This window comes from Stenotrophomonas sp. 2619 (genome assembly GCF_040548725.1).
GTDB classification, from domain to species: domain Bacteria; phylum Pseudomonadota; class Gammaproteobacteria; order Xanthomonadales; family Xanthomonadaceae; genus Stenotrophomonas; species Stenotrophomonas maltophilia_AP.
Map to the genome: position 1 here is coordinate 114,008 of NZ_JBEPSF010000004.1, position 57,671 is coordinate 171,678.

Consider the following 57,671-nt stretch of genomic DNA (forward strand, 5'->3'; position numbering starts at 1 on the left):
GCGCGGGTTGTTGGCCGCGCCGCGCCCGCCTGCCGAGCGGTTGCACTGCCTGCAGGCGCTGCAGGCCTTGCAGGTGCTGCGGTACCGGGCGCTGAAGCTTCCCGCTGCCGGCAGCGCATCGCGGGTGCAGTTGTCGTGCCGTGGGGTATTGGTGCGCACCTTGGGCGCGCCGAAGAACACCGCGCAGCGGCAGCTGCATCACGCGGTGGCCGAACAGCTGCTCAGCGCGATCGGCGCAGCGCACGCAGCACAGCCACGCGCGCCGCACCTGGGGCTGGCCGACCTGCAACGGCGGCTGGCCCCGGCCTTGGCGGCGGTGCTTTCGCCCGCGCACTGCGCAGCGGTGTTGGCGCAGCTGCCGACGCTGCTGGCCGACACCGCCGCCAACCCGGACCCCTCGTAGCGCGGGGCGCTACGCGGCATGCCCACCGTCGTAGAGCAGGGCTCTGCCCCGCTGCCGTTGATTCCAAGCAGCCGGGCAGAGCCCGGCGCTACGTGGCAGGCCCACCGTCGTAGAGCGGGGCTCTGCCCCGCTGCCATGGATTCCGAGCAGCCGGGCAGAGCCCGGCGCTACGCGGTATGCCCACCTTCGTAGAGCGGGGCTCTGCCCCGCTGCCATGGATTCCAAGCGGCCGGGCAGAGCCCGGCGCTACGCGGCATGCCCACCGTCGTAGAGCGGGGCTCTGCCCCGCTGCCATAGATTCCAAGCGGCCGGGCAGAGCCCGGCGCTACGCGGCAGGCCCACCGTCGTAGAGCGGGGCTCTGCCCCGCTGCCCTGGATTCCAAGCAGCCGGGCAGAGCCCGGCGCTACGCGTTGGGGCCGCTGCGCAACGGCCGGCGTTACGGCATTACTGGCGGTACGTAGGTCAGGGTCATGCCCAGCAGCCACAACAGGCCCAGCACCAGGGGGATGTGCACCAGCAGCTGGATGAAGGTGAAGCCGACGATGTCGCGCGCCTTCAGGCCCAACACGCCCAGCAGCGGCAGCATCCAGAACGGGTTGATCAGGTTGGGCAGCGCTTCGGCGGCGTTGTATACCTGCACCGCCCAGCCCAGGTGCGCCTTGAGCTCGTTGGCAGCCTGCATCACATACGGCGCCTCGATGATCCACTTGCCGCCGCCCGAGGGCACGAAGAAGCCCAGCACCGCCGAGTACACGCCCATGACCAGGGCGAAGGTGTCGGCGGTGGCGATGTGCACGAACAGGCTGGACAACCGGTGTGCCAGGGTTTCATCGCCGCTGCCCACCGCGTGGGTGAGGATCATGGCGATACCGCCATACAGCGGGAACTGGATGAGTACGCCAGTGGTGCTGGGCACCGCCTTGGCCACCGCGTTGAGGAAGCTGCGCGGGCGCCAGTGCAGCAGCAGGCCCAGCGAAATGAACAGGAAGTTGTAGGTGTTGAGGTTGGCGATGGCACTTACCAGCGGCTTGCTGGCGAATTCGCCAAACAGCCAGCCGAATGCCAGCAGCGAGAGCAGCACGGTGAGCAGCGGGCTGTATTCGAGCCACTCGCCCGGGCGGGTGCGCGGCTGCAGCGGTTGCGGCTCGGCCTGGGCGGCACCGTCGAAGTCCCGCGCGGTGCGGGCGGTGGCCGGGCCGGGCGCGGTGAGCCAGGCGATCAGCAACGACACCAGGATCAACGCGGCGGTGAGCGCGATGGACTGCCACAGGAAGATGGTTTCGGTGAAGGGCAGCACCCCGGTGATTTCCACCAGCCCCGGCGGCATGCTGGCCGGGTTGGCCTGCAGCTGGGCGGCCGAGGAACTCAGGCCCATCGCCCATACCGCGCCGAGCCCCAGGTAGGCCGAGGCGCCGGCGGCGCGGTAATCCATTTTCAGGTCTTCGCGGCGTGCCAGCGCGCGCACCAGCAAGCCGCCGAACACCAGCGAGAAGCCCCAGCTGAGCAGCGAGGCCAGCATGCTCACCAGGCCCACGTACACCACCGCGCCACGGCCGGTGCGCGGCACCCGCGCCAGTTGGTCGATGAAGCGCGCCACGATGGGCGCGGTGGCCAGGGCGTAGCCGCCGATGACCACGAAGGCCATCTGCATGGTGAAGGGAATCAGGCTCCAGAAGCCTTCGCCGAACGCGCTGGCGGTGGCCTGCGGGGTGGCGCCGAAGCCGATGGCGGCGGCGGCCACGATGACCACGCCAAGCACGGCGAACACGTAGGCGTCGGGGAACCATTTTTCGGCCCACGCGGCCGAGCGCAGTGCTGCGCGCGCCATCCAACCGTCTTGTGCTGCTGTCGACGTGGCCATCGCCCTACCCTCCCAGGTGATTCAGATGGGGAGCAGTGTGTGGGTTGGGTGGCGGGCTGTCAGTCGCCTATTGGTCGTAGGGGCGAGGTGCTGGGTGCAGGCTGCGGGGCGGCTGTTTGGGGGGGGCGGGAGCCGGCCAGCGGCCGGCACTACCGGGTCGCGGGAACCTCGACCGATCCGTAGGCCCCGACCGTTGGCCGGGGTTTAATGGAATGCCAGGGCGGCGGCGATGCCCGCGAACAGGGTGGCGCCCACCCAGTTGTTGTGCAGGAAGGCCTTGAAGCAGGCATCGCGCTCGCGTTTGCGGCAGATCATGAACTGGTAGGCGATCAGCAGCGCGGCCACGCCCACCGACATCCAGTACGCCGCGCCCAGGCCGGCGCGCACGCCCACCAGGCCCATGGTGCCCAGGAACAGGGTGAACAGGATGCCCTGGATGACCAGGTCCAGGTCGCCGAACAGGATGGCGGTGGAATGCGAGCCCATCTTGAGGTCGTCGTCGCGGTCCACCATGGCGTACCAGGTGTCGTAGGCGGTGGACCACAGGATGTTGGCGCCATACAGCAGCCAGCCCACCACTGGCACTTCGCCCTGCACGGCGGCGAATGCCATCGGGATGCCCCAGCCGAAGGCCATGCCCAGGTACACCTGCGGCAGGTGGGTGTAGCGCTTGAGGTAGGGGTAGCTGGCGGCCAGGAAGATGCCGATGAAGCTCAAGCCGATGGTCAGCCGGTTCAGGGTGAGCACCAGCGCGAAGGCGACCAGCATCAACCCGGCGAACAGCAGCAGCGCCTCGCGCCCGGACACCCGGCCGCTGGCCAGCGGGCGGTCCTTGGTGCGCTTGACGTGCGGGTCCAGCCAGCGGTCGGCGTAGTCGTTGATGACGCAGCCGGCCGAACGCGTCAGCCAGACCCCGGCGCTGAACACGAACAGGGTCCACAGCGGCGGCAGGCCACCGGCGGCCAGCCACAACGCCCACCAGGTGGGCCACAGCAGCAGCAGGGTGCCGATCGGGCGATCGGCGCGCATCAGTTTCCAGTACTGGCCCCAACGCGACGGTGCGGGACCGTCGGGGGCTTCAAAACGTTCGTAAGCCATGCACAAAGGATACCGCCAAGCCCCGCCGCGAGCGTTGCCGTGCCGGGCAATTGAACGGGGGGCAGACCTGCGCCGCGTTTACCGCTAGAATGCTCGTCCCGCGCCACCACGGCGTTCGGCGGCCAGCATCGGCGCCCGGGACTGCAGGACACAACGCGCTCGTAGCTCAGCCGGATAGAGTAGTGGCTTCCGAAGCCATTGGTCGGGGGTTCGAATCCCTCCGGGCGCACCATCCTTGCCTTGTGGCCCATCGCCACGTCCCCTGAACGCCCAGAACCCTGCCCTGCGTCGCAGCCATTGCGATACCTGCAGCCCAGGATGCGTCGTGCGGTGGTCCGCTCCGATCCGGTTTGCGTAGACTCGTCCCCATGGGCATTGCCTTGCCAGCGCAGGACACCTTCGGCTTCGGCCTGTATTCGTATGCGGACGCCGCGCGCTTCATTGGTGGCAAGCCGAGCGAGCTGCGCCGCTGGTTGAAGGGCTACAGCACGCACCGTGGTGAACTGCACATCGACCACGCCCCGTTGTGGTCGCCGCAATGGGCCGGCACGGGCATTGAAGGCATTGGCTTCCGCGACCTGATCGAGCTGCGCTTCGTCCGTACGTTCGTTGCCGGTGGCGTGCCACTGAACCTGATCCGCCGCACCATCGATGAGGTCCACGAGCGGCTGGGCAGGAACTACCCCTTTACCAGCACCAGCTTCAAGACCGACGGGCGCCGGATCTTCATGGAGCTGCTGGATGCCAGCGGTGATGCGGCCCTGGTGGATGTGGTCAAGCGCCAGGACGTGATCCGAAAGGTGATTGCGCCATCGTTGCGCGAGGGCATCGAACTGAGCATCGACGACGAAGCCACGCGCTGGTACCCGCTCAAAGGATCCCGCGCGGTGGTGTTCGACCCCCAGCGCAGCTTCGGGCAACCCATCCTTGCCGGTTCCGGCGTACCGACGGTGGCCATCGCCGAAGCGCTTCAGGTGGAGAATGGCGATGCACAACGGGTCGCCCGGCTGTATGGCATCTCTGCAGCCGATGTGCGCAAGGCGGTCAGCTTCGAACAACGGGTGGCGCCTTGAAGGCGCAGATCGACGAGAACCTGCCGCCTGCCCTGGCAAGGGCGATCGATCCCATTGCGCGCGTGGATGACCACGAGGTGGTGCACGTGCGTGATTTCGTGGGCAGCGGCACCAAGGATGTGGCGCTGTTTGAAGAGGCGATCCAGCAGGGTATCCAGGTCCACGTTACCCAGGACCACCACCATCGACGTCCGGTCGAACGCGAGGCGATAGCGCGGCTGGGCCTGACGGTGTTCGTTCTGGCCAAGGGCTGGAGCACGTTGAACCACTACGACTGCGCGGCCCGGCTGCTGGAGTGGTGGCCGAAGATGATGCAGCTGGCCCAGCTCACCCAGCCAGGGGGCATGTTCAGGGTGCCGCACCTGCGGGCGTCGCGGGGAAGGTTGATTCCCATCAAACCGACACGTTGACGGCCGTGGCGAGGGTGGGTGAAGCGAAGCAGGGCAGAGCCCGGCGCTACAGCAATCAGGTCGAGTAGCGGACAGACTGCCGGGGGCCAGGGCGAGGTATTCCCACCGGCCTGGCGGTGCCCAACAAGGACGATCCGATGATGCGAATGCAACTGCCCGTGGCCCTGCTGGGCCTTCTTCTGCCGATGATGGCCAGCTGTGCATCGCCACCGGGGCGCTACCAGCCGGCGACGATCCAGGACCGCGATGGCGTGCCTTGTTTTGGAGTGCCTGACACGCGGGAAACACGCAGCAACGCGCCGATCATCGCGAGAGTGTCGGTAAGAGACAGTGGTGCGGGAGGCGTACCCGTGTGGGAGCACATCTTCCTGCGGTCGGGAACTGCCGAACCTGCGCTGCCGCCCAGCCAGTGCCTTGTTTATGGTCACGGGGACGCGTCCGCCCCTGCGTTACGGGCGGGAACGCGCTATGAAGTGGTTATGTCGGGGTATACGCCGGGCACGCCAGGCAAGCAGGGGGAGGCGCAGAAGCGCGTGTTCGGCAGCTGCTTCGATGCGGTGGATGTCGCCGGGAAGGGCGTGATTACGACCGTGGTAGCAGATTGCGCGATCGCGCGCGCTTCTGGGACGGCCCCCGTACCCCAGGGTGGCAGGTAGCGAATGGGTAAACCACGGTAGGGGCGTGCCGTGCGTGCGTTTTAGCGTTTGGGGGAGGTTGCGTGCAGCCACCCATGGGGTGGCTCTACCCTTAGCGCGCGTAGAGGGAACGAGGGTCGGGTACCGGACAGACTGCCGGGGCCAGGGCGAGGTCTTCCCACCTGCCTGGCAGTGGCGAACCGCGTGTGCGGTCCACGACGTCCGTGTCGTTGTCCTGTCCGGTGGCCCGGTTGAAACGGTCAGGTGGGGAGCAGGTCCTTGAAGCGGGCCAGCGAGGCCATGTGGAAATGCACCAAGGCCAGCCAGCCCTGGCGGTGCCAGGCCAGCACGGTGGCGTCGGGGAGTGCGGCGAAGCGTTCGGCGTCGATCAGGTGGAAGCCGAGCAGGCTGGACTGGCGGCCGTCGGGGTGCACGACGTCGGCCTGGCGTTCCACCAATACGCCGGCGGTGACCAGTGCGGCGCTGAAGGCAGCCGTGACGGTGGCGTCGCGGGTGAAGGCGTCGCAGAACGCCAGGGCCTGGCGGGTGAGCGCGCTGGGCTGGCCGTCGGCCTCGAACAGGGGCTGGCCATCATCGCCATCGGTACGCAGCATCGGCGCGTCGGCGTCGATGGCCAGTACATGGCCGTCGGGGTCGGTGGTGCGGGCGAACACGAACGGATAGCGGCGCACATAGGCGGGCACGTAGGTGCCGGTCTGCCAGTGGTCGGCCACCACGAAGCGGTTGTGTTCGGCCTGCAGGCCAAGCACGGCCACCGGGGCGGCATCGGTGCCGACAAATACCACCGGGTAGTCGCGGGCGGCCGCGGCGAATTCGCCGATGACCAGCGGAACGGCATGGCTGGCGGCGGCGAACGCGGCGTCGCCGGGCAGCAGGCGCCAGTGCGCGTGGGTGTGCGAAGAGAGCACTACCGGGGTGCGGTACAGCGGCGGCGAGGTCGGCGCAGCGGCGTCGGCGTCGGCGTCCATCGCATCGGGCACGACCTGGTCGGGGGCATCGGGCAGCGTGTGCAGGGTGTCGTCAGTGGTCATGGGGGTATCCAGCAGGGAAACGGCCGGCGCGGGTGCACCGGCCAACAGGTCAGAAGCCAGCGTTCACTTCGAGCTGGAAGACGTCGATGGACTGCGGCGCGCCGGTGACTTCCTTGGCCGCCATCCAGCGGCCGGTCAGCCACACGTTCTTGTCGAACATGTAGGAGCTGCCCAAGTAGTAGCCCTTGGCATTGGTGCCGCCCAGGTGGAAGTTGGAATCGTTGTAGGCGTCGGGCAGCGCGTCGGCCTCCAGGCGCTTGTAACCCAGCCACACGTTCCAGTCGCCGGCCTGCTTGAGCGCCAGCTGGCCGAAGGTGGCCTGCGCCATGTAGGCCATGTCGCCGCTCTGGATGTCCTGCGGGCCGGCCACGCCGTTGGCGGCCGCCCCCAGGTTGGTGACGATGCCGCCCTGCGCGCGCGACCACATGCGGTTGCGGTCGAAGGCGAGGTTCTTGATGCCGTGGCCTTCCAGGCGCAGCGCGTAGCCGCCGAAGGTGGGGGTTTCCCAGGCCAGGTTGAGGTCCAGCAGTTCGAATTCGGAGGCCAGGCCCACGTACTGCGGCATCGGGGTGTTGGCCGGGTCGAGTGGATCGAGCGCGATGTTCCGCAGCAGCATCAGCGTGTTGCCCTTCTGCATGAAGGCCGGGCGCGACCAGTCGCTGCTGCAGTGGTCGGCACCGGCGTACAGCGCGCAGGGCTGGGAGTACTCACCGGCGATGTTGCGGAAGTCGAAGTAGCCCACCGCGGCGCGCAGTTTCTGCTGGTCGCCGAACTGCCAGTCGGCGCCGACCTGCACGCCGTTGAGCCACTTGTTCTCGCTCTTCATCTTGGTCTGGCTGGTGTTCGGGAAACCATCAGACGAGTACTCCAGCGGGGTCAGGCCGAGCGTGGCGAACAGCGACAGCCCCTCGCCGCCCAGCGGGTGGGCGTACTTGAATGCCAGGCCGTCGAAGTTGAAGTCGTTGGAGAACAGCGTGTCGGTGGACCAGTACGGGTTGCCGAAGCGGCCGCCGATGATGTCCAGGCCCTGCACCGGCGCGTAGGACAGCCAGGCCTGGTCGAGCCAGGCGTCCTTCTTGGCCAGGCCGCCGCCCAGGGTCTGGGTGGACGACACCGGGCCGTTGTCATTGCCGGTGGCCAGGCGCACGCCGGCACGGGTGTGGTCGCCCAGCTCGGCCACCACGCCCAGGCGCGCGCGGATGCGCCAGGAGTTGTTGCGGTCTTCGCGGGTGTTGCGCAGCGGCGGCAGGCCCAGGTTGGTGTTGCCGTTGACGTCGTAGCCGTTGCCGGCGTTGATGCGCGCCCAGTCCACTTCGATGTCGCTGTTACGGTCCGAATACAGGCGGCTTTCATTGCGCACGCGCACGTCGCCCTGCACGCGCAGGCGCTGGGTCCAGTCGGGCACCTGGTCCGGTGCGGCCCAGCCTTCGGCCTTGGCCTGGGCCATCACGCTGGTCTTGAGTTCCTCGCGGATCTCATCGCGCACGGTCTGCGGGATGTACGGCACCCGCACGTCGCCGGGCTGCGCGGCGATGGCGCCGGTGGCTGCGGCCGGCCGCGCCACGGCGGCTTCGCGCTGGGCTTCCAGCAGCAGTGCCTGGCCCGCCTCGGGCTTGAGCGCGCCGCTGTCGATCAGGCCGCGGATCAGCTTGATCATCGTGCTTTCGCCGCTGCCGTCCTGGGCATGGGCGGCGCCGCTGGCCAGCACCAGCACGACACCGGCGGCGAGGGCGGAACGGCGCAGGCCCAGCAGCGCGGCGGAATAGGTTGAACGGGTCATCAGCTTGCTCGCAGAAAAAGGAAAGTCGGGAAGAAGGAGGCAGCCGCGCCTAGCCGGCCGGGCGCCGGCCCTGCACCAGCACGCGCGCAGGGAAATCCAGCGACGCCGGCGGGCGCTCGTCGATGCGGCCCACCGCGCGGATGGCCTGCAGCACGCGTTCGTCGGCCTCGGGGTTGCCGCTGCCACGCAGCAGTTCCACCCGCGTGACCGCACCGGTGGGGTCCAGCCAGATGTTGACGGTGAGCTGGAACGCCAACCGGCGAACCTGCTCGTCGCGTGCCACGGCCTGCTGCAGCACGTAGCCGAGGTAGCGCCCGTAGGTGGCGTTGCCGGCGCCACCGCCACCGGTGCCGCTGCGGCCACCACCGCTGCCGGACTGGATGCCGAAACTGTCGGTACCGGCCTGCGCGGTGGCGTCCATGGTCACCGGGTCGGCGGTGTCCGGGGTGGGCGCTTCCTCGGTGGGCTTGGGCACCTCGTCCAGCGGCTCCGGTTCGGGCATCACCTCGTCGGGCTTGGGTTCCGGCTCGGGTTCCGGTTCCGGCGGCGGTGGGGGCGGCGGTGGGGGCAGCATCACCATCGGCACCTCCACCTGCGGGCGGCGGGTACTGGCGGTGTCCTTGAACAGCAGCAGCCATGCCAGCAGCGCCAGCAGCGCGATGCCGGCCAGCAGCGCGGCCAGCGGCCACCAGCGCTGCCAGCCGGCCGCGCCGCGTGCACGGGGATTGAGTGCAGTCACGCCATCACCCCTGTGGTTTGCCGGTCACCAGGCCAACCTGGTTGAGGTCGATCCGGCGCAGCAGGTCAAGAACCTCCACCACGCGCGCGTACTGCACCTGGGCGTCGCCGCGCACGATCACCGGGAAGTCGGGGGTGAGTGCCTTTTCGGTGCGCAGGCGGTCTTCCAGCTCGGCCAGGCTGACCGGGTAGGCGTCGAGGAAGATCTGCCCGGCGTTGTCGACGGTGATCGCCTTGGTCTTCGGCTTTTCCAGCGCCATGCTGGCGCTGGCCTTGGGCAGGTTGACCTGGATTCCCGGAATGGAGGCGTTGCTGGTGAGGATGAAGATCACCAGCACCACCAGCAGCACGTCGACGAACGGGGTGACGTTGATGCCCTTCTCGCGCTTCTTGATGCCGAACCGTTTTGCCCTGGCCATGGTCGTGTGCCTCAGGCCTGGACCGGACGCGCGACGGCGGCCGGTGCGCTGCGGTCGAACTCTTCGGCCAGCCGCGCGGTGAATTCGTCCACGAACACCGACATGTCCGCGGCAATGGCTTCGGCACGCGAGGCCAGCCAGTTGTAGCCAAACAACGCGGGGATCGCCACGCCCAGGCCGGCGGCGGTACACAGCAGCGCGGCGGCCATGCCGGGTGCCACCGAGTTGATGTCCACCGCACCGGCCATCGCGGCCACCACGAATACCAGCATGATGCCGATCACCGTGCCGAACAGGCCGATGTACGGCGCGCCTTCGATGGTGGTGGACAGCCAGTTCATGCGCTTGGACATGAGCTCGGTTTCGCGCGTGACTTCGGCGTCCATCGAGGCGCGGATGGAGGTGATGGCCGCTGCGGTCAGGCCATGGTGGTGCGAGCCGCGGACATCCATTTCTTCCATGGCGATGCGGTACAGGCGCCACAGGGTGGAGCTCTCGCGGATCTGCGGGGCCAGCGTGCCGGTGCGTTCCAGTTCCTGCAGCGACGCCACCGGCGCGCCGGTCACCTTGCGGTACTGCGCGGTGAAGGCCTCGTTGGCCTTGGCCACGATGCCGAAGTAGCGGCTCTTGGTGATCATGATGGCCCACGACAGCAGCAGCATCAGGCCGAGCATGGCCACCACCACCCAGGCGTCGACCGGCATCGCCTTGAGGATGAAGCCGAAGTGGCTGACGCCGGCGGACTGTTCGTCTTCGCCGAAGGCGACCAGGCGCGATTCGGCGCCCTGCGCGCTGGCATCGGCCAGCAGCTGGGTGGCCGGGCGGGCCACCTTGGACACGCGCAGTTCGTCGATGTCACCCAGGAACGGCTGGGCCATGGCCACCGCTGCGGTGGCGCCTGCGGCCGGGGCCACGTCGGCGCCCAGCAGTGCTTCACCGGCCAATGCCGGCAGGCCGGCCTCGATGCGGGTGGCCTCGCGGCCGCCCACGTACAGCACCACCGCGCCATCGCTGGCGGTCACCGCCAGGTGCGCCCACTGCCCCGCCGCCAGCGCCGGCACCGGTTGGCTGCGTTGCTGGTTGACGCGCACGTAGGGCACGCCGTTGTCCAGGCCGATGATCAGCACGTTGTCGCCTTCGCGGCGGCTGTAGATGGCCTGGTCCGGGCCCAAGTGGGCCGGCTTGATCCACGCCGAGACAGTCATCGCACCGTTGGCGGCCAGGGCCAGCGATGGCGAGCCGGGCAGGTGCAGCGGCTGGCCGGCCAACTGCGCGCCGCGCCCGATGATGGCGCCGTCGGCGGCCTTGAACGGGCCACTGGGATGGTTGACGTAGGCGGTGGTGTCGCGCGGCTCGTTGCCTTCGGCGAAGTGGTACACGGCGCTGTAGTCCGGGTCGAACACGCGTTGGCCGTTGCCCGCCGCCGGTGCACCGGCGTTGCCGTAGTACATCCACAAGGTCTGCGGCGCGGTGCCGCTGATGGCCGGCACGTCCACCCAGATCAGGGCCATGCCCAGGCTGGCGTCGTACTGTTCCACCTGGTGGTTGAGCACAGTGCGGCCGTCGGCACCGATGAAGCGGATGTCGCTGCCGCCGTCGGCCACGCCGTCGAAGGCGAAGTTGCCGGTGTGCAGGCGCACCAGCACGGGCGTGCGGCCGAGGTTGCCGCCGAGCGCGGCGCCGTTGGGGCCGGCATCCACGGTGATCGGCTTGCGGTATTTCCAGTCGGCCTGCCACCACGGGGTATCGGCACGGGCGGTGCCGAGCGTGCACATGCTCAGGCAGAACAACAACAGGGCAAGAAGGCGTTGCATGGGAAATATCTCCGGGGAAGTCGGGGGTCGGGCTCAGTAACTGGCGCCGACGCTCAGGTGCAGTCGGTTCGCGCCCTTGGTGGTGGTGGGGCCATCGCTGAGCGTGTGGCCGTAATCCAGGCGCAGGTTGAAGTGGTCGCTGATGCGCAGGCTGCTGCCCAGGCCGGCGGCGGACATCCAGCTGCTGTCGGCCTGCTCGGGAAGCGGCCGGCGCAAGCCCAGCCAGGCGCCATCGACGAAGGCGTACAGGCGCCAGTCCTGCAGGCCCCACAGCGCGAACGGGCGGGTGCGCCATTCCAGCGTGGCCAGCGCGCCGTAATCGCCGATGCCTTCGGCCGAGCGGTAGCCGCGCGTGGTGTACATGCCACCGGCGGCGAACTGCTCGCCGGAGACCAGCGGCTGGTCGGTCATCTGTGCGGAGATGCGCGCGAACCACTGCGCGCCGCTGTCCAGGGTGTAGGTGTCGCTGAGGTCCAGCTTGAGCGCGAAGAAGCTGGAATCGGCGTAGGCGCGCTTCCAGTCGAACTCGTCGTCACTGCTGCCGTAGCCGAGCAGGCTGCGCGCGCCGAACACGGCCTGCAGCGCCACGCTGAGCTGGTGCTTGTCACCCTGGCGGAAGCCGCTGTAGCCGAGCGTCAGCGGCGCGTACTTGAGCGGGGCGAAGTCGGACGCCTGGCCGACCATCGCCACCGATTCGTCCAGGTCCTTGAAGTCGATGCCGGCCGACAGCTGGTGCCACCACGCGCCGGTCATGGGCAGGCTGTGGTTGAGCTTGACGCCCAGCGCATGGCCCTTGCCGGTGACGTTGGTCTGGCCGCTGGAGACCACGTTGCTGTCGGAGCGGTAGCCGGAGAATTCCAGCATCCAGTCCGGGCTGCCCAGCGGCAGGCCGTAGGACGCCGACAGCACGTTGGCCTGGTCCAGGTCCTGCGGGGCGGCGAAGAAGGTGAGCGAGGCGGTGTGGTCTTTCTGCCACAGGTTGTCGTGGCCGATGCTGACGATGCTGCGCAGCGGCTCGGTGTCCACGCTGTGGTCGTTGTTGACCGTGGCGCTGAACCGCCAGGGCGTCTTGTCCTCGACCTTCAGCTCCACGTCCATGGTGCCTTCGGCGGTGCCCTGCTTGACCAGCGGCACCACCTGGCGCTTGCCGCCGCGGTTGAGTTCAGTGAGTTCGCGCTGCGCACCGTCGAAATCGGGTACCTGGCCCGGCTGCAGCGCGGGCACGCGTTCGCGCAGGCGCGCGGCGTCGTTGTAGCGTGCGCCCACCACGTTGACCTGGCCCACGCGGGTTTCGGTCACCTGCAGGATCACCACGCCGCCGCTGACCTGCTGCTCGGGCAGGTCGACGTACACCGACTGGTAGCCCTTGCGCTGGTACGCGGCCTGCAGCGCCAGCCGTGCGGCGTCCACGTCCTGCAGGGTGCGGTCGGGGCCCAGGTGCGGGGTGACCGCGCGCTCGATGTCGCGCGCGTCCAGCACACTGTTGCCGCGCACCAGGTACTCGTTGATGGTGACGCGCGCGGCGGTCGGCGCGTCGCTGGCAGCGGGCGTGGCCGCGGTGCCGGCGGCCGGTGCCTGCTGCGCGGCGGCCAGCGGCATCACGCACAGCAGGCACAGCGGCAGCGGCGACCAGGCCGTCGCCTTGGGGGTTGAAGACATCAGGAGCTTCTCACTGCGGAAGAGGGAAGGGACACGCGCTGCGGTGGCCGCGATGGTGCGCAACGCGGGTAACACCGGCGTTGCACGCGCAAGGCAGTTGCGGCGCAATGGCCGCACCGGGCCGTGGCCACGCGCGGTGGCCGTGGAAATGTCGGGCGTCATGCTCACTGCCGTTGCGTGCCCGGGGCGGCCATGCGCGCACGTTGTTCGGCACTCAGTTCGCCCATGCCCACCACCTGCACCACGCTGTCCGGGTCGTAGCGGTCATCGCCCTTGGCTGGGGTGACGCTACTGGTCTCCTCACCGAAGCCCAGCACCTGCACGCTGATGGTGGACGGCTGCGCCTGGCGGGTTTGGCGCTTGACCATGTCCTGCGCGGCCTGCACGGCGTTGTTGGCCGCCGCACTGGCCGAGGTCAGCGCGTTGACGTTCACTGCCGCCACCATCGGAATGCCCACGGCCTTGCCCTGCACCTGGATGTTGTCGGCGTTGAGCACCTGCAGCGCGGCCAGGTTGACGTTGCCCGACACGCGGATACCCGCTTCGCCCGCATCGATGGTGCCCAGCGGCGCGATCAGGTCGATGTCGCCCGGCGGTACTTCGGCGATCGGGTTGAGCGTGGCGATACCGGCGCCGGTGCTGGGCGTGTTCGGCGACAGCGCCACGTTGCCGACGCTGTCGTACACGCGGCGCTGCGGGGTGTAGACCACGGTGGTCTTGCTGCCGCGCCCGGCGTTGATGTCGCCTTCTGCCGACCAGGCCAGCACGTTGCCGCCGAAGGTGGTGAAGATGCGGCTCTGGCCCAGCAGCAGGCTGCCGCGCGCATAGATGTTGATGTCGCCCTCGCCCTGGGTGAGCACGCCCGACCCCGGCCCCGGCACGAAGCCGCCGTCGACGCCCACCAGCGCGCGTCCACCCGGTACCAGCAGGCTGATGTCGCCGCCGAAATCGGTATGGATGCCGGCATCGTTGACCAGGTAGAACGGCAGGCCCTCGCTGGGACGACCGGCGGCGATCCACTCGGCCTCGGTCACGTAGCGTTTGCCCGGCAGCGGGCGGCGGGTGGCCACCACGTCGCCGGTCTTCTCGAAGTACAGGGCGCTGCTGAACATGGTGAGGTCGCCGCGGTAGGCGATCTCGCTGCCCTTGGCATCCTTGGCCGGCAGCAGCGTGGCGATGGCTTCGCGGCCGCGCAGGTAGCTGCCCTCGCGCGGGCCGTCCACGTCGGTGTACTCGCGGCCGCCGGCCTTGAGTTCGGCGTAGTACACGTTGCGCAGGAACGCGCTCTGCTGTTCGGCCGGCAGCTGCGCGAAGAACGCCTGGGCGTCCATGCTGGCCGCGTCGAAATGCAGGCCCCGGCCGTTGGCACCGCCGAAGCGCGCGGTAAGCCAGTTCACCAGATGCAGCTGGCTGTCATGCTTGAACTCGCGGGCCAGGTCGCGGTTGGCCGCGCCGGTGCCACCGCTGGCGGTGGCCGCATCGCGCGCCTGGTCCAGCGTCTGCTGCTGTTGTGCGAGGAACGCAGCGGCACCGGCCTCGTCGCCGCCGTAACCGAATTCGGTCTTCAGCCACTGCGCCAGCGAGGTGGCACCGCCGTACACACGCACCACCTTGCCGGCCTGTTCGCCCAGCGCGCGGTTGGGATCGGCCAGGTTGGCCGCGTCCAGGTAACGCGCGGCGAAGCCGGTCCAATCCGCACCGTGCGGGCCGACGCCGGCAGCCACGGCAATGGCGGCTCCGCTGCTGCGGTCGCCGGCGCCCCCGTTGGCGACCGGGCCCAGGCTGCGCAGTTCGCCCTTGTCGGCCATGTACAGGTCACGGCCGGCGCTGATGTCGAGCAGGCCGGGGCCGGCGATGTAGAAGGTGCTGAAGCGGATGTCACGGCCGGCCTGCACCACCGACACGTCGTCGGCGCTGGTATGCACGATCAGGTTGCCGCGCGCGGTGCCGACGCCGATGAAGGTCGGTTTGGGCGCGGCCGTGGGGTCGCCGCCCTTGAGCTGGCCGAACCAGCCCAGTGCGCCATCGTTGTTGCCGTACACCATGCCCACGTTGTCCAGCGCGCCCAGTGGCGTGCCCGAATTGACGATGTCACGCCCGGCACGGATGGCGACCGCGCCGCCACCGTCGTACCAGGTGGTGGTGTCGGTCCGGACGGCACCATTGCTCAGCACGTTGTTGGTGGTGGTGACGATGCTGCCGGTGCGCAGGCCCACCAGGTCACCGGTGAGCGCGTAGTAGCGCGACGGCACCTGGCCCACGTACACGTGGCCCGATGCGCTGGGGGCGGTGAACGCGAACAGGGGATAGGCCTGCGCCGAACTGCTGGGGTCGTTGCCAGACAGCAGCACGCTGGGCGCCAGGCCGGTTGGGCTGACGTTGTGGATGAACCGGCGGCCGTACCAGACCGTGTCGGCCAGGCCCACGAAGCCGGGATTGAACGGGCTGGGCAACGCGGTCGGGTCGGCGCCGGACACACCCAGGCCGGTGCCGTTGGCATAGATCGAGCCGGCCGCGAGCAGTTCCAGCTGGCCGGTGCCGCGCGCGGTGAACACATCGTCCACCGGCGACGGCGCCAGCACCACGCCGGCCACGAAGTTCTCGTTGTTGGTGCCCTGGATCGGCGCGGTGCGCGGGGTGCCGTAGTAGATGCTGCCGCTGGCGGCGGTGGCGCGCAGCACCGACGGGTACACATGGTTGCCGTCGGTGGCCTGGGCGTCGTTGCGGGTGTTGCGGTCAAGCATGGCCAGCGACGGGGTGAGGTTGCCACCGGCGGCCATCAGGTCCACCGCCGTGGACGGCGTCCACAGCGAGAACCAGCTCCAGCCGCCATCCTGGTAGGCCGTGCCGTCCACGCTGAAGGGCGTGCCGTTGTTGAACTGGGGCACGCGTCCGGGGTCGGTGACGGTGCCCAGCACCAGGTCGCCCCGGGCGTCCAGGCGTGCGCCGGCATCGCCGAGCACCAGCACCGGGCCGCCTGCCGCCGTGGCCGCTGTCGCGCTGTACATGTCGTACGGGCGCGATTCCTTGGCGTCCTGGCGGCTGCCGTAGCGCAGCTCCACGCCGCCTACCGCACCGGCTTCCAGGCGCAGCGCACCGCGCAGGTTGGTGAAGCTGCCGTTGAGTTCCAGGTGATGGATGTCGTTGACGGTGACCAGGTTGGCCTCCGGCGGGCTGTTGCTGCCGGTGTACGAGCGCAGCGCGGGGTCGGCGTTGAGGCCGCCGCCGATGCGGATGTCCAGGTCGCCGCCGCCGGTCTGCACCAGGGTGCCGTCGGCGGTAACGCGACCGGTGCTGGCCACGGCCAGGTTGAGACCGGCGCTGCGGTTGATGTGGACCCCGCCGTGGTCGCCCCGCCCCTGCAGCATGCCGGCGTCTCCGGTCGCGTCCAGCAGCAGGTTGCCGCCGCCGAGCGTGCCGAACCCGGTGAAGCCGATCAGTCGCGGCATTTCCACGAAGTTGTTGTAGTAGTTGGCGCCGTTGGGCGCCGCCACGTAGGTGCCGAAGTTGATCCACCACGCGGTGGGCAGGCCGTCGGCCCCGCCCTGCACGCTGCCGGTGCCCTGCCGCCACAGCCAGTTGCCCACCGCGGCGGTGGAACTCACCCGGTCGGTGGCATAGCCCAGCGCTTCGGCACGCAGGGTGGTGCCCGGTCGGCCCAGGCTGTCGCCCACGATGGTGCCGCCGGCGCGCAGCAGCAGGTTGCCGCCCGCCTCGGGATACCAGGCCTGGTACAGGCTCTGGCTGCCGCCGTCGACCAGGTGTTCGAACACACTGCCCTTGTCGCCGAGCACGGTGTTGCCGATCGGGTTGGAGGGATTGGGCGTCACCACCGCACGCGGCTGGTTGTAGGGATCGCGGCCCTGGGTGGACACCACCGCCGACGGCGTACCGGCGGTGTACACGCCGTACAGCGAGGTGGTGGCGATGTCGCCGCCGGACACCAGGCGCAGGTCGCCGGTGCCGGTACGCACCACGCTGGGCAGCTGCTCACGGCCCGGCAGCGTCTTGAATTCCCTGTCCGGCGGAACCTCCGGCGAACCCACGGCGGCCAGACCGTCGTAACCGAGGTCGTTGAGATTTTCCGGGCCGCTGTAGATCAGGCCCCAGCCCATCAGTTCGGCGATCTGGTCGTCGGTGAAGGCAGACCCGGCGGTCGGGACGAAACTCAGCATGTACTCACCGAAGAACACGTTGACCATTTCGACGAACAGGTCGGGATCGCCCCAGACATACGTGGCCGGCGAGCCGGTGCCGGGAATGTCCACCACCGCCCCACCCTGCCCGTAATGCGGGTCGGACAGACGCAGGCTGCCGGTACCGGCGCGGTCGATGGTGAGGCGGTCGGCACCGGCCATGTCGGCGCCGGCCACCAGGCTGATGTCCCACGATTGCGAACCGGCCGCCAGCATCGGCGCCAGCGCCCAGATGCGGCCCTGGTTGCCGTCGGCGTCGGTGGGCCGCAGGTTGACCGTGGTGGCGCCGCCGGGCAGCTTGACCTCGGTATCGCTGGGAATGAAGGCACCCTTGGCCAGGCCAAGGTCAGTGGCCAGGGTGACCAGGTTGCCGATCGGCGAGGCGGGCAAGGCCACGCCTGCCGGCCAGGTCATCGCCGCGATGTTGGCGGCCATCGGCAGGCGCAGGCCGGCGGACAGCTGCGCGCCCTGCGGCAGGGTGACCGCGTCGGCCAGCACGGTGCCGGCCGCGTACAACAGCGCGCCGGACGCATCGTGCACCGCCGCGCCCAGCACCGTGCCCTTGGCCAGCGCCAGGGGCAGCGCCAGGCGCGCATCGGCCGGCAGCAGGGTGCCGGCGGCCATCTGCATGCCGCCGATGGGCAGGTCGTAGTTGAGCACCTTGCCCGAATTGAACACGCTGCCCGCGGCCAGCGTGACCAGCCCGCCGTGCGGCACCACCACGTCGCTGCCGAACAGCTGGCGGCCGGCGGTCAGGTACCAGCCGTTGTCGTCGAAGGTGCTGCCCAGGCGGCTGCCATCGAAGCCATCGCTGATGCTGCCGAACACCTCCAGGTCGCCCTGCGCGCGCAGCACCAGCGCGCCGGCTTCACCGGAGCCGCGCACGCTGCTGCGCGCCAGCGCCGGGGTAAGGCTGGCATAGCGATGGGCGGACAGGTCCAGGTCGCCGTCCACGTGCAGGTTGCCGTCGGCGTTCACGCCCAGGTCGGCCACCACTTCCACGCCGGGGCGCAGGTGGAACGCGTCGCCGTAGCGACGCAGGCCGGCCAGGCGGTTGTCGACCAGCGCGCTGTTGCCCAGTGCGGCGTCCATGAAGGTGCTGCTCTGCGCGTGCAGGCGGTCGAGGTAGGCCTGGTCGATGACCTGGTAGGTTTCGCCGCTGGCGGTGCGGTCGCTGCCGGCGGCGGCGCTGTTGTCGGTGATGAAGGCATTGAGCTGGATCGCCTTCGCACCGTCGATGGTGATCGCGCCGCCAGCGTCGATGGCCACGTCGTTGCTGCCCACGCGCGGCGCGTTCAAGGCCACCGTGCCGTGGCTACGCTCGCTGCCGGCCACGCGCAGGTCCATGCGCGCGCCGCTGGCGATGGCCAGCGAGCCGGTGCCCGAATCGATCTCGATGGTGGCCCGGTTGGGCGCATCGATGGCCACGCCGTAGCTGTCACGGCGCAGCACGCTGGCACTGGCATCGAGCACCGCCGTGCTACCCAGGCTGACCCCGTTGCGCGCGGCCAGGCGGATGCTGCCGGCCTGTTCGCCGCTGGCATCGACGGTGCCGTTGACGGTGAGCTGGCCGTTGTCCAGCCCGATGTTCACCTCGTGCGCCACCACTTCGTCGCCCAGCACCAGGTCGCCCAGGCCGATGCGGAAGGTGCGCGCGCCGGTGACGCCATCGCGGGTGAGGCGGGTGTTGAGGCCGCTGAAATCGGCGATGGACTGCCCATGCAGGTCGATCCGACCGGCGCTGTAAGGCACGTCGGTGCCGCCGGCATCGTAATGCCCGCTGCTGCTGCCGAGCAGGGTGCCGGCCAGGTCGATGGCACCGCTGGCAGCACGCACGCGCAGTGAACCGGCGCGGTTGTTCTGCGCGGCCAGGTCGATGCGTGCAGCGGCGGCCTGCTGCACGTTGCCGCTGCGGCTGTCGATCACCACATCACCGCCCCAGCTGTACTTGGCGGTGTCGAAGAAGGTGATGCGGCGGCCGGCCAGGTCCAGCTGCGCGCCGTCGGCCAGGCGCACATCGCCCTGCGCGGCCAGGCTCAGCTTGCCGCTGGGCAGCAGCACGGCGGTGTCCAGCAACAGGGTGCCGGCGCGGCTGTCCAGGGCGATTTCCGCGCCCAGCGCGCCGGCCAGCGCGGCGTTGTCGGGGCGGGCCGCGGCACCGTTGCCGGTGACCTGCAGGTTGCCGCCGGCGGTGATCGTGTTGACCGACCCGGCCGCGCCGGTGAGCAGCGGGGTGGTGATGAACAGTTCGCCACCCTGGCGGGCGTACGAGCGCGTGGCCGCGTCCCAGTCGCCCTGGGTTTCGAACACGCCCAGGCTGCCCTTCTGGTTGGCGGTGAGGCGCTCGCTGGCGTTGAGGTGCACGCCGGCAAAGCCCAGGGCGAGGCGGTCCTGCGCACGCACGGTGTCCGGCTGCGTGCGCGGGCCGTAGCCCAGCACGATCTCGCGGGCGTCCACCACCAGCTGGCCGTGACCGGTGCCCGGGCCGTCGGCGATGATGCTGCCGGCCGGCGCCAGCGCGCCGCTCCAGACCAGGGTGTCGGTATGGATGCGGGCCACGGCATCGGCGTCGCCGTAACCGTAGATGGCCGGCGTGCCCAGCACCAGCTGCTTCAGCGCGGACCTTCCGGTGACCGCATCGAAGGTGGACAGCGACACATCGCCGTAGAAGTTGACCGACTCGCGCGCGGTCAGCGACAGCGCTTCCAGCGCCGGTGCACCCACGCTGGTGTCGCCCAGCAGCAGGCGGCTGAGCACGTCCTGGTTGAGGGTCATGCCAGAGGGCAACGTACCGCGCGCGGTGGCGTCGGCAATGGCGTCGGCACTGCCGACGTTGATGCCACCCACGGCCAGGGACAGGTTGCGCGTGCCATAGCGCACCGCATCGCCGAGCACGAACCGGTTGTCGGTGGCGGTGGCGATGGTGCCTTCGGAGTACAACCGGGTCTGGCCGGTGCAGGTGCCGGCCACCGCGCAGGCGCCGATCTCGATGCTGCCGGCGCCGTTGCCCTGGGCGTCCGGCGCATCGGGCGCCAGCAGGTTGATCTGGCCGTTGGACACGGCCAACAGTGCGTTGCGGCCGGGCGCGTAGATGTAGCCCTGGGTGGCGTCGTAGGCGGCGGTCCCCTGGCCCAGCGTGTTGATGCCCGCGCCCTGCTCCAGCACAATGCCGCCGGCCAGGCGGCCGGTCATGAGGAACACGTCGGCGGCCTGCAACTGTGCACCGGCACGCAGCACGATGCTGTTGCTGCCCGAACTGCCGTCGATGGTGATCACGTTGGCCGACTGCAGCGAGCCGGTCTTTGCGTTGGCGTAAGTGCTGCGCAGCTGCCCGCCGATTTCCAGGCGCGCCGCGCCGACGCGGTTCAGTTCGCTGGCATGCACCGAAATGCCGTTGAAGTCCGCGCTGGCTTCGGCACCATCGGCCAGGATTTCGTAGTGGGTGGCATTGACCAGGCGTGCTACCGAACCGGTGCCGCCGCTCGCCGCTGTGTCCAGCACGGTGGCGTTGAACTGCAGCGACGGCTGGTCCAGCCCACCGGCCAGGGCCGGACTGGTCACGTTGAAATTGACCGCCTTGGCGTCGCGCTCGAGCAACGGGCGCGGGGCGCCTTCGCGCGCGGCCTGCTGCAGGGCGAAACTGGCGTAGCTGGTTTCGTTGTATTGCGCGTAATTGCGCAGGGTGTCGGCGGCGGTGACCACCAGCTGGGTGGGCAGCACGTCGCTGCTGCCGGTGTTGGCAATGCCCAGCCGTGCCGAGGTGCTCCACGAGCCGTTGCGCAGGGCCTGGGTGGTGCCGAAGGCCGCCGCGCTGCCGGCCAGGCCGTTGAGTTCCACCCGGAACGCACCGGGCAGCAAGGCATAGGTGGACGGCAACAGCGTATAGGTGCCGGCCGGCAAGCCCGGCACACCGGCGCCGATGGTGACCTGCTGGCCAATGGCCGGGTCGCCGGCGCCGCGCTCGCTGCCCAGCGGCGCCTGCGCAGCCTGGGCGCCGGGCACGATGGCGTACACCGGGTTGGTGGCCAGGCCCGGCAGGGTGAAGCCGTCGCGGCCCATCTGCACCAGCGGGTGCAGGCGCGCATCGGTGGAGCCGCCGCGGCCGGACAGGAACGCCGCACCGGTCAGTTCGCCGCCGCCGGACAGGTCCAGTACCGCGCCCTGCTGCGCGTTCACTGCGTGCGAGCGGAATTCCACCTTCGGTTCGCCGCCCACGCCCTGGTAGGCCACGTCCACGCCGTTGTAGTTGTAGACCAGCCCATCGACGGTGCCGCCGTAGGGCATCACCAGGTCCTTGGCACTGACCGAGGTCACGCTGCCCGGCAACAGGTTGACCACGCCGGTGTAGCCGCTGCCATCGGCGCGGCCCAGCGTGATGGTGCCCAGCGGCGCGCGCAGCACGCCGCCCTGGTTGATCACCGCCGCGCCAAAGCTCATGTTGCCGAACACGCTGTACGGCTGCGGTGGCAACGCGGTGCCCACGCGCTGGATGTCCAGCACGCGGTCCGGGTTCAGTTCGGTGGTCAGCGCGCCCCACTCGTTCAACGTGCTGCGCAGGCCCACGGTGACGTTGCCGCTGCCGTAGATCTGCGCGGCCGCCAGGGTGGTGTTGCCCGGCGAGAACAGGTCGGCGGCGCGCAGGCGCAGGTCGCCCTGGCTCTGGATGCGCACCGTGCCGAAGGCATCGCGTTCGACCACCAGCGGATCGACCGCATTGCGCACGATCTCGCCGTTCGCACCGAAACCGACGGCGCCCACCACGTCGACCAGGTTCCCGGCGAAGGTGATGGACGCGGCGTCGGCCAGCGTAGCCACGCCCAGCGAGCCGGCGGCCGGGGTGAGGTTGCGCGACCCGGTCACCGGGTTGGGCATGATGGTGTTGTCGATCTGGCGGCGCGCCGCGCCGGACAAGCGCAGGTACGGCGCGTCCAGCCGGACCTGGCTGTCGCGTGCGGCGTCGGTGGACAGGCCCAGCGCGCTGGCGGTGAGGTACAGCGCCTGGCGCATGCTGAGCGTCACGTTGCCGTCGAAATCGAGCAGGCCGTTGACGTACAGCGACGCGGTGTCGAAGCCGCCGGCCTGGAGGGCATCCACGCCGTAGCGCGCCTTGCCGTAGGCCAGGCTCGGGTCGCGTTCACCGGCCACCACGTCCGCACCCAGGCCGCTGCCACTGTACTGCTGCTCAATCACCAGCTCGCGCGGTAGGCGCACGCCGTCATCCACCTCGGCGCCCTTGCTGCTCCAGCGGTCGACCTGGCCGTACACCGGGGTTTCCAGGTTCAATGCCAGCGTGCCGCCGCGCGCGCCGTTGCCACCGGCTGCCGCATGCAGGCTGCCATCCACATACAGGCCGTTGCTGGCACTCAAGGCGATCACGCCGCCGTGGCTGGCCACGGCCGTCTGGCCGAGGCCGGGCAGGTCCAGCACCGCCTGCGCGCCGGAGGCCTCCAGCCGGGCACCGTCGCGCACCACCACGAATGCGTCGATGGCCGGCAGGTCGCGCGAGGCCAGGTCATGCCGCGCGCCGATTTCAATCGTGCCGCCGTCCAGCACCTTGCCCTGGCGGTCGCCGGTGGCGCCCACCGCGGTGTAGGCGGCGCCGGAGACGTCCAGCAGCGCGTGCTCGCCGATCCAGATCGAGCGCGCGTTCGGCATGCCGTTGGGGCGGTTGAGCAGCGGGCCTTCGCCCAGGTCGCCGCCGAGCACGCTGATGCGGCCGCCGCGGGCCTGCAGTGTGCCGTCGAGGGTGATCTGCGCATTGCCGGTCAGCTGGAGGGCCTGGCCCGGGTCGACGGTGATCCGGCTGTCCGTGCCGACCTCCAGGTCGGCGGCGTTCTGCGGCGTGCCGGCGGTCAGTGACAGGCCCGCGCCCTTGCGCAGCGTCACCGCACCGCTGGTCGGGTCATCCTGCTGCAACGGCGGCAGCCAGGCCGACAACGCCCCGTGCGGATCGTCGCCGCTGGCCAGTGCGCGCGCGGCGGCCAGGTCGACCTGCAGCAGCGGCATCGCCACGTCCGCGCGCGCGCCGTCCACCACGGTGACGCCGTCGCGGCCGATCACGTTGTACTGCTTGAAGCCGGACTGGAACAGGCTGCTGTCCAGCGCCAGGAACGACTGCACCGGCACCTCGCGCTGCCACACCGTGCCCACCGGCAGGCGCGTGCCGGCCGGTACGGTGATCGCCGCAGTGGCCACGCTGCCGGCGGTGTAGCGCGAGGTCTGCGCGGGAATCGGCAGGCCGCCAGGGAAGACATTGGCCGGCACCACGTAGCCGGCCGGCAGGTCGGCGATGGTCCACAAGGTGGTGCCCGCGGGCAGGATCTCGCCGGCCTGGCGCACCGGGCCGTAGTTGGCCAGCTGCACGCTGGTGGGCAGCACCCATGGGGCCTGGGTGGTGATCGGCTTGCTGCTGCTCACTTCCGGCCGCACCGTCACCGGCATCGGCTTGCCGCCCGACACGTGGGTGACGGTGATGGCGAAGCTCAGCGGGATGATGTCGCCGGGCTGCAGGATCACGTCGGCGGCCAGGCGCACCGGCAGCGTGCTGGCCTCACCAGCGGCCAGGTGTTCGACCGCATCGGGGATGTCCCCGCCGATGCTCACCAGCGTGCCGTTTTCGATGTTGAGCGCGCCGCCGCCCTTGACGCCATGCGCGCGGATGCTGCCATCCAGCGACAGCACGCCGCTGCCCATGTTCTGGCCGGCGGCCAGGGTGACGTTGCCGCCCTTGCCGCCCGTCACCTCGCCGTCCACGCCCATCGCCGCGCCGGAGGACACATCGATCAGGCTGCCCTTGCCCAGGCTGACGTTGCCGGTGCTGCGCAGCGACACACTGCCGCCATCGACGAACGGCAACCCGGCGATGGACGCCGGGTCCTGCCACTGGTTGGTCCACAGGCCGCGCGCATCGAGGGTGACGTTGTCGCCCACCATGACCTGGTGCAGCAGGGTATCGCCCGGGCGCGCACTGATCGGCAGGTCCAGCCACGGCGTGCCGGTTGCCGTGTGCTGCACCACCATGTCGCCGAGTGCGATGCTGCCGCCACGGGCGCGCAGGTCGGCGTTGATGCGCACGTCGCTGGCATGCAGGGCGATGCTGCCGCCATGCGCCACTTCGACGGCCTGGTCCACGCGGATGCCGGCATGTGCGTACACCGCCACGCCACCGAATGCCTGCGCGTTGAGCCATGCCGCGTCCAGCGCGATCGTGCCTGCGTCGGCGCTGTCACCCTCGCCGACGGTGACACGCTCGACCAGTGGCGCAGGGCTGAAGCGCTGCTGGCCACTGTCCTTGTCGTAGAACGGCAGGTAGCTGCCCACCACCAGCTGGCCCTGCCGGGCCACGCTGGTCTGTGCCTGCTGGTAGCCGTCCAGCGCGCCGTCACGCGCACGCTGCTGGCGCTCGCCCTGGAAGGTGGTGGTGTCCACCTCGCCCTGCAGCTGCGCATGGGCCGTGGACACGATCAGCTGGCCGGCGTCGCGGCCCACGGTGTAGCCGTTTTCCAGCTTGCGCTGCGGGGCGATCAGCGGGTTGTAGTAGAAGGTGGTGTTGCCCCAGCGCGCGTGGGTGTCTTCAAAGCCACGGTACAGGCCGGTGTAGAGCAGGTCGCCGGGGGCGGTGGAGGCGTTGTACAGCACGCCGTCCGCGCCCTTGAGGTGGGTCAGGTTGACGTAGCCGGTCTGCACGTCCAGCGCGCCGCCGGACAGGTTGATGCTGGAGCCGCGCGCGGTGGTCACGTTGCCGCCGCTGAACTGCACGGTGCCGCCCTGCGCCGACCACTCGCCGATCCCGTGCCCGGTGACGCCCAGGTAGCCGCCCACTTCGAGCAGGCCGCCGGCGGTGTACCAGCGGTCGGCCTCATAGCCATTGGTGCCGGCCGGCACCAGCACCAGATCGCGGCGGTCCAGCCAGATGTTCTTGCTGTTGAGCGATGCGTCGTCGCGGTTGAGCGGCGCGTCGCGCTGCTCGTTGCCCTGCACGTTGATCTGGACGTTGTTGGCTTCCATCGCGATCTTGACGCCGACGTAGCCGGCCACGTCGAGGCGCGCGCCCTGGCGGACCTCGCTGTCGGCGGCATCGACGAAGATCTGCCCGCCGGTGGCCAGGGTCAGGCTGCTGTCGGCGAAGGCGACCGTGCCGCCCGTGTTGATCTGCACCAGCGACTGGTCACGGCGATGGGCGATACCGTCGCCGACCTTGTCCGAGTCCTGCACCAGGGTTTCGCGCTGCACGTCCAGCGCCGTGGTGGCGCTGGGGTCGAGCACGATCGCGGTGGTGCTGCCCTGGTCCAGCAGCACGCTGCCGGTGGTGTCGGCGCGTTCGTTCTGCAGGTGTACGGTGCCGCGGGTGTGCACCGAGGTGGTGGACAGCAGCGTGCCCTGCTGGCGCACGTCGTGGCCGGCCAGGGTGATGTCACCGGTGCTGGCCTGGACCAGGCCGGTGTTGCTGACCACGCCGCTGGCAGGTGCGGTATCGGCCGCGGCCGCCGTGGGGCTGCGCAGCGTGTTGACCACGTTGCCGCGGGTGGTGGAGGTCTGGTTCTGGTCGGTGGCCATGCCCTTGCGGATCACGAACGCATCACCAGCGGCCAGCGTGGTCTGGCCGTTGGCGGTGGTGATCTGGCCGTGGTTGTGCACCTGGCGGCCCAGCATGAGCACATAGCCGCCGCCGTCGGTGACCGAGGCCGGCACATGCGTGGTGATCTGCGCGCCGCGCTCGACCACCACGTCGCCGCTGGCGGCGCCATGGCTGAAGCTGCTGGCGGTGGTGGCCACCTCGTTGCCGAAGGTGGGAATGAAGCCGCTGCCCTGCGCGTCGCTGTACAGGCCCTTGCGGAACTGCGCGTCGCTGATGTTCACCGCTGCGGCAGCCAGGTTCTTGACGTTGACCTGGCTGCTGCCGTCGAACACCACGCCGTTACGGTTGACCAACATCACCGTGCCCTGGCCCTGGATGCGGCCGAGGATCTGCGAGGGTCGCGCGGACGGGTCGTTGACCCGGTTGAGCAGCGACCAGCCGGCCTGCTGGTCGAAGTCGACCACGGTGTTGCGGCCAACGTTGAAGGTTTCCCAGTTGAGGATGGCCTTGTCGGCGGTCTGCGCGATGCTGACCGTGGTGGTGCCGTCCTTGCTGGCCTGCACCGGGCCACTGGCGTTGGACCAGCCGCGGGTCAGCGCGTCATCGTCCACCTTCAGGCCGCCCTCGCCCAACCCGTCGGGCACGCTGCCGGCACGCAGGCGCGCGGCGTCACGCGCGGTCTGCTGCATGCGCTGCTGCATGGCGATGGCCTGCGCGGCGGTGTTGAGGTTGTCCAGCGAGGTCTTGAGCGTGTCGCGCGCCTTCTGCGCCTGCGCATCGGTGCGCGCCAGGTTGGACGGCATGCCGTTGGGCAGGCGGCCGCTCTGCACCGCGTTCTGCTGCTGTACGCCCTTGTTGGCGAACCACGCCGGACTGAAGGCCTGCTGCGCGGTGGCACTGGCCACCACGCCGCCGGCAACCAGCATCACTGCGATGGCCTGCGCCAGCGGACGTACCTGCGGCGTACGCAGGGATGCACCGACAACCGAACCGTTCTGCTGCTTCACCATCGCCGTCACCCGTCGCAATATCGTTCGCTGATAAGGACAAGCGCAGGTCACCGCGTTACGCGGCACGCCGTTCCCTGGCAACGGGAAGCAGCGTGACAGGGCAATGCGTTGCGCTTGTTACGCTGGATAAGACGCGGATACGTGGCAACGACTGAACCGTTGCAACAAAAATTTCATCTGCGCATGACGCCGCCGCGATGGGTGCCGTGCGCGTCATCGCGCTGTCATCGTTGCGTGCTGCAATCGCGCGCGACTGCGCGGTGCGCTCAGCCGAGCAGCACCACGCCGCCGGGCATGTTCACCACGCGTGCGCCGTACACATCGCGCACCAGGTCGATGAAGGTGTCCAGGTCGCGCAGCGGAATGCGTGCCTGCACCCGTCGCGCCTGCAGGGCCGCGCCGGTGATGACGATGCGGCCGGGCCGGTAGCGGTTGATCTCGTCCACCACCTCGGCCAAGGGCTGGTCATCGGCGACCAGCCAGCCCTGGCGCCACGCGTCGATGCGATCCGTGGCCACCTGCGCGACCGAGGCGATGCGGTCGCCGCCCAAACGCGCCTGCCAGCCCGGCTGCAGCGTCACCGTGCGGGTGCCGCGCGTCAGCGTGGCGGTGCCGGCCAGGCAGGTGACACGCACATCGGCGCCGACGCAGCGCACATTGATCCGCGTCCCTGCGGCCGGTGTGACCCGGGCACCGTCGACATGGATCGCCACGCCGGCGCTGCCGCGCGCAGGCACGCTGAACTGCGCTTCGCCCTGGCCCAGTTGCAGGCCGGTGCCGCCGTCGACGCGGCGCAGGTCGGTGCGGGTGCCCATGGCCACCGCCACCCCCTGGATATCCAGCGTGCGCTGCTCGCCGGTGGCGGTGCGGAAATCGGCCCCCAGCGCGTCCATCTCCGGCCACATGCCCAACGGCGAGCGCGCCATCAGCCAACCGCCGGCAGCGGCCGCCACCGCGCCGCCGAGGAACGCGCGGCGCGTGCGGTTGACCCGGCTGCGCGGGCGCGCGTGGGCGGCAGGCGCGGGCAACGGCAGCGACGCGGCGGCGGTGGGTGTCGGCGCGGCGGCGGTGCCGGCCTGCAGTGCCGGGCCCAGCGCATTCCACAGCGCACGCGCCTGCGCGAACGCCGCGGCGTGGCGCGGGTCGAGCGCACGCCAGCGGCGGAAGGCGTCGGCATCGGCCTGGGTGACGGGCGCGCCCTGCAGGCGCAGCAGCCAGTCGTGCGCCTGCTGCTGCAGGTCGGGCGGAATCACGGCGGAGGCAAGCGGGTTCATACCAGTCATGACGGTTTTCCGGCGCCGGGACCGAACCGCTGCACCAGCGGCCGGTCCAGCCGTGCGGCGCAATGCTGCAGCGCCTTCTTCAGGTCTTTGCCGATCATCCGCGCGGACACCCCGTGTTCGGCGGCGATGGCCTCGATGGGGCGGTGTTCCACGCGGGCGGCAATCAGGATGGCGCGCTGGCGCTCGGGCAGTTCGCGCAGCGCGTCGGTGAGTGCGGTCATCTCCGAGCGGCCGAAGGTGACCGTGGCCGGGTCCAGGTGATCGGTGCCCTCCTCCATCAGCGCCTCCACCTCGGCGCCGGTGAGCACGCGGGCATGGGCACTGCGCTGGTCGCTGGCGGCGTTGACCGCCATCCGGAACAGGTAGGCCACCGGATTGCGCTGCGGCTGCGCGCCGCCCATGCGTTCCACCCGCAACCAGGTTTCCTGCAGCGCATCCAGCGCCAGGTCATCCGAGCCCAGCCGCCGCCGCAGGCGCTTGCGGAATGCTTCGTAGTGCTCCAGCAGCACGCTGCCCAGGCTGCTCATGGCAGGCCCTTGCAGGGCGCCGTGGAGGCGGCGCTGCGCGGCAGCAACTGCAGCGTGATCGGCTGCGGCAGGTCATCGGGCAGGCCGGGCAAGGCAAGCCCGCGCACGCGGGCCAGCAGCGCCTCGTCGCGCGCGGTGTCGCCACTGCCCTGCAGCAGTGCGCTTCGTTCAACGCGGTGGGCAGCGTTCAACCAGAGTTGCAGCAAGGCACGGTAGCTGCCCGGGCGCGTGGCACGGGTGCCGCACAGGGCCTGCTCAAGCGACCGCTGGATGATCCGCGCGGCGTGTGCGGGCACCGTGCCTGCCGACGCGGCGGGTGCGCCGTCCGGCACGCCCGGAGCAGCCGCATCGACGGGGACCAGGGTGAAGGCCGCCCCGTCGATGAAGCGCGGGGCCAACCCGGTGCCTTTCAACAGGGTCTGCAGGGCGGGCAGCGGTGCAAGGGTGCCGTTGACCGGCGTCGAGCGCAGCCCACCCAGCAGATGCGCATCGATCAGAACCGCCACCCCGGTGATCTCCCCATACATCTGCAAGGCCTGCGGCAACGGTTGTGCCGGTATGTCGAAGTGACGTGGCGTACGGCTGTCGTCGGCACCGGCGGCGGCCCCCCAGGGCAGCACCAGGCCCAGCGCGGCAATGAGCATCGCAACCAGCCCCCACAAGGGTCGCGGGCGGGCCCGTGCCCCGGTGTCATCAAACTGCATGCAAGACACGCCAGCATCAGAACGCCAAGCCGGTCACGTTAGAGCGGCTTCATTGCAGCGCGGTGACAGACATGATGCAGGGAGCGACACGACGTGGATGTGCGGTGCTGGCCTGTGCCGCGCTGTGGCTGGGCCTGTACAGCCCGGTCGCACGGGCGGGCGACGCCACCGATGCCACCGGCTGCGTCGAGCTGGAGGTCAATGGCGAGCGGATCCGCGATTACGCCTGCATGAGCCGACTGTTGGCACCGGCGGCAACGACGGCAACCCCCGCATCCACGGCTCCGATGGCCGCCGAACAGCGCGTCCGCCAACCGCCCAGCGCGCTGGGGCTGGCCAACCGCGCCGCCACCCAGCAGCGCATGGGCACCAGCTTCGGGGTGTCGACCCAGCCGCAGCGACCTGCCCCACCGCCCGCGCCGGTGCGCCCGTGAGTGACTAGGGAACGGCGGGCTCGGCTGGCTGTACCCCAAGTCCCAGGCGCAGCGGCTGGCGCATGCCGGGCGGCGGGGATCCGGGCAGGGGCGCATGGTCCAGCACGGCGCTCAGGTCGGCGTCGGCCTGTGCATCGCCCAGCGAGGCGAACTGGCTGCGGATCACCGTGCCGCCCGCGTCGATCCACAGGCTGACCGCCAGCGGGGTGGCCGGTGCGGTATCAGGGTGCTGCTGCAGGAACGCCTGCAGGCGCACCACGCGCGGATCGTCGGTGCGCGCAAGACGTTCGGCCAGCGCGGTGCTGGCGCTGCTGGCATAGGCCTGCCAGGTGGCCGGCACCGCAGGCTCGGCGGTGCTGCCGGTGCTGGCCGCGGCCAGCCCTGCCAGGATCAGCCAGCCCCGTATGCGGGCGCCGCCCCGCCATTGCCACACACCCATCGCCGTTGCTCCGTCACCGTGTCATGAACCCGGACCGCGCGGCGCCGCGTACGGCGGGGGCCCGCCGGCGGCCGGGTGGGCATGTACTGTGCGCACGCTGCGTGACAGTGCGATGGCGGACGGCGTCGGTTGGCACCGACCGTGGGTCGGTGCGCCTTTGCTCAATACGTCCCGTCGAACGCGAAGATCGGTTTGCGCTGCTTCCACAGCCCCGCGGTGAAATCCGGGAAGTCCAGCGTCTGGAAGCTGTTGGCGATGGACTGCTCCGACAGCGGGGTGATCGCACTCCAGGTGATGGCGTCGTAGATGTCGATCGGCATCGGCGCGCGGGCCTTCAGTGCTTCCACGAACGCATGGATCACGAACCAGTCCATGCCGCCGTGGCCGGCGCTGGCGGCGGTGTCGGCGTGCTGCTTCCACAGCGGGTGCTCGTACTGGTCCTGGTAGCCCTTGAAGTCTTCCCACTTGTGCGGGGGGCTGCGGCCTTCGATGTGGATGGACTGGTTGACGTCCATCCACAGGCCCTTGGTGCCCTGTACGCGGAAGCCCATCGAATACGGGCGCGGCAGCGAGGTGTCGTGCTGCAGGATGATGGTCTCGCCGTTCTCGCAGGCCAGCGTGGTGGTCACCACGTCGCCCAGCTTGAAGGCCACCTTGGTGCTGGGATGGGTGGTGCCGCCGCTCTTGGCCACGGTGTAGTCGTGCAGGCCGCGCGCCTTGCTGGCGAACGCATTGATGTGGGTGAAGCGGTTGCCGCGGTTGATGCCGGTGTACATCGCGCAGGGGCCGATGCCGTGGCTGGGGTACAGCTCGCCGTTGCGCTTGACCGAGTGCTCGGTGCGCCAGCGCGCTTCGGACCAGCCCTTGGCGCCGAACTCCACGCCGCTGTCATAGGGCTGGTTGGGGTCGCCGGAGTTGAACTTCACCCCGCGCAGGTCGTGCTGGTAGCCGGCCTGCAGGTGCACCAGTTCGCCGAACAGGCCCTGCCGCACCATCTGCAGCGCGGCCATCACATCGCGCCGGTAGCAGACGTTCTCCAGCAGCATGTACGGGGCGCCGGTGGAGAGCTGGGTCTTGAGCACGTCCCAGTGGTCCTGCAGGGTGATGCCGGCCACCACCTCGCAACCGACCGCAATCTTGGCCTGCATGGCCGCAATGGCCATCGGGGCGTGGTACTCCCACGGGGTGGCGATGACCACGCCATCCAGCCCGCGCTGTTCCAGCAGGCGCTTCCAGGCATTGACGTCGCGGTCCTGGCCGTAGGTTTTCGGCGCCGGCTTGCCGGCCTTGGCCACCATCTCCACGGCGCGGCCGAGCATGATCGGTTCGATGTCGCACAGCGCCACCACCTCCACGTCGTCGCGGCGCACCAGTTCCTTCAGCAGCACCTGGCCGCGCATACCCGTGCCGATCAGGCCCAGCCGCACCTTGCGCCCGCGCGCCCAGGCCGGCACCTGCGGCAGCAGGCTGCTGGCGGCGACGGCGGCGCTGGCCGCGATGAATTCCCTACGTTGCATGGAACACTCCTCTTCTTGAGACCGCGCCAGCGGGGGCCGGCGCGGTGGAACCGTCAGAATTTGTAGCCGACGGTCAGACTGTAACCACGACCGAAGATGGTCGCGTAATCACTGGAATCGCCCAGGAAGCTGTTCGGATCGTAGAACGGCAGGCGGTCGAACAGGTTCTTGATGGTGAAGCCCACGTTCCAGTGGTCATCCGGACGCCAGGCCACGCTCAGGTTGGCGGTCCACCACGACGGGGCGCCGTCGCACTTGCTCTGTTCCACCGGCAGGTACCCGGCGGTGCAGGTCTGCGGGTTGTTGTCTTCTTCATCGATCTGCTGGAGCGCCCACTTGGTGCCGCCCACGTAATTGATGAACATGCTGGTGGTGACCTGCTTGTAGCTCCAGTCGGCGTTCAACGTGGCACGCAGGCGCGGGTTGTTGTAATAGCCCACCAGGTCACCGTAGTACCAGCCGCTTTCCTCGTCCAGGTAGGAGCGGTTGCGGTTGGCGATGGTGGCGGCCACGCCGATGTTCAGGTTGCCCCACTCGCCCAGCGAGAAGCGGCTGCGCGCGTCGATGTCGAAGCCGTCGATCAGGGTCTTGCCGCGGTTCTTGTACTGGCCCACCACGCTGGCCACGTTGCCGGTGCTGTAACCGGGCAGCGTGCCGGGGCAGCTGACGCCGCTGGCCGGGTCGGCGCACATGGCCGCCAGCGCCGCCTGGTTGGCACGGTCGGCTTCGGTGATCGGCGAGCGGGTCGAGGAGATGATGTCTTCGTCGCGGGTGTAATCGGGTGCGACGATTTCGTTGGTGCGGTAGATGAACCAGTAATCGGCCGACACCGACAGCCACGCGGTGGGCTCGTAGACGAAGCCCAGCGTGGTGATCTTGGCCTTCTCCGGCTTCAGCTCCGGGTTGGGCTGGGTCATGCGCGCCACGGTGCGGCTGCAGTCGCTGTTGAGCAGGGTCTTGCCCAGGTCCACGTCACCGCCACGCCGGGACTGCAGCAGCAGGTTGGCGATGGCGTTGGTCTCGTTGCAGCGCAGTTCGTCGCGGTAGCCGCCGAGCTGGGCGAACACGCCGCCGTTGCCGGATTCGGCCAGGCTGGGCGCGCGGAAGCCGGTGGAATAGGTGCCGCGCAGCATCAGCTGGTCGAACATCTGGTACTTCAGGCCGACCTTCGGGGCCAGGTTGGCGCTGAAGTCGGGGTACTTGTCCACGCGCAGTGCCGCGTCCAGTTCCAGCTTCTCGGTGAGCGGGGCCACGGTTTCGGCGAACAGCGCGTAGGTGTTGCGCTTGCCGTCGAACCACGAGCCACCCTGCTGGGTGATCAGGCCGTTGGCCGCGTCGGGGTTGCCGGGGGTGTAGAAGGTTTCGCGGCTGGCATTGAAACCGAAGGCCGCGCGCACTTCACCGGCCGGCATCTGGAACAGCGGGCCTTCGATCTTGCCGTCCAGGGTGTGCAGGCGGGTCCAGGACTGGATGTCGAAGGTGGGGAACGCTTCGCGGATCAGCGCCGCGTTGGCGTCGCTGATTTCGCCGAACTTGTACGCCGGGTGGTCGGAGATGATCACCCGCCCGGTGCCCGGGTCGACGCTGTACGGGCCAAACGCCTTCTCGAAGCCGGCCAGGTTGACGTTGGTGGTCTGGTAGGTCACCGAGTGGCTGCCGGCGGTGGCGAAGGCGGTTTCCCAGTTCCAGTCGCCCACGTCGCCGCGCAGGCCGGCCACCACGCGGTAGCTCTGGTCGGTGTTGCGCTGGCCGAAGTGGCTGGCGCCCACGTCCTGCAGCAGGTACTGCAGGCCGACCACGCCCCCCATCAGGGCCTTCAGTTCGGGCGAAGCGTGGTTGTACTCGTTGTTCGGGCCCAGGTACGGGTACAGGAACTGGTTGACGGTGGTGCCGGTGTTGCGCGAGAACCAGCTGGTGGGGTTGCCGGTGGTGGTGCCGTAGGCACGCGGGGTGCCGCCGTTGGCGGTGAGGTCGATGTCGGTGTAGGTCGCTTCGGCGAATGCCTCGGTGCTGTCGCCGATCAGGAAGTGGGCGTTGACGTAGGCGGTATTGCGCTCGGACTTGGCGCCGGCGTCGATCTCGTTGTTCATCCACGTCTCCCAGATACAGCGCGGGCCGGCCGCTTCACTGGTGAGCACGTTGTTGCAGCCCGGTGCGGCTTCCTGCACGCGACGACCGGTGACCGGGTCGAAGGCGAAGTAGCTGCCCGGGTTGAACTCGCCCGGCTTGCTGCCGGTGCCCAGGCGCAGGTTGGGCAGGTAGTTGGGATTGTTGACGTAGTACTGGGACGGGCGCTTGTCGTAGAAATCGCTCAGCGGAATCGCATCGCGCCGGTACAGGTTGACCGAGGCGTACACGTTGTAGCGGTCTTCATCCAGGTCACCGAAGCCGGCGGTGATGCTGCCCTGGTGTTCGCCGTAGGAACTGATCCGCGACGATTTGTCGGTGGTGAGGTTGATTTCCGCGCCCTGGTAGGAGCGCTTGGTGATCACGTTGATGACGCCGGCCACCGCGTCGGTGCCGTACACCGCCGAGGCGCCGTCGGTGAGCACTTCCATGCGTTCGATCGCCGCGGCGGGAATCGCATCGATGTTGACGAACTGGGTCTGGAAGCCGGCCGGCGCGCCGTAGTACGACAGGCGACGCCCGTTCAGCAGCACCAGCGTGCCCTGTGCGCCGAGGCCGCGCAGGTTGGCCTGCGAGGCGCCGTCGGAACCGGTGAACAGCGAGCGCGCATCCTGCTGGGCGGGGCGTGCCGCCGGCAGGTTGTCGAGCACCTGCAGCAGCGTGCGCGCGCCCATGTTCTCGATGTCCTGCTTGCTGATCACCTGCACCGGCGAGGCGGTTTCCACGTCGCTGCGGCGGATGTTGGAGCCGGTCACTTCAATGCGCTGCAGCTCGGTGGCCTTGGCAGCGGGCGCGGCCTCCTGCGCACCGGCGTTGCCGACCACGGCAAGGGCCAGGCCCAGTGCGATGGACAAGGGGGTAGCGGGGATGCAGCGATGGCGATGGCGTTCGGTCAACATCTTTGTCTCCTTGTTCGATCCGCAGCGTGGGGCTGGCGGTGGATGGGTGTTTTCGGGCAAACGTCCCCCGTGCCGCGGCCACACGGCCGCAGACGGGAAACGGAGAGAGCTGTTTTTCTGAAAGCGTGTTTCTTCGGTTACGGCGACACGATGCTGGCGGTATCGCCCTCCTGTCCGATCAGCGCGGCGTTGGCCCAGTTGCCGCAGACCTGCGCGGGGTGGTCGCCCTGCGCGCCCAGCGTGCGCAGGCTCAAGGTGTGCAGGCCGCGCACGTCCAGTTCCGGTTTGACCACGCCGGGCGCCTTGACCAGGCCGCTGTCGTACAGCAGCCGGTTGTCGCCCCACACCTGGAACTGCATGCCACCGGCGGCGCGGCACTGGTCATCGATGCCCAGGTCGGCGCGCAGCAGGCGCCAGCTGCCGGTGAGTTTCAGGTCGATGCGGCTGCTGGCATTCACGCCCAGGCCGCGGCGGAACAGCAGGCCGTTCATGCGCAATGCCGCCTGGCCGCCAAAGGCGTGGTCGCTGGCCACGCTGGCCTGCAACGCGGCCGGCAGCGGCAGCGCGGACAGATACAGCTGCTGTGCGGGCGTGGTGGGCTGCGGGTGTTCCAGCACATGGAAGCTGGACAGCACGATCGGGCCAACGTCGCGCGGCTGCAGCGCATCCACCGCACGGGCCACGCTGCCCTGCGCGGCGGTCACCATCGGATCGCTGGCGCTGGCACCGTCGCCGTCGGGGTTCTGCGTGCTCAGCACACGGAAGCGCAGCAGGCGGCCGGCCTGGGCGGGGAAGTCGATCTGCTGCATGCCCTGCTGCAGGGTGAGGCGGCCCCGCTTGACCGGTTCGCCCCACTCGCCGTTGCTGTCGGCCAGGTAGACCTCGTAGTCGCGGATCTGGCCGTTCTTCCAGTGCTGATCGTTGCGTGGCGCCAGTTCGATGCCGTCGATCAGCTTGCGCTCGCCGAAGCCGAGCACCCATTCGTGGGCGCCGGTCTTGACCGCCTGGTTGCGCACCGTGCGGAACCACGTGGCGGGGTCGTCGTCGAAGGCCTTTTCCAGCGCGTAGCCCTGCTCTTCGGCCGGGCGGTTGACCACCAGCAGGCTGTCGGAGGGCAGTGCGCGGCCCAGTTCCGGCGCGGCCGGGTAGGCGTCGTCCGCCACGGCGGCAGCCACCGGCAGGGCCAGTTGCAGCGCCAGCGGCTGGCGGATGTCGGTGGGCGCGGTGCGCACATGCAGCGTGCCGCGGCGCTCGGCGGCATCGAAGTACCACCCTTCACTGGCGGCCTGCCAGGCTGCCTTGTCGGCCAGCATGGGCAGCGTGCGCTCGCCCAGGGTGACTGCGGAGGGGCGCTGGCGGCTGAGCACGCGCAAGGCGTAACGGCGTTGCGGCAACTGGCCGGCGTACTGGCCCTGCACCGCACCGATGCGCACCTGCACCGGGCCCGTGCCCTGCGCGGGGGCCTGCACGGTCACCTGCTGGGTGCTCGATTCGCCTTTCTCGTAACGCCGGGTGTTGCCGTCGTCTTCGTACAGGGTGTACTGCGCGTCGCCCTGCGGGTACAGGTCGAAGGTGACTTCATCCAGCGGCTTCTGCCCGTCGTAGAGCATGTCCGGGTACATCGGGATGATCGCGCCGGCGCGCACGAACACCGGAAGGGTGGCCAGGTCCACGGCGCGGTCCAGGGTGCGGCCGGCGGCACCGGCCTGCAGCTGGCGGCCGTCCCAGTAGTCGATCCAGCGGCCCTGCGGCAGGTGGATGTCGCGGCGCCAGCCGCGGCTGGCCGCCTGGCTGCGGTACACCGGCGCGATCAACAGCTCGCGGCCCAGAAGGAACTGGTACTTGTAGGCCTCGGTATAGGCCTGCGGGTCCTGCGGGTAATCCCACATCAGCGCGCGCAGCAGCGGTGCGCCGGTGGTGGCTGCTTCATGGGCCAGCCCGTACATGTACGGGGTCATGCGCATCTTCAACTTCAGGTAATCGCGGTTGACGCTGCGGTAGGGCTCATCGAACCACCACGGGTGCTTGCGGGCGTTGCCCGACCAGCCGGACATGCCCATCAGCACCGGGGTGAAGCTCTTCCACTGCAGGTCGCGGGTGAAGGTTTCGGCGCTGCCGCCGAAGATCGCATCCACATCGCCGCTGGCGTAGGCCATGCCCGACAGCCCCGAGCCGACCAGGGTCGGAATGTGCCAGCGGATGTAATCCCAGCTGCTGCTCTGGTCGCCGGTCCAGGCCACCGCGTAGCGCTGGATGCCGCCCCAGCCCATCACCGTCCACAGGAACGGGCGCGAGTCGGAGTTGTGCAGGATGCCGTTGAACGCGGACTGGTTGGCGTCCATCGCGAACTGGTAGCCCTTGCCGGTCCAGGCCACGTCCAGCTTCTGCACGCGGCTGCCGGCGGTGCCCACTTCCCAGGCGATCTTGTCCACGCCGTTCTCGGTCCACAGGCCGGTCTTGAAGCCGTACTGGGCCAGGCCCTTCACCGTTTCCGGCAGCTTCTTGTAGCCGCAGCCATAGCCATCGTTGGGCAGGATCCAGCCGCCGGGCATGTCGTGGTCACGGTACTGTTTGGCCACGCTGTCCACCACGTCCGGGGTGGTGCCGGTGGGACCGTCGCTCCAGCCATCGGGCACGCTGCCGGGCTTCTTGATGTTGTCGCCGTCGTTGTAGCAGTCGGCGTCGCCGTAGGAGAACGCCCAGCGCGGCAGCAGCGCGGCGCGGCCGGTCAAGGTGGTGTAGCGGTCCAGCAGGGTGTGCAGGCTGGGGCCGACGAAGTAGTACGCATCGAAGCGGTCTTCGCGGTGCAGCAGCGTGGCCTGGTCGGCCTGGCGCAGATCGTAGGTGCCATCGCTCCAGGTATTGCGCAGCATGCCCCAGCCGCGTGCGCTCAGCAGCATGGGCGCGGGGTTGGGGCGGTCGCCCTCTTCCCAGCCACCGGAATAGGACACCTCCAGTTCGCGGCCCTTGAAGGCGAAGCGGCCGTTCTGCTGGCCGCCACCGAAGAAGTGCTCGTCGGCCTCGCTGGACAGCACCTGCACGCTCTGTTCCTTGCCCAGGTCCAGCGGCTGCAGCTCGCGCCACAGCGGCACGGCGCCGCCTGCGTCGCGGCGGTCCAGCGCCAGGCGAAGCGGTTGGCGCTGGATGTGCAGCACAAGCGCCGCGGTGCGGATGCGGACTTCGGTGCCGTCTTCTTCCAGCTGCGCGGCCACCTTCGTCGCCGGCTGCGGCACCACGATCGGGGCGGCCTTGTCGCCGGCGCCGCTGAGGGTGCCGTTTCTTCCGGCCTGCACGCGCAGCATGTCCTCGCCCAGCAGGTCCACGCGCAGCAGCATGCCGTTGTCGGTGCGGATGTCCCAACCGGGGCTGCCGTCCTTGCTGGGGGCGGCGCTGATGCGGGCCAGGTTGCCCAGCGGCTCGGCCACGGCCGGTGCAGCCGCCAGCGCGGAGAGCAGGGCCACCATCAGGCCAGTACGTCGAAACCGGGATTCCACCTTGCCCCCAAGCCCGCGGTCAGCGGGAATCTGAAACCAGTGCGGCCGACTCTAGGGCAGGGTCTCGAAAGATGTCAACAAATTGCAAAGAAAAAGGAAGGATATTTTCTTCAAAACGAAAGATACGAACGTGGCCGCTTTCTATATGGCGGCTGAATACGCGATTGTTGCCGCCTGAAACCTTGCTGCGATGCGGCATCCCAGGGGGCAGGCCGCGCATTCGCCCCGATCGATTCGTAAAAACTGTGACCGCCCTAGCTTTTCTTTATCTTTCGATATTTGACATTTCGAAAGAAAACGCAGAAGGTGCGGTCGCCCAACAGGAATTGCGAATGGACGCTTCTGTGCTTACCGACTTGCCCGCGTGGCAGCGCCTTGGCGGCGCCTATACCGCCGAAGAAATCGCCCAGCAGCCGCGCATGTGGACTGCCCTGGCCGACCTCCTCGATGACGCGCAGGCGCGCATCGACCGCTTCCTGGGGGATGCACTGCGCCAGCCCGGCCAGTTGGTGATCTTTACCGGTGCCGGCAGCTCGGGCTTCATCGCCGAAATGGTGGCCGACCACATCAATGCGCAGTGGCCCGCCGAGGTCCGCGCCGTCCACACCACCAGCCTGCTCACCCACCCGGCGCTGTACCTGCGCCGCGACCGCCCGACCCTGCTGGTGTCGTTCGGGCGCAGCGGCTCCAGCCCGGAAAGCGTGGCGGCGGTGGAACTGGTGCGCGACCGGGTCGATGACGCGCGCTTCCTGGACATCACCTGCAATGCCGACGGCGAACTGGCCCGGCGTGGCCATGGCCGCAGCGATACGCTGTCGTTGCTGATGCCGCCGCCCAGCTGCGACCGCGCCTTCGCCATGACCAGCAGCCTGAGCAGCATGCTGCTGGCCGCGCTGTGCGTGTTCGACGGCGCGCCGTGGCCGCAGCGCGCGCAGCGCCTGCGCAGCCTGGCCAGCCACGGCGAACGTGCCCTGCAGGCATGGGACACCGCCGTAGGCACGCTGGCCCAGGCCACGTATTCGCGCGTGATCTACCTGGGCAGCGGCCCGCTGGAAGCGCTGGCCCGCGAAGCGGCGCTGAAGGTGCTCGAGCTCACCGCCGGCCAGGTGCTGGCGCTGGCCAACACCCCGCTCGGCTTCCGCCACGGCCCCAAGTCCACGCTCAATGGCGACACCCTGGTGGTGATGCTGCGCAGCGCACAGCCGTTGTCGCGCCGCTACGAACAGGACCTGCTGAATGAACTGCGTGGCGATGGCATCGCCGCACGGGTGATCTCGGTCGGTCCCGATGGCGATGACCGCGCCGACGGCGACTTCGTGCTCGACGCGCCCACGCTGGACGACAGCTGGCTGGCCCCGCTGTGGCTGCTGATGCCGCAGTGCTATGCGCTGCAGCGTTCGGCGGCGCTGGGCATGACCCCGGACAACCCCTTCCCCGACGGCACCGTGAACCGGGTCGTGCAGGGCGTGACCATCCATTCCCATGGCTGAGCAGGGCATGCCCATGCAGTGCTGGTACGGCATCGACGTTGGTGGCACCAAGATCGAGCTGGTGGCCTACGACGCCACCCTGCGCGAACTGCACCGTGAGCGGGTGACCACGCCCACGCAGGACTACGACACCTTCCTGCAGGCGATCACCGGGCTGGTGCACAGCGCCGACCGCACGCTGGGCGGCACGTGCCGGGCCATCGGCATCGGCCTGCCGGGCGTACGCGACCGCAGCACCGGGCGCCAGCTGAGCGCGAACGTGCCCAGCCTTACCGGCCGCCTGGTCGGCGAGGACCTGCAGGCGCGGTTGCAACGGCCCCTGCAGTTCGGCAACGACCTGCAGTGCTTCGCCCTCAGCGAAGCGCATGGCGGCGCGGGCGAGGGTTACCCGAGCATGTTCGGCGCGATCCTGGGCACCGGCGCCGGTGGCGGTTTCTGCGTCGGTGGCCAGCTGCTCACCGGGGCCAACGGCATCGCCGGCGAGTGGGGGCACTGGAGCATTCCAGCCACGCTGCTGCAGCGTCACGCGCTGCCGGTGTTGCCGTGCGCGTGCGGCCTGCGCGGTTGCCTGGAGCGCTATGTGTCCGGCAATGGACTGGCGCTGATCCACGAAGGCCGCGGCGGTGATGCCGTGGACGCCACCGCCGTGGTGGCGCTGGCCCACGCCGGTGATGCCGTCGCCACGCAGGCGCTGGCGATCCACCGCGACCTGCTCGGCTACAGCTTCGCCAACCTGATCCTGGCCATCGACCCGCACGTGATCGTGCTGGGCGGTGGCCTGTCCAAGCTGGAGCAGCTGTACCACGACCTGCCCGCCGCGATTACCCCCTACCTGTTCCAGGGGGTGCGCGTGCCGCCGATCCTGCCGCCCACCTTCGGCGATGCCGGCGGTGCGCGTGGCGCGGCGCTGCTGGCGCGCCAGCACCATCCTGCCTGCTGATACCCCCTTTGTTGCACCGCTTGTTTCCGGAGTTGCCATGTCTGCCATCCAATCGCTGATCGCCGCCCATCGCCAGGGCCACCCCGTGGGCCTGTACAGCGTGTGCTGCAGCAATGAACAGGTGCTGCTGGCGGCCATGCAGGTCGCCCAACGCTACGACACCCTGCTGCTGATCGAGGCCACCTCCAACCAGGTGGACCAGTTCGGTGGCTACACCGGCATGACCCCGCCGCAGTACCGCGATTACGTGCTGCAACTCGCCCGCGATGCAGGCTTCCCGGCCGAGCGGCTGGTGCTGGGCGGCGACCATCTCGGGCCCAACGCGTGGCAGAAAGGCCCGGCCGAGGTGGCGATGGCCAATGCGCGCACGCTGATCGAGGCGTACGTGGCCGCCGGCTTCCACAAGATCCACCTGGACTGCAGCATGTCCTGCGCCGATGACCCCACCCCGCTGCCCGATGCGGTCGTGGCGGCGCGCTCGGCCGAACTGGCCCGCATCGCCGAACGCACCGCGGCCGCGCACGGGCTGCCGCCGCCGGTGTACGTGATCGGCACCGAAGTACCGATCCCCGGCGGCGAAGCCTCGCTGGACGGTGGCCTGCAGGTCAGCACGCCGGCGGCGGCCGCCACCACCCTGGCCATCCACCGCGAGGCGTTTTCCGCCCCGGACCTGCTGCCGGCGTGGGAGCGCGTGATTGCGATGGTGGTGCAGCCCGGCGTCGATTTCGACCACAGCAGCGTGCACTACTACGACCCGTCCGCAGCGCGCGCGTTGTCGGCGTTTGTGGACGCGCAGCCGCGCATCGTGTTCGAAGCGCACTCCACCGACTACCAGACCGAAGCGGGCCTGCATGCGCTGGTGCGCGACCACTTCGCCATCCTCAAGGTGGGCCCGGCCGCCACCTATGCGTTCCGCGAAGCCGTGTTCGCCCTGGCCATGATCGAGGCCGAGCTGCTGCCGGCGGCGCAGTGCTCCAACGTGATCGCCGTGCTCGACCAGTGCATGCGCGACAAGCCGGGCAGCTGGCGCAGCTACTACCAGGGCAATGAACACGAACTGCGGCTGCTGCGCGCCTATTCGCTGAGTGACCGCAGCCGCTATTACTGGGGCGAGCCGGCCGTGGTGGCGGCGCTGGAGACGCTGGTGGCCAACCTGCGCCAGCACGCGCCGCCGCAGATCCTGCTCAGCCAGTTCCTGCCCAACCAGCAGTTGGCCATCGAGGCCGGCGCGCTGACCCACGATCCATTGGCGCTGATCCAGCACAAGGTGGCCGAACGGCTGGGCGAGTACGCCCGTGCCTGCAATCGCAACCGCGCCGGGGCCGATAACGAAACTTCCCGGGTCACGGAGCTTTCGGAACGGTAAGCTTCGGCTTTCCTTCCGAACGGAATCGCCCCCATGCGCAACACACGCCAGCGTCGCCAACAGATCCTGCAGTTGCTGGTCGAGCACGGCAACGTGCAGGTCAGCGAGCTGGTCGCGCGGTTCGGCGTGTCGGCGGTGACCATCCGCGCCGACCTGACCCACATCGAATCGCAGGGCCTGGCCACGCGCACCCATGGCGGCGCGACCCTGGTGCGCACCCCGCCGCAGGAACAGGACATCCACGAGAAGGACGCCCTGAACCTGCCGGTGAAGGACAGCATCGGCGCGCACGCGGCCGGGCTGGTCAAGGCCGGCGACAACATCATCATCGACTCCGGCTCCACCACGATGACCCTGGCCCGGCACCTGCGCGGGCACCGCGACGTGACGGTGATGACCAACGGGCTGAACATCGCCTGGGAACTGGCCAACGCGCCCGGCGTGGAACTGCTGCTCACCGGCGGCCTGCTGCGCAAGCAGTCGCTGTCGCTGCAGGGCAGCCAGGCCGAAGCCAGCCTCACCACCTACAGCTTCGACACCTTGTTCCTGGGCGTGGATGGCCTGGACCTGCAGTTCGGCCTGACCACCCACCACGAGGCCGAAGCCAGCCTCAACCACCGCATGGTCGAGCGCGCACGCCGCATCGTGGTGCTCACCGATGCCTCCAAGTTCGGCCGGGTCAGCCTGCACCGCATCGCGCGGCTGGACCAGGTCCACACCGTCATCACCGACGCCAGCATCGACGCCGAGTACCTGGAAGGGCTGCAGCGGCTGGGCATCGAAGTGATCATCGCCGAGTCCCCCGCGTGACCCAGACCCGTTCCCTGCACGGCCGCATCCTCACCCCGCTGGGCTGGCGCCGCGGCCACGTGCACTTCGACACCCATATCCTGCAGCTGCAGGTGGACGACCACAGCGGCGCCGACGATCCGCAGCTGCCGGTGATCCTGCCCGGCTTCATCGACCTGCATGTACATGGCGCGGCCGGCGTAGACCTGATGCAGGGCGGCGACGTGGCCCGCACCATCGCCCGCACCCACGCGCGCTTCGGCACTACCACGCTGCTGGCCACCACCATGACCGCCGGCCTGGACGAGATCGCCCATGCGCTGCAGGGTGTTGCGGCCACCATGGCCGCGCCGGACGCCGCGGCCGCCTGCATCGCCGGCGTGCACCTGGAAGGCCCGTTCATCAGCCCGCAGCGGCTGGGCGCGCAGCCCAACCGCACGCTGGAGGCGACGATGGCGCTGGTGCAGCAGCTGCACGCGCTGGCGCCGATCCGGGTGATGACACTGGCACCGGAGATCGGCGCGCACACCGCGTTGATTCCCGCGCTGACCGCGCTCGGCATCCGCGTGCAGCTGGGCCACAGCGCCGGCACCTACGAGGACGGCGTGGCCGCCCTGCAGGCCGGCGCATCCGGCTTCACCCACCTGTTCAACGGCATGACCGGCGTGGACCACTACCACCCCGGCATTGCCGCCGCTGCCCTGGCGCATGCGCAGTACGCCGAGATCATCCCGGACCTGCAGCACCTCCACCCCGGCGTGATCCGGCTGGCCGCACGCGCGATTCCGCGCCTGTACGCGGTAACCGACGCCACCGCCGCTACCGGCATGCCCGACGGCGAGTACGCCCTGGGCGAGCAGCGCGTGCACAAGTGCGGCGGCTGCGTGCGCCTGGCCACCGGTTCGCTGGCCGGCAGCGCGCTGACCATGGATCAGGCGCTGCGCAACCTGGTGCAGGTGGGGCTGGAGCTGGCCGATGCATCGCAGCGCGTATCCACTTTCCCGGCCCAGTACCTGGGCCTGGACGATCGCGGCAGCATCGCCCCGGCCGCGCGCGCGGACCTGGTGGTGCTGGATGCCGCGCTGCAGTTGCAGCAGGTGTTCGTCACCGGCCACCCGATCGCCCTGTAACGCCGGGCGCTGCCCGGCCAGCACCCACAATTCGCCAGGCCCGGCTGCTGGCACCGCCCCTTCTTCCCGTCTTTCCAGGAACGCGTAGATGACCACCGCCGCCGCCACTGCCGTTCCCGCCCCCGACGCCCCACGCTGGCCGATCCGCTACCTGCTGTTCATGGGTGGCATGGGCGGCCTGCTCTACGGCATCGATATCGGCATCATCGCCGGCGCCCTGCCCTACCTGGAGGCCACCGCCACCGCCAGCTGGCACCTCACCAGCCAGCAGCTCGGCTTCGTGGTGGCGGCGGTGCTGCTGGGCAGCGTGCTGTCGTCGCTGTTCGCCGGCATGGTCGCCGACCTGATCGGCCGACGGGGCGCGATGTTCCTGGCCGGCGTGCTGTTCACCGCCAGCATTCCGATCATGGCGCTGTCCGACGGCTACGCCGCGCTGCTGATGGGGCGGCTGCTGCAGGGCATCAGCGGCGGCCTGATCGGCGTGGTGGTGCCGCTGTACCTGGCCGAAGTGCTCAGCCCCGAACGGCGCGGCCGCGGCGCGGCGATGTTCCAGCTGCTGCTGACCATCGGGCTGGTGCTGGCTGCCTTGATCGGCCTGTACCACGCGCATGCGGTGGACGCGGCCACCGAAGCGGTGCGCCAGCTGCCGGTGGCCGAACAGCAGCGCCTGCTGTTCGACGTCAAGGACCACGCCTGGCGCACCATCTTCTGGACCTGCCTGTTGCCGGGGCTGGTGTTCACCGGCGGCGTGCTGCTGATCAGCGAATCACCGCGCTGGCTGGTGCGCCGTGGCCGTATCGAGAAGGCGCGGCTTGCGCTGCAACGCACCGTCGCGCCCCGCGATGTGGAACCCACCCTGCAGCGCATCCAGGCCCCGGATACCGTGCAGACCGGCACCACCGGCACCACCGGCACGCGCGACCCGCTGCTCAGCCGTCGCTATGTGTGGCCATTCGTGCTGGCCTGCCTGGTGCTGGCCTTCACCCAGGCCACCGGCATCAACTCGGTGCTGGCCTATGCGGTCAACATCCTCAACCAGGCCGGCCTGCCCGGGTCGGTAGCCAATGGCGCCGACGTGGCGATCAAGCTGCTCAACGCAGTGATGACCGTGGTGGCACTGGTGCTGGTGGACCGCAAAGGCCGCAAGTTCCTGCTGATGCTGGGCACCGGTGGCATCACCGTGGCCCTGCTGGCCGCCGCGCTGCTGTTCGTCAAAAGCGAGCACGGGCGGCTGGACGTGCAGGCACAGCTGCAGCAGCAGGTGGCCGGCAGCACCCTGTCCTTGCCGCTGGATGCGGCGCAGTGGCAGCGCCTGGACCGCAACGCCGGCGACGCCCCGCAGCAGCTCACCGTGTCGTATGCATACGGCGGTTTCAGCAATGTGCGTTCGCTGCGCAGCGACAACCCCATCGACGCCTCGCTGCAGATCCGCCGCGACGATGCGGTGTCGGCCGACAGCGTGATCGGCGCGTTCTTCCGCCGGCTGCACCTCAATCCCTTCCCCGATCCCGCCCACGCCGCGCAGGCGCCGCTGGTGATCGAGCGCGCGATGATCGGTCCGGTGCCCTCGCCCACCCACGGCTGGCTGGTGGCCGGCTGCATCCTGCTGTTCGTGGCGTTCTTCGCGGTGGGTCCGGGCGTGTGCGTGTGGCTGGCGCTGTCCGAACTGATGCCCACCCGCATCCGCTCCAACGGCATGAGCATCGCGCTGCTGATCAACCAGTTCGTGTCCACCGTGATCGCCGCGATCTTCCTGCCCACCGTGGGCCACCATGGCTACGCCAGCATGTTCTTCTTCTGGGCAGCGTGCACGCTGCTGTACTTCCTGATCGCCGCGTTCTGGCTGCCGGAAACCAAGGGCAAGTCGCTGGAACAGATCGAAGCCAACTTCCGCTGACGCGCCGGGCCCCTTCCATGTTCCACCGTAGCGCCGGGCGCTGCCCGGCTGCCGCTTCGATGCCCTACCGTAGCGCCGGGCTCTGCCCGGCTGTCTGCCGGTCCAGCCCCACCGCAGGCAGCGACGCGGTGTACAAAGACACGGTGTAACTACCGTCATACCCCGACTGCGCACGGTCGCCAGCGGCATACCCGATCGGCCCATCGCCCACGCGCTGATCGCCAACCGCGCGTACGCCACACGTCGGCGCGCACACCCACGCCTCACCGCCGCGCGCACCCATGCGTACGCCCAGCGGTGCGAGCGTACGCAGCAGGTAGCCCGCCGGCGCGTAGTCGGGCAGGTTCGGCCGCCCCAGCCGTTGGCTGGCATGCACGTTGCCCAGCAGCGCAATCACGCGCCCGCCGGCGTGCACCGCACGCGTGATGTGTTCGGCCATGTCCATATCGCGGGTGCCGGCGCGTTCATCGTCCACTGCGATCACCGCGATGCGGCGGCCGTCGGCGTGGAGTCGGCGCAGCCGTTCCAGCAGCGCCAGCATCGCCGTGCTGGACCGCCCGTCCTGGGTGGATCGGGTCCAGAACGCGCCGGCCAGCAACGCCGCCCGCGCGGCCGGGGTACCCGCCGACGCCAGGTAGGCGTCCAGCCGCGCCTGTTCCCGGGCGCTGATTTCCAGCGCAACGGTCACCGCCGTGCCATCGGCCGAGGCGGCGCAGGCCAGTTGACCTACCAGTGCCGGCGTTTCCACGGTGCCATGGACTTCGCCCACCAGTACCAGCGCGCGCACCGGCATCGCCTCCGGCCAGGTGCAGCGCTCGCGTGCGACGGCGCCCCCGGGCAATGCCAGGCCCAACATCATCAACACCGTCAGCCATCCTTTGGCCATGTCGCGCAGACGCCTGTTCTGGTCCATCGATCCCTGCGGGCGGTCGCGCTCAGGGTTGTTTGCCGGTGATCTCGGTGAACATGCGCTGTGCCGCGGCCGGGTCGCCCAGCCCCGCCACCTGCATCGCCTTGCCGAACGGGCCACGGATGGTGGCCACCGACAGCACCTTGTCATTGATGCTGAAGGCGACGCGGCGACCGACGCGTGCTTCGGTGGCGGCCTGGATGCGCGGGGCGGCAGCGTCGGTCATGGTCAGGTTCAACACCGGCTCCTGGCCCTGTTCGGTCCGGGCCAGGGCGATCGATGCGATGTCCGCAGTGGTAATCAGGGCCGGCTCAAGGACCGCCAGCGGCCGCCCGTCGGTGTCCTTGAGCAGCGTGGCGCCGGCGTGGCCCTGTTCGTCCACCTCGCGCAGCAGCAGGCGCGCCTGGGGAAGGGGGGCCGCCGAGGAAGGCGGATCGACCACCTGTTGGATCTGCTGGCAACCGGCCAGGCCGATAGTGCTGGCCAGCAACATCATGGCAAGGAACATCCTGCGCATACGCCCTCCTCCTTGTTGGGGGGTGCGGGCTTGGCCCGGCACCGATCAGCGCAGGCGGCGAAGGCGGAACGCCACCACCACCTGCAGTACGCCATAGATGAGGCTGCCGATTCCGATCCACAAGGTGGTGACGGCCACGCCGGCCAACGGGTTGGCCACCAGCAGCGCGCCTAGCACGATCGCCAGCACGCCGCTGAGAATCAACAGCCATTCACCCTGGATGTGGCGGCGCACGCGCACCGCGAACACGATGCGGTGGATGCCGGCCACGATCAGCCACACCGCCAGCAGCAGTACCAGCACACTGGCGGTGGCCAACGGATTGATCACCGCCAGCACGCCGAACACCAGCGATGCCAGCGCGTACACCGCCAGCCAACCGCGCGATACGCCGCTGTTGCCGCCGACAAGTGCAACCAGGCTGATCACGCCTTCGACGATGGCCATCACGCCGATCGCCCAGGCCAGCGCGGTGGCGGCTGCAAGCGGCTGCAGGATGGCCACCGCACCAAACACCAGCGCAACCAGGCCATACAGCAGCAGCACCCACCAGCTACGGACAACCAGCGACACCACAGGCGATACCGGAATGTTCATGGGCAGCTCCAAACAGGGGGCAATGCGCCATGCTAGCGCCGCCGCATGAAAGCCGCAGTCACACCGCAGCGCCGCCGGGGGCTGCCTTCAGTTCGTCCAGCAGCGCCTGTTCGGCCGCCGTGCTGAAGCGCCAGCCTCCTTCCACCGCCACGATCGCCCCCTCGGCCACCCGTGTATCCCACCACTCTTCGACGAAGCCGGGCGCGAACCCACCGGTCTTGAAGCCGAAGGGCGCCACGACCAGGTCGAACGGCAGCATGAGTTCGTAGCACGGCGTTGCGTAGTCGTCCTGTTCGGCCGGAAGTTTGACGAAATGGGTGAACGAGGTGGCCGTGGTCAGCTGCGAGTACAGCCAGAACATCAGGTCGTACATGCGGTGCGAATCGGGGTCGGCATGCAGCGCGAAGAAGCCCTTTTCCTCAGTGATCCGGCGCGCCAGCGCACGCAGCGCGCGCTCACCCTCAGGCAGCTCATCGGCCGATGCATCCAGCGCACGCTGCACGATCGGCGACAGCGTGCCGCGGTCCACGGTGACCAGATCGATCTCCAGGGTTTCGGCTGCATCGTTGAACGCTTCTTCATCCACCAGTCCGTGGATGAAGGTGGTGAAGTCGGGCGCGACCGGCGTGATCGTGTAGTCCGCTTCCTGGTTCACGTGCACCACCTGCGGTTCGCCCTGCGGGCCGCACTGGCGGTAGTCGAGCATGATCAGGTCGTGCCCGGCGCTGGGGCAGTCGGCGATGACGATCCCGATGTCCGGGTAGCCCCACTCGCGCTGCATGAACCGCGTGCCGATCTCCCCGCCCAACGAGTACCGTGCCTGGCGTCCGATGGCGTGCAGGCCGCTGACTTCAATGTGGTCGTCGGCCCAGCTGGTGGCTTCGTCCATCGGATGGCAGCTGCGCTGCAGCAGGCCGCCGTTGTGACGGCGGGCCAGTGCGATGTACGCATCGGGGAAGCGATAGCCGAATTCGGCCTGCAGTTCAGCAATGAGCGCATCGCTGGGCGGCGGCTCCTGGTAGTTCTGCTGCGAATACTCGCAGTCGTTCCAGAAATCGGAGAAGTCGAACGTGGCGAACGGATCCATCGGCGGCGGTGTTTCCCTGTGACAGCCCCGGAGTATAGAGCGGTCACTCACGGCACCCGCGCGCAGACCCACACCGCGGGATCGGGCAGGCCAACGCGCTGCAGCGCGTGCACGGCCGCGTCGAGCGTGGCGCCGGTGGTCATCACGTCATCCACCACGGTCAACCGCGCCGGCGGTGGCGTGGTGATCGCAAAGGCATCGTGCAGGTTGCGCCGCCGCGCATCGGCATCCAGCGCCGACTGCGCGGCCGTCAGCCGATCCCGGTGCAGCCCGCACCACAGCGGCTGCCGCAGCGCGCGCGCCAACGGCCGGGTCAGTTCCAACCCCTGGTCGTAACCCCGCGTGCGCAGCCGTTGGCGGTGCAGCGGCACCGGGGCCAGCGGGCCGTCGACGAAACGGGGCACCCGCTGCAGCATCAACTGCGACAGCAGACGCCCGGCGGCCAGGTCGTGGTGAAACTTGAAACGCCGCAGCAGCTGGTCCACCGGCGCGGCGTACAGGAATACCGCGGCAGCGGCAGCGTGCCGCGGTGGGTCATGCAGGCAGGCGCCACAGCGCAGCACCGGCGTGCCCTCCGGCAGCGGCAGCGCGCACTGCGGGCAGGCGTGGTCGTTCCACGGCAGGGCGGCGTGGCAGGCCACGCACAGGTCCAACCCGGCGCTGCCGGGTTCCTCGCAGACCAGGCAGCGCAGGGGCAGGGACTGCTGGCCCAGCCAGGTCAGTGCAGCAGACACCCGGGAAAACACGCGATCACCGTTTGAAGAGGCAGGCCCCCAGCGTGGCGGCCCGCCCCCAAGCGTGTCTGTCGGTGTGTGCCGGTGCGTGCGGTCAGCCTTCTACCGGACGCACCCGCGGATCAATCGCAGTCCTGGTAGCCACCCAGTTCGCCACACTGCGTGCAGCGGAACATATAGGCGGTGGGTGAGCCGTCCTTGCGCAGCGCGCCGAAGAAGTGGTCCCACTGCGGGCCGTCGTCCAGCCCGGTGCTGTCCTGGATCGCGGAGATCGCACCTGCACCCAATGCCTGCAGTTCCGCCTGGCCGGCACGGCCAATGAACTGGCCCGCGTCCCCGCAATGGGTCCACCACTTTTCCTGCTGCCAGGCGCTGAAGCCCGGGGTGCGCCGTGCCACTTCCTCGACCACCGCCTCCGGTACTTCGTCCCACTCACCGCCGCCGCCAATGCCTTCGTCATCGGTGAAGCTGGCATCGAGCCGCTCGCAGGCCGAACCGTCGGCGATGCACCACGGGCAGATCTCCGCGTCGTACGCCTCTTCGGCATACACCGGGCCGGTGTAGACGTAGCCGCGCGCCTGGTGGCAGCTGACGCAGACCGTGGCGGAGGCGACGACGCTGCCGGTGGCGATCGGGTCGGGGTGGTAGGTGAAACGGGGCAGGGTCATGCGGCCTCCTTGGGGGTGCGTGGGCGGAGACTGTAGTGGGTTTGGGTTGGGTGGGGGTGTCGGGTAACGGGTTGGCTTGGGTTGCCGGCCAGCGGCCGGCACTACCCTGCTGTAAACCTTGGCCAACTACATTTGGTTGACAGCAGCTTGCGTCGGCGACCACACTTCCGCCCCCCGTTCCTGCACGCCGAGGGCTGTTCCATGCCAAGCGACATCCGCCACGACTGGCGCAGCGAGGAGCTGCTGGCCCTGTTCGCGCTGCCGTTGCCTGTGCTGCTGCATCGCGCTGCCAGCGTGCACCGCGAGCACTTCGATCCGGCGCAGGTGCAGGTGTCCACGCTGCTGTCGGTCAAGACCGGCGGCTGCCCCGAAGACTGCGCGTATTGCCCGCAGGCCCAGCGCTACAGCACCGGGGTGGACGCGCAGAAGCTGATGGCCACCGAGGACGTGGTGGCCAAGGCGCGGCAGGCCAAGGCGGCCGGCGCATCGCGGTTCTGCATGGGCGCGGCCTGGCGTTCGCCCAAGGAACGCGACATCCCCAAGGTGGCGGCGATGATCCGCGAGGTGAAAGCGCTGGGCCTGGAAACCTGCGCCACGCTGGGCATGCTCAGTGGCGAGCAGGCGGTGGCGCTGCGCGAGGCCGGGTTGGACTACTACAACCACAACCTGGACACCGCACCGGACTATTACGATTCGATCATCCACACCCGCCAGTACCAGGACCGCCTGGACACGCTGGGCCACGTGCGCGACGCCGGCTTGAAGACCTGCTGCGGCGGCATCGTGGGCATGGGCGAAACCCGCGAGCACCGCGCCGGGCTGCTGCTGGCGCTGGCCAACCTGCCGGCCCACCCCGATTCGGTGCCGATCAACCGGCTGGTGCAGGTCGCCGGCACGCCCCTGCACGGCACCGCGGAACTGGACCCGTTCGAGTTCGTGCGGATGATCGCGGTGGCCCGCATCGCCATGCCCCGCGCGATGGTGCGGCTGTCGGCCGGGCGCGAGGCGATGAGCGACGAGCTGCAGGCCCTGTGCTTCCTGGCCGGAGCCAACTCGATCTTCTACGGGGAAAAGCTGCTGACCACCGGCAACCCGGACACCGAACGCGACCTGGCCCTGTTCGCGCGGCTGGGCCTGCGCCCGATGGCGGTCCAGGTGGATGCGGCCGACCACGACCCTCCCGGCACGGTCCATGCCGACATCACCCAGGACACCGGGCCGTGCGGTGGCGGCTGCGAGCAGGCCGCCTGAGGCCCGCCCGGTGCCCGCCCCCCCGGGGCAGAGCGCCGCGCCCGCCAACCGGGTACGCTAACCGCCCATCCATGCCAGCCGACGACCATGGCCCGCCCCGACCTGCACGACCGCATCCAGGCCCAGCGCAAGCTCCGCGACGCGCAGGGCCGCATCCGCGTGCGCCGCACGGTGACCCGTCGCGACGGCGTGCGGCTGGAGATCGACGGCCAATGGCTCACCGGCTTCTGCAGCAATGACTACCTGGGGCTGTCGCAACAGTTCGGGGTGGTCAGCGCACTGCAGGACGCCGCCGCGCGCGACGGCGCCGGTGCCACCGCCTCGCACCTGATCTGCGGCCACCATGCGCTGCATGACGCGCTGGAGCGGGAAATGGCCGAGTGGCTCGGCTACCCGCGCGCCCTGCTGTTCGGCAGCGGCTTTGCCGCCAACCTGGCGGTGCAACAGGCATTGCTCAGCGAAGAAGACGATGTGTGCGTGCAGGACCGGCTCAACCACGCCAGCCTGCTCGACGCCACGCGCCTGGCCGGCTGCCGGCTGCGCCGCTACCCGCACCTGGACACCGAAGGCGCACTGCGCCAGTTGAAGCACGCGCCCGACGGCGCGGCGATGCTGGTCACCGATGGCGTGTTCAGCATGGACGGTGACATCGCCCCGCTGCGCTCGCTGTCGCTGGTGGCGCGCATGCAGGAAGCGCTGTTGTACGTGGACGACGCGCATGGCATCGGCGTGGTCGGCGAACATGGCCGCGGCTGCGTGGCCGATGCCGGGCTGGGCGTGGCCGACGTGCCGCTGCAGCTGGCCACCCTGGGCAAGGCGCTGGGCGGCAGTGGCGCGGTGGTGCTGGGCGATGACGCCCTGATCCAGCACCTGGCCGAAACCGCACGCCCGTACATCTACACCACGGCAGTGTCGCCGGCACAGGCGGCCGCATCGCTGGCCGCGGTGAAACTGGCCCGGCGTGACGACTGGCGACGCGAAAAACTCGGCGAGCTGATCGCCGTGTTCCGTGCCGGTGCGCGCCAGCACGGGTTGGAACTGATGCCGTCGGATACGCCGATCCAGCCATTGCTGTGCGGCGCCGAGTCCACCGTGATGGCGTTGTCGGCCGCACTGGAAGCCTCCGGCTTCCTGGTCAGCGCTATCCGTCCGCCCACCGTGCCCGAAGGGAAGGCGCGCCTGCGCGTGACCTTGTCGGCACTGCACACGCCGGCGCAGGTGCGCGCGCTTACCGACGCGATCGGGCATGCGCGCGACACCGTGCTGCGCCAGCAGTCGCTGGATGCACTGAGCGCGTGAGCCCGGTGCTGTGAGCCTGCATATCGAGGTGGTCGGCAGCGGGCCGGCGCTGGTGCTCATCCATGGCTGGGCACTGCATGGGGGCGTGTTCGCGCCGCTGGTGGACCGCCTAGCCGCGCAGTACCAGCTGCACCTGGTGGACCTGCCCGGCCATGGCTTCAGCCACGACGATGCCACGCCGCTGCGGCTGCCCCACGTGGTCAACGCCATCGCCGCCGCCACGCCACCGGCCGTATGGTGCGGGTGGTCGCTGGGTGGGCTGTTCGCCCTGCATGCCGCCGCCACGCTGCCGCAGGTGCGCGCGGTGGTGATGATCGCCGCCACCCCGCGTTTCGTGCGCGGCGACGACTGGCCGCACGCGGTGGAACCGGCGGTGTTCGAACAGTTCGGACAGGACCTGGCGCAGGACTACCGCGGCAGCCTGGAGCGTTTCCTGGCCCTGGATGCGATGGGCTCCGAACATGCCCGGCAGGAACTGCGCACCCTGCGCGAGATGCTCATCGCGCGCGGTGAACCGGCCGCGCGTGCGCTGCAGGAAGGGCTGCGCCTGCTCGAGAACAGCGATCTGCGCGGCGCCCTGGCCGGGCTGGGCAAGCCCAGCCTGTGGCTGGCCGGCGCGCGCGACCGGCTGGTGTCCGCGCGCGCCATGCAGGCCGCTGCCACGTTGGCGCCGGGCGCGCAGGCGCATGTGATCGCCCAGGGTGGCCATGCGCCGTTCCTGGGCCACACCGACGCGGTGGCCACGCAGCTGCAACACTTCGTTGCCGGCCTTCCCTGACCCATCCACCGCGCGCATCGCCGATCATGTACGCCCATCTTTCACTGCAGGAGTGACCCATGGATCTTGGAATCGCCGGTCGCTGGGCGCTGGTCTGTGCCGCCAGCAAGGGCCTGGGCCTGGGCTGCGCCCGTGCACTGGTGCGCGAGGGCGTGAACGTCGTGGTGGCCGCACGCGGTGAAGACGCGCTCGACCGCGCGGTGCTGGAACTGCAGGCGCTGCCCGGCGCGCGCAAGGTGGTCGGCGTGGTCGCCGACATCACCACCGTGGCCGGCCGCGATGCGGCCCTGGCCGCCTGCCCGCAGGTCGACATCCTGGTCAACAACGCCGGCGGCCCGCCCGCCGGGGATTTCCGCCAGTTCACCCGCGACGACTGGATCGCCGCGCTGGATGCCAACATGCTGGCCCCGATCGAACTGATCCGCGCCACCGTGGATGGCATGATCGAGCGCGGCTTCGGCCGCGTGGTCAACATCACCTCCTCCTCGGTGAAGGCGCCCATCGACATCCTGGGGCTGTCCAACGGCGCGCGCTCGGGGCTCACCGGCTTCGTCGCCGGCCTGGCCCGCAAGACCGTGGCCCACAACGTCACCCTCAACAACCTGCTGCCCGGTCAGTTCGACACCGACCGCCTGCGCGGCAACTTCGCCTACCTGGCCCAGCAGCAGGGCATCGACGCCGGCCAGATCGCCGAGCGCAAGCGCACCCACATCCCGGCCGGTCGCTTCGGCACCGCCGATGAGTTCGGCGCCGCCTGCGCCTTCCTGTGCAGCGCGCACGCCGGCTACATCACCGGGCAGAACCTGCTGATCGACGGCGGCGCCTACCCGGGCACGTTCTGACCTTCGCACCCTTGTTTTCGCAGTGAGCCTTCCATGACGTCCAGCTTCGATCCCCGCCACGTCCGCCGCGCGTTCTCGCGTGCCGCCGCCAGCTACGACGCCGCCGCCGCGCTGCAGCGCGAGGTGGAAAAACGCCTGCTGGAATCGCTGGACTACCTGGAAGACCGCCAGCCGCAGGTCGTGCTGGACGTGGGCAGCGGCACCGGCCACGCCACCGCGGCGATGAAGAAGCGCTGGCCCAAGGCGCAGGTGATCGCACTGGACCTGGCCGAACCGATGCTGCGCGAGGCCAAGAAGCAGGCCGGCTGGTGGAAGCCGTTCACCCGTGTGTGCGCCGATGCGCAGGCGCTGCCGTTGCTGGACCAGAGCGTGGATGTGATCTACAGCAACCTGTGCCTGCAGTGGGTCGAGGACCTGCCGGCGGTGTTCGCCGGGTTCCGCCGCGTGCTCAAGCCGGGTGGGCTGCTGCTGTGCTCCACCTTCGGCCCGGAAACGCTGATCGAACTGCGCGACGCCTTCACCCAGGCCGACGCCGTGCCGCACGTGAGCCGCTTTGCGCCGATCGCGCAGTTCGGCGACGCGCTGATGATGGCCGGCTTCCGCGACCCGGTGCTGGACCGCGACCTGTTCACCCTCACCTACGACGACATGACCGCGCTGATGCGCGAGCTGCAGGCCATCGGTGCCACCAACGCGCGCCATGACCGCCGCCACACGCTCACCGGCCGCGGCCGCTTCGCCGCCGCCCGCGCCGCCTACGAGCCGCTGCGCCGCGAAGACGGCAAGCTGCCCAGCAGCTGGGAAGTGATCTACGCCCACGCCTGGGCCCCCGAAGCCGGCGCCCCGATCCGCGAACAGGGCCACGACGTGGCCAGCGTGCCGGTATCGGCCATCCCGATCCGCCGCAGAACGCCGTAGAGCGGGGCTCTGCCCCGCTGCGACATACCATCAGCGGGGCAGAGCCCCGCTCTACGTCGCTGCGACATACCATCAGCGGGGCAGAGCCCCGCTCTACGCCGCTGCGACATACCATCAGCAGGGCAGAGCCCCGCGCTACGCCGGGAACAGGTCCCGGTGGAAGAAATAGATCTCCTGCACCAGGAATTTCCAGCTGGTGTGGAAGCTGCGGAAGCGCGTGCTCGGGGTGGACGAGGCCAGCGCATCGATGCCCAGCTCGCGCGCCAGCCGCAGCGCGCGCGCCATGTGCAGCGGGTCGCTGACGATGATCACCCGGTGCAGCTTGCGCTGCTGCATCAACCGCCGCGCCTCGATCAGGTTCTGGCGGGTGGTGCGCGAGGCGGTCTCGATCAGGATCGCCTCGTCCGGAATGCCCTGCTTGAGCGCATAGCGGCGCGCCACCTGCGATTCGGAGAAGCGCGCGCCGGTACCGCCGTAGCCGCCGGTGAAGATCAGCAGCGGCGCATAGCCGGCCTCGTACAGATCCAGGCCATGCCGGATGCGTTCCTCAAACACCGGTGACGGCTTGGCGTCATACGCGGCCGCACCCAGCACGATGATCGCGTCGGCCTTGGCCGCCTGGTCGCGCTCGCCCACCCACACGATCCACGCGGTGACGCCCAGCAGCCAGGCCACCAGCAGAATGCACAGCCGCCACACCCACCCCAGCAGCCCGACCCCGGCACGGCGGCTCATGCGCGCGCCCAGGGCAAGGCATCCAGGTCGACATTGCCGCCCGACAGCACCACGCCCACCCGCTGCCCGGCAAACCGCTCCGGTGCGGCGAGGATGGCCGCCAGCGCGATCGCCGACGACGGCTCCACCACCTGCTTGAGCACCTGCCAGAGCAGGCGCATGGCCGCCACGGTGGCGGTATCGGCCACGGTGATGACCTCGGCCGCGCCGTGCAGCAGCGCGAAGTTCGGTGCACCCAGGGTGGTGCGCAGGCCATCGCACAGCGTGTCCGGGGTGAAATCGATGCGGCGTTCGCCGGCCGCCAGCGAGCGCGCGGTATCGGCGGCGCCCTCCGGCTCGGCCAGCACCAGCCGGGTCTGCGGTGCCAGCGCCTGCAACGCCAGCCGCGTGCCCGACGCCAGCCCACCGCCCCCCACCGGCACCACCAGTACGTCGAACGGGCCGTGGCTGCGCAGCAGCTCCAGCGCCGCCGTGCCCTGCCCGGCAATGACCCGCGGGTCGGCATAGGGGTGCACCAGGCTGGCGCCGGTCTGGGCCTGCACCTGCGCGCACATGGCTTCACGTGCGGCGATGCTGGCTTCGCAGCGCCACACCGTGGCGCCGTGCCGGGCAATGTTGGCCAGCTTGGCGCCTACCGCGCCCTGCGGCACCACCACGTTGCAGGCGATGCCCCGGGTCCGTGCGGCCAGCGCCAACGCGGCACCGTGGTTGCCCGAGGAATGGGTGACCACCCCGCGCGCGGCTTGGTCCGGGTCCAGCGACCACACCGCGTTGCAGGCCCCCCGGAACTTGAAGGCCCCGCCGCGCTGCAGGTGCTCGGCCTTGAACAGCAGCGACGCCCCTGCCAACCCGTCCAGCGCGCGCGAATGCAGCACCGGGGTCACGCTGGCATGCGGGGCAATGCGTGCGGCGGCCGCCAGCAGGTCGTCGACACAGGGCAAGGGTGAATCGCTCATGACGCAAGATTAACGTATGGCCCCGGTTCGCACCGCCCCGGCTGAACGTGACACGATGGCAATCATTCAGCGGATCGGGCCGGAGTTAAGGGCCGATTCAATGCGCCGGGCCGAAGCTGGCCGCATACCCTCGGGGGGAACCCATCATGAAAATGCGCCTGATGTTCGCCGGTGGCCTGCTGTTGGCCCTGTCCGGCTGCGCCACCTACGACTATGTCGGCGGTGGTGCCGGCAGCGGCTACTACCACGGCGCGCCGTCGGTGGAGTACCGCTATCCCTATGGGTACCCGTCCGGTTACGGCCCCGGCTACTACGGTGGCGGGTATTACGGGGGTGGCTATGGCTACGGCAACCCGTATTACCGCCCGTATCCGAACTATCGCCCCCCGCACAACCACCGCCCGCCGCCGCGTCCGGGCAACGGTGGCAATCCGCCGGTCCGGCCGGATCGTCCGGATCGCCCGCGCCCGTCGTACAACGGCGGGTCGCCGTGGCGGAACATGGATTCGCTGGGCGGGCGGCAGCAACAGCAGCGTCCGCAGCAGCAGCGCCCCTCGGCGCCGCCGCAGGCCCGTCCTGCGCAGGCACCGCGCCCGGCGCAGCGGATGAACGGTTC

Annotated in this window: 41 protein-coding genes and 1 tRNA gene (2 of these 42 running past the window's edge); 17 read left to right on the forward strand and 25 right to left on the reverse strand. The window is 69.7% G+C overall.

Going from position 1 to position 57,671, the window contains the following annotated elements; all coding sequences use genetic code 11:
• On the forward strand, nucleotides 1–403 hold the end of the coding sequence (locus ABIA71_RS05945; protein WP_354283899.1) for a type I restriction endonuclease. Its footprint begins 2,492 nt before the window's first position; the window shows 403 of its 2,895 coding nt (coding positions 2,493–2,895); its start codon lies off the left edge, out of view; its stop codon occupies nucleotides 401–403.
• Between the two features lie 437 nt (nucleotides 404–840).
• Here the strand turns inward: ABIA71_RS05945 and ABIA71_RS05950 are convergent, their stop codons facing one another.
• Together ABIA71_RS05950 and ubiA are read right to left on the reverse strand one after the other, a co-directional pair.
• Entirely contained in the window at nucleotides 841–2,265 is a 1,425-nt protein-coding gene (locus tag ABIA71_RS05950) for a short-chain fatty acid transporter (RefSeq protein WP_181393953.1), read from the reverse strand.
• Nucleotides 2,266–2,469: 204 nt separating this feature from the next.
• Nucleotides 2,470–3,363: a 4-hydroxybenzoate octaprenyltransferase gene (gene ubiA, locus ABIA71_RS05955; RefSeq protein ID WP_128095494.1), complete on the reverse strand. Its 894-nt coding sequence runs from the start codon at nucleotides 3,361–3,363 to the stop codon at nucleotides 2,470–2,472.
• Nucleotides 3,364–3,518: 155 nt separating this feature from the next.
• Between ubiA and ABIA71_RS05960 the strand changes: the two genes are divergently transcribed.
• The 3 genes from ABIA71_RS05960 (at nucleotide 3,519) to ABIA71_RS05970 (ending at nucleotide 4,846) form a co-directional block, all read left to right on the forward strand.
• Nucleotides 3,519–3,595, forward strand: a tRNA-Arg gene (locus ABIA71_RS05960).
• 136 nt (nucleotides 3,596–3,731) lie between these two features.
• Entirely contained in the window at nucleotides 3,732–4,436 is a 705-nt protein-coding gene (locus tag ABIA71_RS05965) for a DUF433 domain-containing protein (protein WP_354283902.1), read from the forward strand.
• Nucleotides 4,433–4,846 carry a PIN-like domain-containing protein gene (locus ABIA71_RS05970; protein ID WP_141057857.1) on the forward strand — a complete coding sequence of 138 codons (414 nt, stop codon included), beginning with the start codon at nucleotides 4,433–4,435 and terminating at the stop codon, nucleotides 4,844–4,846. The genes ABIA71_RS05965 and ABIA71_RS05970 overlap by 4 nt, the downstream gene beginning before the upstream one ends.
• 895 nt (nucleotides 4,847–5,741) lie before the next feature.
• Here the strand turns inward: ABIA71_RS05970 and ABIA71_RS05975 are convergent.
• From ABIA71_RS05975 to ABIA71_RS06020, 10 genes are all read right to left on the reverse strand, one after another.
• A complete protein-coding gene (locus ABIA71_RS05975) occupies nucleotides 5,742–6,533 on the reverse strand; it encodes a SapC family protein (RefSeq protein ID WP_354283904.1) in 792 nt (263 codons plus the stop codon).
• Between the two features lie 49 nt (nucleotides 6,534–6,582).
• The gene (locus ABIA71_RS05980; protein ID WP_354283906.1) at nucleotides 6,583–8,313 is read right to left on the reverse strand and encodes a putative porin; all 1,731 of its coding nucleotides are present in this window, start codon (nucleotides 8,311–8,313) and stop codon (nucleotides 6,583–6,585) included.
• A gap of 49 nt (nucleotides 8,314–8,362) precedes the next feature.
• On the reverse strand, nucleotides 8,363–9,052 hold the full coding sequence (locus ABIA71_RS05985; protein WP_354283908.1) for an energy transducer TonB family protein: 690 nt from the start codon (nucleotides 9,050–9,052) through the stop codon (nucleotides 8,363–8,365).
• A gap of 4 nt (nucleotides 9,053–9,056) precedes the next feature.
• Complete coding sequence (locus tag ABIA71_RS05990; protein ID WP_128096782.1) at nucleotides 9,057–9,470, reverse strand: ExbD/TolR family protein; 414 nt, start codon at nucleotides 9,468–9,470, stop codon at nucleotides 9,057–9,059.
• A gap of 11 nt (nucleotides 9,471–9,481) precedes the next feature.
• On the reverse strand, nucleotides 9,482–11,284 hold the full coding sequence (locus ABIA71_RS05995) for a DUF2341 domain-containing protein (protein ID WP_354283910.1): 1,803 nt from the start codon (nucleotides 11,282–11,284) through the stop codon (nucleotides 9,482–9,484).
• 33 nt (nucleotides 11,285–11,317) lie between these two features.
• Entirely contained in the window at nucleotides 11,318–12,943 is a 1,626-nt protein-coding gene (locus ABIA71_RS06000) for a ShlB/FhaC/HecB family hemolysin secretion/activation protein (protein WP_354283912.1), read from the reverse strand.
• A 164-nt stretch (nucleotides 12,944–13,107) separates the two neighbouring features.
• Entirely contained in the window at nucleotides 13,108–26,727 is a 13,620-nt protein-coding gene (locus ABIA71_RS06005) for a filamentous hemagglutinin family protein (protein WP_354283914.1), read from the reverse strand.
• A 266-nt stretch (nucleotides 26,728–26,993) separates the two neighbouring features.
• Nucleotides 26,994–28,010 (reverse strand): FecR family protein, encoded by a 1,017-nt coding sequence (locus tag ABIA71_RS06010; RefSeq protein WP_354283916.1) that lies wholly within the window; start codon nucleotides 28,008–28,010, stop codon nucleotides 26,994–26,996.
• Complete coding sequence (locus tag ABIA71_RS06015; protein WP_354283918.1) at nucleotides 28,007–28,537, reverse strand: RNA polymerase sigma factor; 531 nt, start codon at nucleotides 28,535–28,537, stop codon at nucleotides 28,007–28,009. The genes ABIA71_RS06010 and ABIA71_RS06015 overlap by 4 nt, the downstream gene beginning before the upstream one ends.
• On the reverse strand, nucleotides 28,534–29,241 hold the full coding sequence (locus ABIA71_RS06020) for a hypothetical protein (RefSeq protein ID WP_354283920.1): 708 nt from the start codon (nucleotides 29,239–29,241) through the stop codon (nucleotides 28,534–28,536). Before ABIA71_RS06020 ends, ABIA71_RS06015 begins: the two co-directional genes overlap by 4 nt.
• A gap of 104 nt (nucleotides 29,242–29,345) precedes the next feature.
• Between ABIA71_RS06020 and ABIA71_RS06025 the strand changes: the two genes are divergently transcribed.
• Complete coding sequence (locus ABIA71_RS06025; RefSeq protein WP_354283922.1) at nucleotides 29,346–29,675, forward strand: hypothetical protein; 330 nt, start codon at nucleotides 29,346–29,348, stop codon at nucleotides 29,673–29,675.
• Between the two features lie 4 nt (nucleotides 29,676–29,679).
• On the opposite strand, the gene ABIA71_RS06030 is transcribed toward ABIA71_RS06025, so the two are convergent.
• The 5 genes from ABIA71_RS06030 to ABIA71_RS06050 all read right to left on the reverse strand — a co-directional run bounded on the left by ABIA71_RS06030 (nucleotide 29,680) and on the right by ABIA71_RS06050 (nucleotide 38,371).
• The gene (locus ABIA71_RS06030) at nucleotides 29,680–30,114 is read right to left on the reverse strand and encodes a hypothetical protein (protein WP_354283924.1); all 435 of its coding nucleotides are present in this window, start codon (nucleotides 30,112–30,114) and stop codon (nucleotides 29,680–29,682) included.
• A 161-nt stretch (nucleotides 30,115–30,275) separates the two neighbouring features.
• Nucleotides 30,276–31,631 carry a Gfo/Idh/MocA family protein gene (locus ABIA71_RS06035; protein WP_354283926.1) on the reverse strand — a complete coding sequence of 452 codons (1,356 nt, stop codon included), beginning with the start codon at nucleotides 31,629–31,631 and terminating at the stop codon, nucleotides 30,276–30,278.
• Nucleotides 31,632–31,684: 53 nt separating this feature from the next.
• Nucleotides 31,685–34,657: a TonB-dependent receptor domain-containing protein gene (locus ABIA71_RS06040; RefSeq protein ID WP_354283928.1), complete on the reverse strand. Its 2,973-nt coding sequence runs from the start codon at nucleotides 34,655–34,657 to the stop codon at nucleotides 31,685–31,687.
• A 137-nt stretch (nucleotides 34,658–34,794) separates the two neighbouring features.
• Complete coding sequence (locus ABIA71_RS06045; protein WP_502961137.1) at nucleotides 34,795–38,121, reverse strand: TIM-barrel domain-containing protein; 3,327 nt, start codon at nucleotides 38,119–38,121, stop codon at nucleotides 34,795–34,797.
• Nucleotides 38,122–38,170: 49 nt separating this feature from the next.
• The gene (locus ABIA71_RS06050) at nucleotides 38,171–38,371 is read right to left on the reverse strand and encodes a hypothetical protein (RefSeq protein WP_354283932.1); all 201 of its coding nucleotides are present in this window, start codon (nucleotides 38,369–38,371) and stop codon (nucleotides 38,171–38,173) included.
• A gap of 112 nt (nucleotides 38,372–38,483) precedes the next feature.
• Between ABIA71_RS06050 and ABIA71_RS06055 the strand changes: the two genes are divergently transcribed.
• The 6 genes from ABIA71_RS06055 (at nucleotide 38,484) to ABIA71_RS06080 (ending at nucleotide 45,763) form a co-directional block, all read left to right on the forward strand.
• Entirely contained in the window at nucleotides 38,484–39,641 is a 1,158-nt protein-coding gene (locus ABIA71_RS06055; protein WP_354283934.1) for an SIS domain-containing protein, read from the forward strand.
• A 13-nt stretch (nucleotides 39,642–39,654) separates the two neighbouring features.
• A complete protein-coding gene (locus tag ABIA71_RS06060; RefSeq protein WP_354284069.1) occupies nucleotides 39,655–40,581 on the forward strand; it encodes an ROK family protein in 927 nt (308 codons plus the stop codon).
• Between the two features lie 37 nt (nucleotides 40,582–40,618).
• Nucleotides 40,619–41,947, forward strand: a complete 1,329-nt coding sequence (locus ABIA71_RS06065; protein ID WP_354283936.1) for a D-tagatose-bisphosphate aldolase, class II, non-catalytic subunit — start codon at nucleotides 40,619–40,621, stop codon at nucleotides 41,945–41,947.
• A 33-nt stretch (nucleotides 41,948–41,980) separates the two neighbouring features.
• Nucleotides 41,981–42,757, forward strand: coding sequence for a DeoR family transcriptional regulator (locus ABIA71_RS06070; RefSeq protein WP_354283938.1), 777 nt, complete (start codon nucleotides 41,981–41,983; stop codon nucleotides 42,755–42,757).
• Nucleotides 42,754–43,866: an N-acetylglucosamine-6-phosphate deacetylase gene (nagA, locus tag ABIA71_RS06075; RefSeq protein WP_354283940.1), complete on the forward strand. Its 1,113-nt coding sequence runs from the start codon at nucleotides 42,754–42,756 to the stop codon at nucleotides 43,864–43,866. Before ABIA71_RS06070 ends, nagA begins: the two co-directional genes overlap by 4 nt.
• A gap of 88 nt (nucleotides 43,867–43,954) precedes the next feature.
• Nucleotides 43,955–45,763, forward strand: a complete 1,809-nt coding sequence (locus tag ABIA71_RS06080) for an MFS transporter (protein WP_354283942.1) — start codon at nucleotides 43,955–43,957, stop codon at nucleotides 45,761–45,763.
• A 64-nt stretch (nucleotides 45,764–45,827) separates the two neighbouring features.
• Here the strand turns inward: ABIA71_RS06080 and ABIA71_RS06085 are convergent, their stop codons facing one another.
• The 6 genes from ABIA71_RS06085 to ABIA71_RS06110 all read right to left on the reverse strand — a co-directional run bounded on the left by ABIA71_RS06085 (nucleotide 45,828) and on the right by ABIA71_RS06110 (nucleotide 50,276).
• Nucleotides 45,828–46,676 (reverse strand): calcium-binding protein, encoded by an 849-nt coding sequence (locus ABIA71_RS06085; RefSeq protein ID WP_354283944.1) that lies wholly within the window; start codon nucleotides 46,674–46,676, stop codon nucleotides 45,828–45,830.
• 22 nt (nucleotides 46,677–46,698) lie between these two features.
• Nucleotides 46,699–47,190, reverse strand: coding sequence for a SecDF P1 head subdomain-containing protein (locus ABIA71_RS06090; RefSeq protein WP_354283946.1), 492 nt, complete (start codon nucleotides 47,188–47,190; stop codon nucleotides 46,699–46,701).
• A 45-nt stretch (nucleotides 47,191–47,235) separates the two neighbouring features.
• A complete protein-coding gene (locus ABIA71_RS06095; RefSeq protein ID WP_354283948.1) occupies nucleotides 47,236–47,787 on the reverse strand; it encodes an HdeD family acid-resistance protein in 552 nt (183 codons plus the stop codon).
• Between the two features lie 58 nt (nucleotides 47,788–47,845).
• A complete protein-coding gene (locus ABIA71_RS06100; RefSeq protein ID WP_354283950.1) occupies nucleotides 47,846–48,874 on the reverse strand; it encodes an SMI1/KNR4 family protein in 1,029 nt (342 codons plus the stop codon).
• 47 nt (nucleotides 48,875–48,921) lie between these two features.
• The gene (locus ABIA71_RS06105) at nucleotides 48,922–49,608 is read right to left on the reverse strand and encodes a ComFC family protein (RefSeq protein WP_354283952.1); all 687 of its coding nucleotides are present in this window, start codon (nucleotides 49,606–49,608) and stop codon (nucleotides 48,922–48,924) included.
• Nucleotides 49,609–49,730: 122 nt separating this feature from the next.
• The gene (locus ABIA71_RS06110; protein WP_354283954.1) at nucleotides 49,731–50,276 is read right to left on the reverse strand and encodes a CbrC family protein; all 546 of its coding nucleotides are present in this window, start codon (nucleotides 50,274–50,276) and stop codon (nucleotides 49,731–49,733) included.
• 201 nt (nucleotides 50,277–50,477) lie between these two features.
• Here ABIA71_RS06110 and bioB point away from each other — a divergent pair, with 201 nt between their 5' ends.
• The 5 genes from bioB to bioC all read left to right on the forward strand — a co-directional run bounded on the left by bioB (nucleotide 50,478) and on the right by bioC (nucleotide 55,364).
• Nucleotides 50,478–51,527: a biotin synthase BioB gene (gene bioB, locus ABIA71_RS06115; RefSeq protein ID WP_354283956.1), complete on the forward strand. Its 1,050-nt coding sequence runs from the start codon at nucleotides 50,478–50,480 to the stop codon at nucleotides 51,525–51,527.
• Between the two features lie 87 nt (nucleotides 51,528–51,614).
• Nucleotides 51,615–52,826, forward strand: coding sequence for an 8-amino-7-oxononanoate synthase (gene bioF / locus ABIA71_RS06120; protein ID WP_354283958.1), 1,212 nt, complete (start codon nucleotides 51,615–51,617; stop codon nucleotides 52,824–52,826).
• A 16-nt stretch (nucleotides 52,827–52,842) separates the two neighbouring features.
• Nucleotides 52,843–53,604 carry a pimeloyl-ACP methyl ester esterase BioH gene (gene bioH / locus ABIA71_RS06125; RefSeq protein WP_354284071.1) on the forward strand — a complete coding sequence of 254 codons (762 nt, stop codon included), beginning with the start codon at nucleotides 52,843–52,845 and terminating at the stop codon, nucleotides 53,602–53,604.
• A gap of 59 nt (nucleotides 53,605–53,663) precedes the next feature.
• Entirely contained in the window at nucleotides 53,664–54,446 is a 783-nt protein-coding gene (locus ABIA71_RS06130) for an SDR family oxidoreductase (RefSeq protein WP_354283960.1), read from the forward strand.
• A gap of 33 nt (nucleotides 54,447–54,479) precedes the next feature.
• Nucleotides 54,480–55,364, forward strand: a complete 885-nt coding sequence (gene bioC, locus ABIA71_RS06135) for a malonyl-ACP O-methyltransferase BioC (RefSeq protein ID WP_128096273.1) — start codon at nucleotides 54,480–54,482, stop codon at nucleotides 55,362–55,364.
• Nucleotides 55,365–55,499: 135 nt separating this feature from the next.
• Here bioC and ABIA71_RS06140 read toward each other — a convergent pair whose 3' ends face one another.
• A complete protein-coding gene (locus ABIA71_RS06140; RefSeq protein ID WP_137190713.1) occupies nucleotides 55,500–56,111 on the reverse strand; it encodes a YdcF family protein in 612 nt (203 codons plus the stop codon).
• Complete coding sequence (locus ABIA71_RS06145; protein WP_354283962.1) at nucleotides 56,096–57,055, reverse strand: pyridoxal-phosphate dependent enzyme; 960 nt, start codon at nucleotides 57,053–57,055, stop codon at nucleotides 56,096–56,098. The genes ABIA71_RS06140 and ABIA71_RS06145 overlap by 16 nt, the downstream gene beginning before the upstream one ends.
• Nucleotides 57,056–57,201: 146 nt before the next feature.
• Here ABIA71_RS06145 and ABIA71_RS06150 point away from each other — a divergent pair, with 146 nt between their 5' ends.
• Nucleotides 57,202–57,671 carry the 5' portion of a hypothetical protein gene (locus ABIA71_RS06150; protein ID WP_354283964.1) on the forward strand. 49 nt of this gene lie beyond the right edge of the window, so the window shows 470 of its 519 coding nt (coding positions 1–470); it begins with the start codon at nucleotides 57,202–57,204; the stop codon falls past the right edge of the window.

Excerpts from the sequence above, each read along its gene's own strand:
- ABIA71_RS05950 (WP_181393953.1), bottom strand. The coding sequence starts at position 2,265 with ATGGCCACGTCGACAGCAGCACAAGACGGTTGGATGGCGCGCGCAGCA.
- ubiA (WP_128095494.1), bottom strand. The coding sequence starts at position 3,363 with ATGGCTTACGAACGTTTTGAAGCCCCCGACGGTCCCGCACCGTCGCGT.
- ABIA71_RS05965 (WP_354283902.1), top strand. The coding sequence starts at position 3,732 with ATGGGCATTGCCTTGCCAGCGCAGGACACCTTCGGCTTCGGCCTGTAT.
- ABIA71_RS05975 (WP_354283904.1), bottom strand. The coding sequence starts at position 6,533 with ATGACCACTGACGACACCCTGCACACGCTGCCCGATGCCCCCGACCAG.
- ABIA71_RS05980 (WP_354283906.1), bottom strand. The coding sequence starts at position 8,313 with ATGACCCGTTCAACCTATTCCGCCGCGCTGCTGGGCCTGCGCCGTTCC.
- ABIA71_RS05990 (WP_128096782.1), bottom strand. The coding sequence starts at position 9,470 with ATGGCCAGGGCAAAACGGTTCGGCATCAAGAAGCGCGAGAAGGGCATC.
- ABIA71_RS05995 (WP_354283910.1), bottom strand. The coding sequence starts at position 11,284 with ATGCAACGCCTTCTTGCCCTGTTGTTGTTCTGCCTGAGCATGTGCACG.
- ABIA71_RS06000 (WP_354283912.1), bottom strand. The coding sequence starts at position 12,943 with ATGTCTTCAACCCCCAAGGCGACGGCCTGGTCGCCGCTGCCGCTGTGC.
- ABIA71_RS06005 (WP_354283914.1), bottom strand. The coding sequence starts at position 26,727 with ATGGTGAAGCAGCAGAACGGTTCGGTTGTCGGTGCATCCCTGCGTACG.
- ABIA71_RS06010 (WP_354283916.1), bottom strand. The coding sequence starts at position 28,010 with ATGACTGGTATGAACCCGCTTGCCTCCGCCGTGATTCCGCCCGACCTG.
- ABIA71_RS06015 (WP_354283918.1), bottom strand. The coding sequence starts at position 28,537 with ATGAGCAGCCTGGGCAGCGTGCTGCTGGAGCACTACGAAGCATTCCGC.
- ABIA71_RS06020 (WP_354283920.1), bottom strand. The coding sequence starts at position 29,241 with ATGCAGTTTGATGACACCGGGGCACGGGCCCGCCCGCGACCCTTGTGG.
- ABIA71_RS06030 (WP_354283924.1), bottom strand. The coding sequence starts at position 30,114 with ATGGGTGTGTGGCAATGGCGGGGCGGCGCCCGCATACGGGGCTGGCTG.
- ABIA71_RS06035 (WP_354283926.1), bottom strand. The coding sequence starts at position 31,631 with ATGCAACGTAGGGAATTCATCGCGGCCAGCGCCGCCGTCGCCGCCAGC.
- ABIA71_RS06040 (WP_354283928.1), bottom strand. The coding sequence starts at position 34,657 with ATGTTGACCGAACGCCATCGCCATCGCTGCATCCCCGCTACCCCCTTG.
- ABIA71_RS06045 (WP_502961137.1), bottom strand. The coding sequence starts at position 38,121 with ATGGTGGCCCTGCTCTCCGCGCTGGCGGCTGCACCGGCCGTGGCCGAG.
- ABIA71_RS06050 (WP_354283932.1), bottom strand. The coding sequence starts at position 38,371 with ATGCGCGGCCTGCCCCCTGGGATGCCGCATCGCAGCAAGGTTTCAGGC.
- ABIA71_RS06055 (WP_354283934.1), top strand. The coding sequence starts at position 38,484 with ATGGACGCTTCTGTGCTTACCGACTTGCCCGCGTGGCAGCGCCTTGGC.
- ABIA71_RS06060 (WP_354284069.1), top strand. The coding sequence starts at position 39,655 with ATGCAGTGCTGGTACGGCATCGACGTTGGTGGCACCAAGATCGAGCTG.
- ABIA71_RS06065 (WP_354283936.1), top strand. The coding sequence starts at position 40,619 with ATGTCTGCCATCCAATCGCTGATCGCCGCCCATCGCCAGGGCCACCCC.
- ABIA71_RS06070 (WP_354283938.1), top strand. The coding sequence starts at position 41,981 with ATGCGCAACACACGCCAGCGTCGCCAACAGATCCTGCAGTTGCTGGTC.
- ABIA71_RS06080 (WP_354283942.1), top strand. The coding sequence starts at position 43,955 with ATGACCACCGCCGCCGCCACTGCCGTTCCCGCCCCCGACGCCCCACGC.
- ABIA71_RS06085 (WP_354283944.1), bottom strand. The coding sequence starts at position 46,676 with ATGGACCAGAACAGGCGTCTGCGCGACATGGCCAAAGGATGGCTGACG.
- ABIA71_RS06090 (WP_354283946.1), bottom strand. The coding sequence starts at position 47,190 with ATGCGCAGGATGTTCCTTGCCATGATGTTGCTGGCCAGCACTATCGGC.
- ABIA71_RS06095 (WP_354283948.1), bottom strand. The coding sequence starts at position 47,787 with ATGAACATTCCGGTATCGCCTGTGGTGTCGCTGGTTGTCCGTAGCTGG.
- ABIA71_RS06100 (WP_354283950.1), bottom strand. The coding sequence starts at position 48,874 with ATGGATCCGTTCGCCACGTTCGACTTCTCCGATTTCTGGAACGACTGC.
- ABIA71_RS06110 (WP_354283954.1), bottom strand. The coding sequence starts at position 50,276 with ATGACCCTGCCCCGTTTCACCTACCACCCCGACCCGATCGCCACCGGC.
- bioB (WP_354283956.1), top strand. The coding sequence starts at position 50,478 with ATGCCAAGCGACATCCGCCACGACTGGCGCAGCGAGGAGCTGCTGGCC.
- bioF (WP_354283958.1), top strand. The coding sequence starts at position 51,615 with ATGGCCCGCCCCGACCTGCACGACCGCATCCAGGCCCAGCGCAAGCTC.
- ABIA71_RS06130 (WP_354283960.1), top strand. The coding sequence starts at position 53,664 with ATGGATCTTGGAATCGCCGGTCGCTGGGCGCTGGTCTGTGCCGCCAGC.
- bioC (WP_128096273.1), top strand. The coding sequence starts at position 54,480 with ATGACGTCCAGCTTCGATCCCCGCCACGTCCGCCGCGCGTTCTCGCGT.
- ABIA71_RS06145 (WP_354283962.1), bottom strand. The coding sequence starts at position 57,055 with ATGAGCGATTCACCCTTGCCCTGTGTCGACGACCTGCTGGCGGCCGCC.